Here is a 57,347-nt window from a genome sequence, read left to right as displayed (position 1 = left end):
TCAGATTAATTAGACTTTCAAAGCCAAACTGAACTAACTATCTTTCCCTTTACCTCCAAACAGTTTATATATTCCGTATCCAATAGCAGCCGCCGCCGCAACAGGTGCAGCAGCAACTATGGCAGTACCAGCGATCGCGCCTCCCCCGACAACGCCACCGATACCAGCAAGGGTGCCCATAATTGCAGCACCAGAAGCACCGCCAGCTACCGTTACAGCACCAGCACCAGCTAAACCAGCAACAGCCCCAATGTTTGTAGCTGTTCTTGCCGCTGCACGAGCATCATTCTCTTCCTCAGACAAGTTCGATTGCTCTTTGAACAAAGTTTCATTCATTATTTTTGCCCCCAGATAAGCAGGGCCTGCTGCTAATACCGCAGGAGCAGCCGCCATACCACCACCAACCACACCACCTGCTGCAGCTAGACCCGAAGTAATTCCTGCTCCTGACGTTGCTGCAACAGTCAACCCTGTAGCAGCACTGGCAGCCGCACCTACCGCAGCACCAGTTTCTGCAACCGCTTTGACTGTTTTGACTGTATTTCCATTAATTCCCAGAGTGTTTTCTACAACATTTTCTACAACTTTTTCACCCGCTTTACTGGCAATATTTTCCCAATTCATAAATTAATTTATCCTTTTAATACTTGTTCCATTATCTTAATAAATTCAAAGTTTGTCTAGCCCAAAAAAGTTCTATTTTGCCGCCAATTCTCCCTCGCTTTTACTTTAACTTTAATCTAAGTTTGTACAACAATGTACGAAAATGTACGAAAATGTTGGCAGTTGTGAGCTACAATACACAAAACTCTCGCATCTCCCTGCCAGATGAATCTTAAAGAAATGTTAAACCTCGCCGATCGCATAGTTTTCGAGAAAACAGGTCAGCACCTTGATGATTTACAAGCAGCGGTACTGCGGGGAACTCTACAACGCGAGACATACAAGCAAATAGCCAAGGATTTTGACTGTTCCGAAAGTCGCATCAGGGAAATCGGATCGGAATTATGGCAGATACTGTCAGAGGAGTTAGGAGAAGATGTCAGTAAATCGAATTTTCGCTCTACAATGGAGAGGTTGCAAAACTCTAATGCTTTAAACTTTGCAAACAACGTGAGCAGTATTTTCAACATTTGTGGACAAGCTAGATACCCACCAGAACTACCCAACTCACAGCCACCAAATCAGGAAACATCTAACTCAACACAAACCAACACTCTACATCAAGATTTAAGCGAAATGCCAGAGTTGGGTGATTTCTACGATCGCACTTCCTCTCTCGACACCCTCACCAACTGGATTCTACAACAAAACAGCCGCCTCATCACCCTCACCGGCATCAGCGGCATCGGCAAAACCACCCTAGCAGTACAACTCGTACAACAAATCAAACACGAGTTTGAGTACACAGCTTGGTACACCCTCGACGAATTCCCCACCATAGATAAATTTCAATCTAACCTAACACAGCTTTTTTCTAACTCACAAAAACAAGATTCATCCCCAACCAACCAGAAACCCTTACCGTTAATTAAGTATTTACAAAACCATCGCTGTTTAATAATATTAGATGACGTTCACAACCTTTTTTGTAGCGGCGAATTCGCAGGCAAATATAAACCTGAATGCGAAGAATATCGCACCTTATTCAAACAAATAGAAAAATTATCCCATCAAAGCTGCTTGATGTTAATCGGTTGGGAACAACCGAGAGAAGTGACTCAAGTTAAAAACCAAAATACTTCTATTCGTACCTTACAACTCAAAGGTTTAGACATCGCCGCCGGACGGGAAATACTGAGAGATTGCGGATTAGAAGAAAGCGATAACAGTGAAGCACTCATCCATCGCTACCAAGGCAATCCCCTCTGGTTAAAAAGCGTGGCGACTCTGATTCAAGAATTGGGAGGCTGCGTGAATCAGTTATTACCAAATGATATCATATTGTTGCCCGAAGATTTGAAAGATGTTTTACAGCAGCAATTTAGCCGCCTATCCGAATTAGAAAAACAAGTAATCTCCTTGTTAGCCAAAGCAAGCGATGCAATTAACCTCACCCAATTGCTAGAAAATAGCCAAATTCCCGCCTCAGATTTGGTAAATGCGCTGCAATCTTTATCGCGTCGCTGCTTGATAGAACAACAAGCAAATTTTTACACTATTTCACCTGTACTGAGGCAATATGCCACCATAAGACTCGGTGGTTGAAACCGCCGTCTTATCTTAAATACCCCTTTATTTCTTAGTCCGCGCACCATCCGGACATCGTTTGTGTAGACGCGGTTTCAACCGCCGTCCGATCTAGTAATGCTTTGCCCTAAATGCTTCAAGACTTGAAATGCCGATCGCAATTCACTACCCACAGTATAGATCGAAAATGCCCGCGATAACCCGTATTCGGGCGTAGGTTGAGCCATAAGTTTCACAAACAACACATCATCGCCATTCGTCAACATCCCAAATCTCGGTTTATCCAGATCGGGATTTGCCATCATGTATGCTAATGCTTGGGGTAATGCCGATCGCACCGAAATCGTAGTCTTCTTACACTCCAAAACCATTACCCAAAGCTGATTCTGCAAAATCAAAATATCAATGCGTCCGCGCAGCGTTTCTTCCCCATCATCGATCGCAATTTCGACCGCAGCCTCAGCCTTCATTCTAAACGGTGGATCGTAGAAACCCGCCAGTTCTAACAAAGGTGATGCCACCAGCAAAGTCACTGACCCTTCTAACAACTCTCCATCTGCTCTATGATATAGCAATCTGCGTCGTAGCGTATCCAAAGCAGCTTGTTCAGAATCGCTGGGATTTGGCAATTGGGCTAGCCACTCAGTAAAAAAAGCCTCATCCTCAGTTCTGCTCAAATTCAACCTTGATTCAGCCTCAGCAAGGCTTTTAATAGCTTCTGTAACTGCAATAACCTTTGCCATTCCTTCACCTTTGATTCAAACGGTTTTTCACACGAAAATTAGTTTCATTGTAAGCAAAATTAGGGAAACTGCTATAGCGATCGCAGTTGTCAATAACAACTCTTATCGGTTTCTGTCCACAAACAAAAACCGGGCAACTTCGCAGCTACCCGGCTATCCAAACTTTAGACTTCAGATAAATCTCAAATCTCAAACCTAAAATTATTAAACAGCGACAGTCTTCTTAGTAGAAGAACTCAATTCGCCCTTAGCATACTTAGCTGCGAAATCGTCCAAAGAAACTTGCTTGATCTTTGTACCTTGACCGGCGCAACCAAAAGAGTTGTAACGATCGCTACAAACCTTCTGCATATACTTGATCGACGGCTTCAAGAAGTGGCGCGGATCGAATTCTTCGGGCTTAGCAAACAAAGCTTCGCGCACCGCAGCGGTAATCGCCAAACGGTTGTCAGTATCGATATTGATCTTGCGAACGCCGCACTTGATGCCCTTTTGGATTTCTTCCACAGGTACGCCGTAGGTTTCGCGGATTTTGCCGCCGTTGCTGTTGATGATTTCCAGCAATTCTTGGGGTACAGAAGAAGAACCGTGCATTACCAAGTGAGTATTGGGCAAGCGGCGGTGAATTTCTTCAATGCGGCTGATTGCCAAAATTTCGCCAGTCGGCTTGCGAGTGAACTTGTAAGCGCCGTGGGAAGTGCCGATCGCCACTGCGAGAGCATCAACGCCGGTTTGCTCAACGAAATTAACAGCTTCTTCGGGATCTGTGAGCAATTGATCGTGGGAAAGCGCACCTTCAAAGCCGTGGCCGTCTTCTGCTTCGCCCATTCCTGTTTCCAGAGAACCCAAGCAACCCAGTTCGCCTTCAACGCTAACGCCGATCGAATGAGCCACTTTCACAACTTCGCGAGTAACTTCAACGTTGTACTCGTAGCTGGCCGGAGTTTTAGCATCCGCTTCCAGAGAACCGTCCATCATTACGCTGGTGAAACCTTGGCGCATGGCAGAATAGCAAGTGCCGGGGGCATTGCCGTGGTCTTGGTGCATACAAATGGGAATGTGAGGATAGGTTTCAACTGCCGCCAAAATCAAATGGCGCAGGAAATTTTCCCCAGCGTAGGAGCGAGCGCCGCGAGAAGCTTGCAAGATCACAGGGCTGTTGGTTTCGTCAGCAGCGCGCATGATCGCTTGGATTTGCTCCATGTTGTTGACGTTGTAAGCCGGTAGGCCGTAACCGTTTTCAGCCGCGTGGTCGAGCAGCAGTCGCATAGGTACAAGCGCCATAGATATTCCTCCTAGTTATTTGTGTTTCTGGGCCGTGAATTTTAGACAAGCTCAATTCTTACGATAATCTTAAGACAATTTGTAGCCGATCGCGCATTATCTTTCCAAATTTCTACTTAAAAGCTCAAAAAACAAAATTTCGAGCTCCGAGCATTCAACTCGAAACTCAAAATTCTAGATTTTTAATGGGTCGCCCGGGATTTGAACCCGAGACCAATCGGTTAAAAGCCGAATGCTCTACCGCTGAGCTAGCGACCCGTGTAAACGTTGTTACCGCAGACAATTTCTAACAGTAGCACCCATCATTTCAAATAGCAAGTGTTTTTTAGAAAAAAGTTGCAGTCATCCGCACGATCGTCTCACAAGTCGCTCCCGGCTGCAAATAAATCAAGTGTTCGCCAGTGTTTAGAGCATTTCCAGGAGCAGTCCAAGGTTCCAGACAGTAAAAATCCTTGCCCTCGATCATCCAGAAGATCAACTTCCCATAGCTGGAATTGTAACTGAGGGTGAGCCGCAAGCCCCGCGCCGCGTCAGTAACAATAGCAGCAAGACCCGTGAGTTCATCAAAGGAAATATCTATTTCATCCAGCGTCGGGTCAAAAACCCCCGTGAAATAACCCTTAGAGTGGGTATTCCGATCTCTGTACTGCATCCCCGGAATCTGAAAGCGCAGATTTGTCTTGTCGGGAGCGAAAAAGTAAGGGTGCAAGCCGCTAGAAAAGGGCATGGGCTCGACACCAAGATTGGTGTATTCCTGCACAATTTCCAAAGAATTGCCTTTAATTTGATAAGTAAAAGCTAGCTGGAAATCAAACGGATAAACAGCTTGAGTCTTCTCGTCGCTTTTAAGCACTAGGGTAAGAGCCGCGCAACCCTCCGTGACTTGTTCCGTCGCCGTCCAAGGCAAATCGCGAGCAAAGCCGTGTCGTTCGAGCTGGCGCGAGACTCCTTTGTAGGTGTAGGTCTGGTCGGCGAGATTGCCGCAGATGGGAAACAAGATGGGAATCCCGCCGCGTACAGTTCGATCGGGATTGGCGAACCGTTCCGCGTCCAAGTACAACATTTCTTTGCCTTCAACCAGCCAGCTAGTGGCAATACCGCCCCGTTCCGGCACAACTTCTAGAGTAGAGTTAGCGGTTTCGTCGGAGAGGATATAGGTTTTATACTGCTTTTGCTTCAGCGCGATCGCAAACACATTTGTCATCGGTAGTAGGTCGTCGATCATTGGTTCTTAGTAAATCGGTCGTAATTGGTCGCTGCTAGTTGATTTTTGCCCATTACCGCCCCTTTTTTACCCCTGTGCATCATAGCTCCGACCTTCATAGGCCGTCCCCATCCTCGCAGTTATTATAGGAGGCAGCGCGATCGGCTGCTTAGACCGATCTCTGCTGGTGTCTGGAATGTTCCTGCGTGTCTGCTGCTCTGTGACCCCGACTTTGAAAGATAGAGCCCGAGTCGGGGGAAGATAGCTTTGGGGACTCATCGCCCCTCCTTGACTCCCAGATAGGGGCGCAATAAACGGTTCTTTGATGAATGGCTCTTTGGTAAAGGGATCTGCTTCCCGGTTGGGATTTTGAGGTTGAGTGTGGTAGATGCGCGGCGGCAAATCTTGATTTTGAGGCGGGCTTGACTCAATTGCAGGCCCAGCGCCGTTCTGAAATAATGAGGAGTTGTCCGGCTGTTTGGGTGCTGCAGGCAAAGCTGGCAAAATCGGAGTAGGTTTGGATTGTGCTGGGTCTGGCAGATTGCTTTCACCTGCTGTTTTGGGCGAATTCAGCCCTGGCCCGTCGATACCGCTCTTGGCTGGGGACAATGGATAGTTTGGAGTTTTTGGTGTAATTCCTGAGTTAATTGTGGCATCTAGAACTACAGAAGATCGCATTGGGCGATCGAAAATACTAGAAATTTGTTCGACGTGTTTGAGAATCCGATCGCCCGCCGCCCCATTCACAACCGAAGGCTGAAACTTTTTCACCTCCACAGGCAGAAATTCTACCTTCATATTCCTGTCTTTGAGCGATACTTTCAGGACTGCAGTATCGTAATCGCTGCGAGCATTCGCGCCGAATATAAAATCACCAAGCGAGTAAACAATTGGGCGGCCTTTGTAAACTTCTGCACCTTGGAGGACGTGGGGGTGGTGTCCCACTACCAAATCTGCTCCTTGGTCGATCGTAAACCGAGCCAAATCAATTTGCCAATCTCCCGGATAATCTGCCAACTCAACTCCCCAGTGGTAATTAACAATAATCCAGTCTACCTGACCCCTGAGAGCTCGAATATCCTCTGCCACGCGATTGTTGCGGCGGGGATTAGTACCAGCTTTCCCTTGGTCGGCAGAGTTAAGGTCGGTATCATAATAACTGAGGTAAGCGATCCGCTGACCCTTAACCTCAATAATATCTGGACGCCTAGCTTCTTTAATATTTCTACCGGCTCCCAGATGCCCAATTCCAGCATTATTTAGAGTATTTATAGTCTCCACCAGCCCCGGTTCCTCGTAATCCATAGCGTGGCTGTTTGCCAGATTGACAAGATCCACTCCTCCCGCTGTTAATATTTTCACCAATTCTGGATCGGCTTTAAAATTTAATTGTTTTTTATTCTTGGTCAAGGTAGAGGTAGTCAGGGGATTTTCTAGATTAACCATCGACACATCTGCTTGCCGATACTCGTCCATATTGGCAAAAGCCCAATCATAATCGTTACCGGCAGATGCTCCGATCGCATCCGATAGATTCACATTTCCCCCGAACATCAGCGTTACGGTGGGGTCGTAGGGATTAGCAACCTGCTTTTGTTGCACTACTGGTACTACTTCCAAAGCCGCTTGCACCGAATCTGGACGTTTGGGAGGCGGCCCCGAAATTAGCCCAGCTTGCTGGTACGGCGAGACTGGAGATACTAACCGCACGGCCAGAGCCTCGTGGTAGCTCACCCAGCACCCTAAAATAAATGAAGCAAGTGCCGATCCCACTAGCAGCAGAGAACGATACGTTTTAAATTTAACCCAATCTATGACGAATAGGGAACGATCGCGCCGCTGCCGCCGATTTGCCGGAGTCACAATTCGCACTGACTGTTTCCAGAGAATCTCTGGTTCTCCAGCCAACCGCGCGTGAATTCGCACCCCTTCTACCGCTGGGGAGTTGAGTCTCCAGACTTGGTGACAAATAAATTTGACTAAGCTTTCCCGGAGAGTGCTCCCCAGTAATGTAGTATCCGGCGCAAATTCCCGCTGGAATTCTACTAAGATTTGGACGCAGCCGGCTTGAGCTTGTTCGACACGAGCATAAATCCCTTCGGGTCTGAGCAAGCTGTCAATCCAGTAATTCAGGGCTTGAAAGTTGCCCGATCGCGCTAGTTCCAACATAGACGGCTGCGACCAATTTTCTGCATATACCATAAATTATCCTCCTTAACACATCGATCGCTTTAATTTGTTGTCAACTACCAGCCACCGCCGGCCGAGTACCGCTGCATGGTGTGCAGCATCTGAACTCCACCGCAACTCCAAAAACCTCGAAAGGATTGCTGCTTTGGCTTCAGTGTCCTACACATTAGGGAGTGCTGAGAATATCCCCGTACCCCTCGAATCTTCCCGGACAAGCAGCTTTATATATATTGCAATATTTCTGCTTCCGGCGCGATCGGCATCAAGTTCAAACCCCCGACATTCACAGCGAAAAATTAGCTTTTTCTGCGGTTGCTCGGTCTCAGAGGTCTGCCCAGAATTCGAGCAACTAAAGCGAGGTATAGCCTTTCTGTGCTCTCATATGAGGTACGCGGGATAGGGCATTGGCCCGCGCAGGGCGAGCGCGAAGCGGAGGGATTGGCCCGCGCAGGGCGAGCGCGAAGCGGAGGGATTGGGCATAGGGCATTGGGCTATCCTCACAATGCTTGATCACCGCTATATAATGCACCTAGATTTAGCTATTTAGCCAATAAACGCAGCCTTAAAGCAGACATAACTGGGCAATTATAGCAACAATTATTTAGCTCCTTCTTGATTAAATCTTCGCTTTTTGTTGCTCGTATTTTTGCTAAATGCGATCTAAATCTATCCGGTGTCTTGCTCCTATATTTGAGTTTAATTAAACCATTAAAATTAGCAATAGTAATCGCTATCTGGTGTTTGTATCAGCAATAAATCTTCTTTTTTCTCCCGACGAAACGATTAAAATTTGCGAAGCCTAACGGTTATCTTTACGCTGAAAAAACTGTTTAGCCTGTCGATCGGATTTAGCTTTGTGCAGTGCCACCTTGACCGAAGAGAAACTAGACTTGTTTGGCAAATCTGTTTCGAGGCGATATCTCAAACCCGCGTCCACACCATAAATTCTAGTGATATTTAGTGGATCGAAAGCAGGCATTTTAAGCTGTAGATTTACCATCAATTAATCAGTCTTCGATAATTTCCGACAGACAATCTTCGCAGCACCGATATCCTTGCACTAAGCAATCAGATAGATGTGCTGGTTGTAGCCGTCGGGAGGACAATGCGACCATCTAGCGTGTGAATACTGACTTGACGCTCGGTTTTAAAGTCGCAGTCACGCTGGTAGTTGAGCGTGCAAGTCCCGGAGGTGTACTTTGGAGCTTTGTCGAGCCCCTGGTATCGCCCTTTGGTATGCCGGTTCTCGATCGGTTCGCCTCTAATCGCTAAGGGGCTTTCCTATTTTGCTTAACTTTACTCTACAGCGTCTTAAAGTCGCGGCCACTTGTTCGATCGCAATTTCTTCCCACAGTCCGAACTGTTTTGAAGTCGCGGTCTGAAACTGTTGATTTTCCGTTGGTGATTGGATTGCCAGATCGCCCGAAAATCCTTATGATCAGGTGGGATATCAACAGCTCGATCGCAAAATTATACTATGTGAAAGCGGTCTGTGCAATCATCGCAGAGCATTTGTGAGCTGCCTCAAGCACCGCGACAGGGAGATCGAGTGACGAAGAGTTTTATCATGTCGGCTCGATTAACCGCAGTAAGATTCGATCGCGCGTGCGGAATGCAGGTATTGCAGAACTGAGCGGACGGTCATCCGCACGCGCGAACTGTGTTTATTGTCGCTTGCTTGGTGTCTCTGAGGGTTCGATCGCTCCCTCAAATCCTGATTCTGGGATGTATTGTGGCAAATGCGTCTGGCGAGAGATGTCGGTGGCTGCAAAATCTGCGATCGGATAAATGGCGTACTAGATAGATTTAGTGGTAAAATCAAATTTAGTAACACCCATCGGTGTTGAAGTTTCAAAAAAACGTGAAACTGGCTCGTCAATATGGCTGGGCCTTCCGATGTCAAACCCAAAGTACGTTACGGAACAATTGGCATAGGATTCCAGTCGTTACAGGACGGCTTTCATGATAAGTTACGTATTGTTGATTCGCCAGATGTCACAATCCGGTCTCAACTCTATAAATCCCAAAAATCTCAAATAGGTTGGGGCATCCACTATCGGAATAGGCAATATCAGGCAAGCTGTGCTTGCTGAAAGCTATTTGAAATCCAGAATCCCTATGCCTTGAGGTTGGGGATTATGTCAATGTAAACAGGCAATCTTTTTAAGCAAATACACTGCGCAGGAGAACTGACAAATGCTACAGCGCAAAATCTATCAACTCTGTTGTGATGGTCGTGAGGTTTCTATTTTTCTTCGAGATCAGCAACGTTGGATAGAGCGCGCTCGTATCCTAGATATTGAAGGGGATCTAGTCACGCTGCGCTACGAAACCGACGAAGAAGACGAAATTAGCTCCTGGGAAGAAATGGTGCGTCTAGAAAGTATTGGAGCTGTATCCCAGAAGTTGGCTTCGGTGTCGAGAACTAACTGCGAACCCCTAGTTTCTGACGATTGTCCCGAAGCGGAACAAATTCGCAATCATTACCCCGACTCGAATTTAGATTAGTTTTGAGCTCGCGCTTGAAGCAAAAATAAGATTTGGGGGAAAATCAAACGATTTTTCTCCCTTTTTTCTGGAAGAATTACCAAAAAATTGGGTTTAAGGAGAATATTTCTTGCCTCTGTTTTTTTGATAAAATTTTGGGGACGCTGCGGGGATCAACGTCTCACAAGAAAAAAAAGATTTTTGTGGGACGGACAGGGGAGCATCTGGGGCTTTGTAAAAAGCATTTTTTGATGATAGTGCTGTCCCCGCTCTCGTATTGTACTCGCGATCCGAGACAGCACTATAAATACAAAACACAGATGCTCCCACGGACACTGGGCTAGCCCGTCTTAAAAACGAAGATTTAATAACTTAAGCATCTGCCACGATTTTCTCTCTCCAGAAGCCGCGAGGTAAAGAGAGGCAGAGCCAAAGCATCTGCATTACCAGGCAGAGCGAAAGTAACGAGCAACGAGCAATCGCTTAAGTTATTAAATTTTCACTCAAGTATCTTGATGAATGCAAAACACAGAAGCTCTCCTTTGTTTGTCTTGGTGCGGGCTGGCTTCAAGGTGCCCTACAGCTCACTCACCTTCTGTTTCCGCATCTAGGAAAAGTTCTGACTCCGATATCGATTCAAACACCGGACAGTAACCGTCGGGAGTAACTTTAAAGCCAAACAAAGGACTGGACTGGTTCCAACAGCGCTGGCCGCGGTAGTGCTGGCAATTGCCGCAGCATTCGAGGTTGGTGGCAACGGGGCTGCCTTGAAAAAGCAGTTCCCGCTGGGAAATGCCGCGCAGTACAAGTTCTTCGCCTTGCCAGCGGGCTTCTACTAAACCGGTATCGGCAAAGTTTGCCCACCGAGGATCGGCTGTTATCGGACTCGGCAAGCTAATGGCTACCTCTGTGCCTAATTCGCTGAGTTCTCCTTCATAGTTAGTTTCGGGGATCGCGGGCTGCAAAAACATTTCCCCGATCGGCAATTCGACGATCGTACCCGTCGCCGGAGTGTGCAACTGATAGCGGTTGCGGAGCTCGTCTAAGTTAGCCAAATCAGCCAAATAGGCGGGGGAACCATGCACAAAAATTACGTGCTGGGGACGCAAGTTGTGGATGAGCTGGGTAGTCCCCGGGCCGTCGCAGTGTTCGGCTAGCAAATAAGTTTCGAGGCTTCTGACTCCTGATTCGGCCCAGTTGGGCAGCCAGTCCCGGAGCGGATATCCGGGTTTTTGAGGTGCGAGCAAAATCCAAGGATTTGTCCGATCGGCAACATACAAATTCAAATCAGCAATGCGGTCAGTAATCACAATACAAGGTGTAGAACCCAATCCGGCGCGCCCTTGGGCCGACAGTCGGCGGACGCGGGGTTTCACCCTTTCGTCCCAAAACAAAGGTTGGTGCAGAGCAAAATTTTGGACAGCCGTGGGAAATTGGGGCAGCAGTTCCAGATAAGCGTCGCAGCCGTCGGCGACGGTGCCGTCTACCCAAATATCCAAGTCGCGGCCTGTGAAATAGTGGTGGCTGCGGAGCAGCATCAGCAGTTCTTGGCCCAAACCCATCGCCGGCGAGGGTAGGAGTACCGAGTACCCGTCGCCGATCGCCCGGTGGATGCGATCGGCTAATTGATTTTCCAGTTGTCGGCGGTGAGGGTGGCGCGCCGTGCCGTAACTGCCTTCCAAAATTAACACGTCCGGCTTCATGCCTCGGAGTTCTCCCAGTGGCAAACCTTCTACCAAACGAGAATTGGACAGGAAAAAGTCGCCCGTGTAAACGAGGGTGTAGGTGCGGTGGGGGGCTGTATAGGTCAGCAGTACAGCGGCCGCTCCGGGCAAATGGCCCGACGGGAACAACTGCACGGTCAGCCCAGGTCGCAGTTCGATCGACGACTGCCAGGGCAGTCCCTGACAGAAACGGGACTCCGGCTGCTGAGATTGTTCCGGCCAGTTGAGTGGTAGCAGTCGCGCTGTGACTTCGCTGGCGTAAATTGGCAAGTGCGGGAAAGACTTGTGAAGTGCTAGCAAACCTCTGGCGTGGTCGGAGTGGGCGTGGGTGCACACCACAAAATCGGCTGGGAGCGATCGATCTAGTTTCGCTGACAGGGGCGATACATCCTCTACACCGCAGTCAAGTAAAATGCGGTGCGGCCCCATGCGGACTAGCAAACAGACCCCTTCCTGTGCGTGGCCTGCGCCGTAAGGTAAACAATCGAGATCCATCACTGGGTTTAGTCCCCTGTTTTGCGCGCAATTTGCAGTATCGCGAGATCTAAAATATGGGCTGCGACTGCATTTATTTCGATCGAGTTCAGTTACCGACGCGCGATCGACCAGCTTTGACAAACTAAAATATTTTTCCCGACACAAAAACCAGGTCGATCGCGCGTCGTCCAATAGCCCTAGAGTTTAATATTGGCTCGAAGGCTCCGGCTCCCGTGCAAGGAAAGTAATAGAACTTTAAGAGTTGATGCAGCGCCCTGAAAGCGATTTTCCGAAGGCAGCGACTCTTGGGTTTTGGCCTTTCGACAAACTTAATGCTACTGGTTGCGGGCATCAAAAGTTAAATTTTATTGCACCTTGTAATAGCAGCGAACTCGATCTCGTATTCTGAGTTTTAAATCTTTTTTCACAATTTGCGCCTGCTAAAAGCTAGTCTTTTTTATGAGAAGATTTTAATTCAGCAGCCCAAAGATGTTGACAAAACTTTACAAATCTTCATCTCTAGGGTTTTGAGGGCGGTGTATAGTCCAAAAAGGAAAACTTGGAGAACCAGATTCGCGCTAGCTAACTGCTGCTGTCAGGGCAGATAGGGAGTTTATGAGTTCGATCGGTTTCTTTGTAAAAGTTTGATACATTTTTCTAAGCAAACCTTGTGGCTATCCAGGAGAGAGTTTAAATGGCTTTTGGACCTGCATCTCAATTGGGCGTCGCCCTATTTGAAGACACAGACCCTGTTCAGTTGTGGCCCGGACGCTCGGATGAGGAAGCCGCCACCGTAATTCAAGCAGTGTACCGACAAGTTTTGGGCAATGCTTATGTAATGGAAAGCGAACGGCTTGCGGTTCCCGAATCGCAGCTCAAACGCGGTGAAATCAGCGTCCGCGAGTTCGTGCGCCAAGTAGCGAAATCGGAACTTTACCGATCGCGCTTTTTTGACGTTTGTCCGCGCTACCGCTATACGGAGCTGACTTTCAAGCACCTGTTAGGTAGAGCGCCAGAGGGCTACCAAGAAACGAAGCATCACAGCAATATCCTCGATGCAAGCGGCTTTGAAGCTGATATCGATGCCTACATCGACAGCGACGAATACCAAAATGCTTACGGGGAAGACACAGTACCGTATTACCGCGGCTACAAAACCCAAACGGGCAAGAACATGGTTGGTTTTACCTATATGTTCCAACTGCTGCGGGGTGCTTCCAGCAGCGACCTGAAGGGCAGTTTGGCTGGTAACAGTCCCAAATTGTACAAGCACGTAATTCAAGAAACGCCCCTAGCTGTAATCGCTCCTTCAGGCGGTTCCGACGGCTGGGCGTTCCAAGATTCGCCGGTTGGCGCTCGGACTCGTCACGGAGCCGGGGCTGGCGAAGAAGGCAAGGTATACCGGATCGAAGTTACGGCTTATCGATCGAATGTGGTCAACCGCGTCTCGAAATTCCGTCGCAGCAACCAAGTCTATCTGGTTCCTTTTGACAAATTATCGCAAGAGTACCAGCGGATTCACCAAATGGGCGGCGTGATTGCTAGCATCACACCGGTGAGCTAGGAAACAGCAAAATGTTTGAGTAAGGTGCGTATTGCGAACGCTACGTTAATTGCGGATGTAACGCTGACTGGGGTAGGTACGCAGTGCGCGCTTTACAGTTATTTTGGAAGCAATCTACTCGCAAAAATTAACAGAGTGGAAAAGCAGATTTTCAAAGTTTTTTATCAACTGAATAGGAAGGGGGAAAAGTACAAATGGTCAGTACAGCACCAGCAGTAAAATTCGGAATAGAAGCTTTTTCTGGCGCACCAGTTGAGCTGTGGCCTGCAAGCGGTTTGGAAGAGTTACAAGTCGTGATTCGAGCAGCCTACCGGCAGGTTTTGGGCAACGCTTACGTGATGGAAAGCGAGCGTTTGACGAGCGCAGAATCTCAGTTGTGCGATGGTAGCACTTCCGTGCGCGACTTCGTGCGGGCGATCGCCAAATCAGAAATGTATCGCGCCCGTTTTTTTGAAACAGCTTCTCCCTACCGATTTGTCGAACTCAATTTCAAACATTTGTTAGGTCGAGCACCTCAAGATCAAGCCGAGATTTCCGAGCACGTTCGCCGGTACAACGAACACGGTTACGACGCAGAAATTGATTCTTATCTTGACAGCCAAGAATATCAAGAAAACTTTGGCGAAAATACCGTACCTTTCTACCGCGCTGCTGTCAGCCAAGTCGGTCAAAAACAAGTAGGCTACAACCGGATTTTTGCTCTGTTCCGCGGCCCTGCCGAAACTGACACAAATAAGGATTCTCAGCTAACCTATGCTGTGGCCACTAACAGCACCAACAAGATTGTACCGCCGATGTCTGGAGGCCGTAGCGGTTATGCCGACGCGACTGAAAAGATGTTTAAGATTGTGGTGCAAGGTGCTAAATACAACCAACCCCGCCGCCGCAGCACTGTGGAATATATTGTTCCTGGTAACAGAATGACTCCCCAAATTCAGCGGATTAATCGCACGAGCGGCCGAATTGTCAGCATCACTGAAATTGGATAATTGGTAATGGATAATTGGTGATTGCGAAGGGTAATTGCGAAGGTAAAGAAAAAGGATGAATGATGAATTCAAACTTGAGAAATTACCAATAAAAAAGAGGAATTACCATCGTCGAAGCGTGCAAGATTTGAGAATTTGCGAGTTACCAATTACCAGTTAGATCGTTGCCGATCAATCCCTCGTAATCAAAATAGTTCGATGGTGCGGAATGCAAGTTTTCACGATTGGAGGACTGGCATTGCGAACGGTCGAACTAATTACAATTACCAAAGCAATTGAAAATTAGGAGAAAATCAAATGTCTTTATGGGCTGTGGAATCGACACCGGTAGAACTGCGAGCAAATGCTACAGAAGATGATTTGCAAACAGTGATTCGGGCTGTTTACAAACAAGTCTTGGGTAACGCACACTTGATGGAGTGCGATCGACTAACGAGTGCTGAATCGCTGTTGCGAAATGGCGATATCACCGTCAAGGGTTTTGTGAACTTGGTAGCCAAATCGGATTTGTATCGATCGCTCTTTTTTGAGTCGAGTTCCCCCTATCGGTTTATCGAACTCAATTCTAAGCATTTGTTGGGCCGCGCCCCTGCCGATCAATCGGAAATTTCCCAGCACGTTATCACTTATAACGAGCAAGGATACGATGCTGAAATTGACTCTTATCTCGATAGCAACGAGTACAATTCAAGTTTTGGCGAGAATACTGTTCCCTATGCCCGCAGCACTCGCAGCCAAGTTGGCAACAAAAATGTTGGTTTCAATCGGATGTTTGCTTTGTACCGCGGCGATGCTACTAGCGATGCCAGCAATAAGGCAAAATTGATTACCGATGTAGCTGCTAATCTCGGCACAAAAATCAAAGCTCCTGCTAGCAGTTTCGGTGCTTACAGCAATACTGGTAAGCGTTTTCGGATCTCGGCTGTCAAGGGTAGTGGCTCTCGGAGAAAGGTGAGCAATGTAACTTATGAAGTGGGTTACAGCCAGTTGTCTCAGAACATTCAGTATATCAATAAGAGTGGGGGAAAAATCCTCAGCATTACTGAGGTTGGTTAGAGGGATAGTTGGTCAGTAGTTATTGGTTATTGGTTATTGGTTGTTGGTTATTGGTTATTGGTTGTCATCAATAACTAATAACTAATAACTAATTACCGATAACCGATAAGAAATTACAAATTACCGATAACTGATTTAAAATTACAAATTACCAATTAGCAGATGCAGTTAAGTGAATTTATCGATCGTTCAATTGGCAAATGGCGATCGCAACGCAGCGCTCACCATTTAGCATTCAGTCACTTTGAGGAAGTTCGTTCTAGAATTGACATTGTAGCGCTGAATGCCGACGATGCAGAAGTAGTTGAGCTTTGTCGATCGTACAATATCGATCCTGCTGACGCTGCTCATCCTTTTCGGATGAGTTGGGAGGGCGAGTCGGATTGGGACGAAAAAGAGGTACTAGAAGGCAGTTGCGTGCTCGTACCCGTGCCAAATCCCGAAAATCCGTCCCAAGGGAAACTGCTGCGCGATCGCGGGTATGCTGAGACAGTGCCTGCTGTTGGCCGCTACCAGTTGACAGAGGACGGAACTTTTATTTTAATTACAGAGTACGATCGCGCCGCTGCAGAAGAGCGCATCTGGTTCGGTACTCCCAATTTGCGCTTCCGCGTCTCCCTAATCAAAACAAGCGACGGCGCAGGCGTTACCACCGCTTCTTTTTCATCAGAAATCCGCTGTTTGTCCGCTAATTAGTCATTAGTCATTAGTCATTAGTCATTAGTCATTAGTCGCTAGTTGTTAGTTGTTAGTTGTTAGTTGTTAGTAATTAGTCAGTGGTCATTAGTCATTGGTCATTAGTGGTTGACAACTACCGATTACGAATTACCAACTACGTTGATTCACGACTCGGAAGTCACGAATACAGCAATAGCTGTTTTTTCCTTCTTCCTTCTTCCTCCTGGTTTTTTCTCTTCTGCCTCCTTCCTTCCTTCTTCCTTCTGCCTGATGACGTTGTACGGAAAGCTCGGAGGCGATAGCAAAACATGACTAATGACTGATGACTAATGACTAATGACTTCTTCCTTCTTCCGACGGACTTACATCCGTTACATCCCGTACATAATCCGTTGCCGAACTTCCTTCTTCCTTTTACCCAATGACAAGTGAACTTATCGCCCTAGCTAACTTGATGGCCGGGCATTTCAGCAACCAAAAGCAATCAATTGCAAATCCGCAAAATTACGCTCACATTCGGGTTTTGTTTCGGCCTTTACCCTTTGAGTTTTTTGGCGGCATTGGTTTTTATTCCGAACAAGTTTATGACTACGATGTGTGGAATCCTTACCGTCAAGGAATTCACCGACTTGTCGAACAAGAAGATCAAATTTATATAGAAAATTATGGTCTAAAAGATGGTATGCTTTATGCAGGTGCAGGACGAGAATTAGATATTTTGATGACGATTACGCCGGATAGTATTGAACGCCGCTATAACTGTTCAATGGTATTTAAGAGAGATGGCGAAATATTTCGAGGAAGCGTAGAACCCGGGCAGAAGTGTTTGATTAATCGCAAGGGATGCGAGACTTATTTAGTGAGTGATGTGGAATTAACAGAGCATACTTGGACAAGTTTAGACCGAGGAATGGATGTTAATACTGGCGAGCAAGTTTGGGGTTCGACTGAAGGGCCTTTGCTGTTTGATAAAGTCGAAAGTTTTGCTAGTGAAGTGCCTGCGACCGCGTTAGTAATATGATAAAAGCTGAACGTTTAAAATATTATGCTGCCGCCTTTAGCTAGAAAAAAAATGGAGTGCTGGATTCGGAGCCGGCATTTGATTTGTTCGGGAAATTTTTTTATATTTGAAACTCTAGAATATCCTACTATTGAAAATTTTGGGGAGTGCATTGAGAGTTTGGGCGGAACTTTTATTTGCGTTCACCCGATTAATAAAGTTTGGATTGGCAATCACCGAAAAGTTATTTTATATCAAGCTAAGGCGAGTTTGCACACTCCTCAGCACGAGCTCAAGCAATACTGGATTAAATACGGCAGTTTTTATACTAGGTTTGATGAACGCTGTTAAATAAAAATCTGCGGTTGAAATTAGATAATTTTTAGGCTTGTTTTCTCAAATATGATGTAAGGTGCGTCGCCCTGAGATTGTTAATTGGATGTACGGATTTTTAATGGCGACGCACCCTACAAATACTACAAATCTTTGAATATGTAAGAATTATTCAGTCGGACATGATATGGCTGATGACTAATGAGTGATGAGTTGTTGCTGTTGAATGATTTGCTGTAAATCTGCGGGTGCGACGCAGCGGCGTTCTGAGCTGTAAGTCATAAGATTGATGCCGTTCATCATGCGTACTGTGCTGACGCGCACGCGGAAATCGTCAGTGATAAACCAGCAGCGTTCTTGACCTTGATTTTTTTCATATTCGGTGTCGATTGTTAATACTCCATCGGTTGCAAAATTGTATCTCCCGATGACTGGTATTCCTTCTACATAGCCTTGGTTGCGGAGAAATTTTCCTGATTGGGGATTGTTTCGATCGGGAATATCTACTAGAATGGCTGCGTAATTTGGGTTTGGTTCTTTGTCTTGTGCGTCTAGGGTTGTCTGCCACATGAATATAGCTCCACCGACGGCTAGTGCTGGATTTACTGCTTGCTTTTCGCAAATTTCTTGTATTTTGGGGTGGTCTTTTTCCATGATTTGAATGATGAGATTTGATTCGCCTGACTCGTCTGCTACTGCGTCGAAGTGATGGACTGAACGCTGCGAAAACCAGGTTCCTTCGCTTTTGCGAAAGAAGTCCATCATTGTCATCGGCGGTTGGATTTTCATGGTATTTGTGACCTCTGCTGATTTTTGGGCAATGCGGTTTTCTCGATTTTACTAAATTTGAGAATGTTTGATTGTAAAGTTTAGTAATTCTAGCAGCCAAAAAGAAGATAAATGCTGGCTTGTGCTTCTAACCGACATTCAGTAAATGATTCGCAATTGAAAATTAAAAATTAAAAATCGAAAATGGCGTGAGGGATGTCGGGAGGGGTTCTGGTCAAGGTATAATCAGTTGGATTGAGGTGTTTTTTTTAAAGAAATGGTTAATTTAACGATCGATCGCACAAATTTTGATTCGGAGAGTTTACTGGCTGCTGTGAAGTCGGGGCAGAGTTTGGCAGGGGTTGATTTGAGCGGGGTTGATTTGTACGATCGCGATTTGAGCGGTGCTAAGCTTGACGGTGCTAACCTCGCGGGTGCTAGTTTGATTGGTGTTAACCTGTGCGGTGCAGATTTGAGCGGTGCTAATCTGGTTGAAGCGGATTTGCGCGGTGCTAATTTGCAAGGGGCGATTTTGCAGTCGGCTGCTTTGCAAAACAGTTGTTTGTGCAGGGCTTCTTTGCAGAATGCTAATCTGAGCGAGGCTGATTTGAGCGGCTCGAAATTGCAAGTTGCTATCTACGATTCGCTGACAGTTTGGCCGTCGGGTTTTAGATTCAAAAGTTGCGGCGCTGTGGGGCCTGGAGCTATTTTGACTGGGGCTTTTTTAAATACGGCTAATTTGCGGTTTGTGGATTTGAGGGGTGCTAATTTGCTGGGCGCTTATTTAAGCGGGGCTGATTTGACTGGTGCTAATCTGCAAGGTGTGGGTTTGAGCGGCGCTAATTTGCGGAGGGCTTTTTTGACTGGTGCTTGCTTGCGAGATGCGCGGTTAAATGGTGCGGAATTGCAGGGTGTTGATTTTCGAGCTGCTGATTTGACTAATGCTAGTTTCGATCATGTTACTAGCATTGAGGGTGCGGATTTTACTGGGGTTCGCGGACTTGACGAAGGGGTGAGGGCGATGCTTTGTCACCGGAGTTCGGCGGAGTTGGATAGTTGGAATTCTTATAGTAGAACTACTACTCGCGAAAGTTTGAATTGCGAGGGTGTTTGATTGTTTGATATTTTTTTGAGAATAGTAGCCGATCGCAATTAACGCTGAAATCAGGATCGATCGCCAAAACTCGGTTTTCTTAATAAAAAATCGGGTTTTTTTGATTTGGCATTAATCGCAAAATTTGGTAGCCCTGGCCCCCAATGACACTCGCCATTGAGATCGTGTTGGACGAGCAATCGCTGTCGGCGACAAAAATTATTTAGACAAAAAACTTGACATCAACCGGTAATCGAAAGTAAAAATAAATAACAGCAATAATAAATATGAGGCTTTATGTTTGATTCGCGCATCGGCGATCGGCAAGTATGGCATTGATAAGTTGCTATCCCCTACAACAATTTTGGCTAAAATACATCCGGTAAAATACGGAGACTCTATGATTTTTTGGCAATCTAAAATCTAAAATCTAAAATCTAAAATCTAAAATGGCAACAGCTATTCTCGACCTAGAAATCTCCAAACTCCCGCCAGAAATTGCGGTTGAGGAGCGTTACAGCAAAGCCTTGGTTTTAATTAGACTGCACGGAAAGCCGATCGCGAGCGCTCAACTTTCGGTAGTCGGAGGTCGCATTGAGGGCTCTCAATTGCGGGAAACACTGATGGATGCTGCGGGGGATAACCTTTGGAAAAATTGGCTCTACGACGTTCTCGAATGGGATGAGCGGGGGGCGATGGAGGCATTGCCGATCGCCACAGTAGCAGTTTGCACGCGCGATCGACCGGAAGATTTGCGGCGCTGTTTAGAAGCGTTTATGCGGCTGCCCGACGACGGTCAGGAATACTTAGTAATTGACAATTGTCCGGCTACCGACGCTAGCAGGGAACTGGTCAAAAATTACCCAAAAGTGCGCTATGTGCGCGAAGACCTACCGGGCTCCAGCGCTGCCCGCAACCGAGCTTTACGCGAAGCTAAACACGAATTCGTAGCGTTTACAGATGACGATGCAGCCCCCGATCCGAACTGGCTGCGATCGCTCTTGGGGAATTTTAGCGATCCCCGAGTTATGTGCGTCACGGGGCTGGTGATGCCCTTGGAACTCGAAAGCGAAGCGCAAGAATGGTTCGAGCGCTACACCCCCCACGGGCGGGGCTTCGAGCGCCTAATTTTTGACGGGGTGCACTGCAACCCGCTGGTTGTCTCGCCAGTGGGGGTTTCGGCGAGTATGGCTTTGCGGAAAAGTTCGATCGACTTTATCGGCTTGTTTGACGAGGCTTTGGGACCGGGAACGCCCACTGCCAACGGGGAAGACTGCCAATTGTTTGCTCGCATTTTGTGCGCCGGCTACCGCATCGTTTACGAACCGAGGGCCTTGAGTTGGCACCGCCACCGGCGCACATGGGAAGAACTGCGAAACACGCTCCAAGGCTACGCAATGGGACTCTATGCTTTCTGGACGCAACAATTTGTGGTCAACAGAGAATTCAGCGTACCTATCTTAGCCTTGTCATGGCTGTGGTACATACAAATTCCTGAACTAATTGCTTCTTTGCGAAGGCAACCGGATTCTATCCCTAGTGATTTGCTTTTAGCTCAACTGCGGGGCTGCATTAGCGGCCCGAAGGCTTATTTTGTGTCTCGCAAGTGGTTGCAAAAAATTAAGGAAGAAATTATTAGTTATTAGTTGTTAGTTATTGGTTATAAGTTAAGAATGCCCAATGCCCAAACCCTTCGCTCCGCCCAATTCCCAATTCCCAGTTCCGAATGTAAATATGGAAAATCTAACATTTAGCATCATTCTTATAACTCACAACCGAAGCTCTTCGCTGCGGCGGGCTTTGGATGCTCTGCAATTACAGACTTATCCGATGGATCTCATCGAAGTCAGGGTAGTCGTAGATAGCTGCATTGACGATACTTTAGGAATGTTACAAGACTACAAAGCTCCTTTTAAAATGCACACAATTGAGGCCAACTGCCGGAGTGTGGGTATGTCTCGCAATATTGGAGCAGCGGAGGCTACTGGACAACTGCTGTTGTTTCTGGACGATGACATCGAAGCAATGCCGTGTTTAGTCGAAAACCACGGGCGCGTTCATCGAGAACGTCCAGGCTGCGCCGCGATCGGTCCTTATCCGCCAAAGTTGCAATCCAGGACTAATTTTTTTGAGGTAGAAGTGCGGACTTGGTGGGAGGAAAAGTTTTACCAGATGAGCAAGCCGACTCATCGGTACACTTATCAAGATTTGCTCTGTGGGAACCTTTCTATTGATACAAAACTGTTTGCTGGTACCGGAGGCTTCGATTCTGCCTTCGGCCCGGGTACTGCCTATGAAGATTACGAGTTTGCCTTGCGCTTGCTCAAAGCAAATGTACCTTTTGCGGTGGCAACGGATGCAGTCGGGTATCACTACGAACACGAAACTAACAACCTCGATCGCTCTTTTGGGCGAGCTCGCGCGGAAGGGCGTTCGGATGTTTTGATCGGTCAGCGGCACCCGGAAATGAAACCGACGCTGCACATAAAAGACTACGAAACTCCTGATTCGCTGGTAAATAAAATTTTGGTCGCGATCGTATTTTTCTGGCCTGCCGCCTTAGATTTGCTGGCTGTCGGACTGAGAAAATCCCTTGACTGGCTTCAATACATGGGGATGCGGGGAACTTGGCGGTGGCTGCGGACGAGACTACTGGCTTACTCGTACTTGCGGGGAGTGATGGATCAGTTAAAAACCCGATCGGCTCTTTCTAGTTTTATGCAAGAAGGAACGGCTAGCGGCGATTTGGGCAGACATGAAATTGAAATCGATTTGCAGGAAGGTTGGGAAGCAGCAGAACTAATGATTGACGAGCAAAAACCCGATGGCATTTACCTCCGTTACGGTGAACTGTCAGTCGGTCACGTCACTCCCAAATTCGGTGTAGAGCCACTGCGGGGCGCTCACTTGCGATCGATTCTGGCGCTTGAGTTTGCCGAACCCCTGGCTCGGGCGATCGCGGTTAACGGTATGCCCAAAAGTGCTGCTCATTCTGAGCCTAGCTTAGTTGACAACACCCTACTTCAACATCTAATGTTATTTACAGTAGTGGACAAAAAACCACTGAAAAGTTCTTCCTATAACTGACATAGTTAGATTAGAGAAAAAACAGAATATAGAGGTGTAATTAATTAACCGTTTAATTAATCGTAAGTAGTAATTGAGAGTTAAAAGAAAGAGAAATTAACAATGGTAATCATGGCACTAAAATTGATTGAAGCTTATTTTTTAGAACCAATTGCTGACAAGCTGACCCTGGTGCCGACCCTGAATTTGGTTAAGATTCAGCCCTGGGAGGCATCCCGGCCAGAACCTCAGATAGTTGCCGGAGGTGTGCGGTGAGAAATGCGGGAACGGTGCTTTATCGGCGCAAAATGGCTCATTGGTTCGATTTGTTGCGGGTGTTGGTCGATCGCGAGATGAAATTACTTTACAAGCGATCGACCTTGGGGATTGCTTGGACTTTAATCAGTCCGCTGTTACAGTTGGCTGTATTTTCCTTTTTGTTTCGCTCTGTCGTAGCGCTTAATATTCCCAAATATTCTTCCTTTGTTTTCAGCGGCTTGTTAATCTGGAATTGGTCTCAAACGGTATTATTTAAATCAACGGCATTAATTACCAATCATAAGCCACTAATCAGGCAGCCAAATTTCCCCCCGGCAATTTTGCCGGTAGTCACGACGACGACGGGGCTCATTCACTTTGTGTTAGCTTTGCCGGTGTTAATTATCTTTCTGCTAATTGATGGCGTTCATCTAAATCCAGTGTTACTTTTGTTGCCGCTGCTGATGATTATTCAGTTTGTGTTGACAGTTAGTTTTGCTTATCCCCTTGCAGCTTTAAATGTCACTTTTCGCGACACTCAACACACTTTGGGAGTAGTTTTGCAGATGCTGTTTTACCTGACTCCGATTTTCTACGACATCAACAGCGTCCCGGAAAAATTTAAGATTTTTTATTACTTAAATCCAATGGTGCCGCTGATTGAAGCTTACCGCGCCATACTTCTTAAAGGTATGCAGCCGGATTGGTCGGCTCTGTTAATTTTGAGCTTGGCTGTGGCGGCTCTTTTACCCATCGGACTGGGAATTTTTAGACGGCAAAGCGCTCATTTTGTGGAGGAAGTGTAAATGCGTGAAGCAATTATTGTCAAAGGTTTGGGTAAGCGTTTTAACCGCTACTCTACCGCGAAACCTTATACGATTATGGAAGCCGCTTTATCCGGTTGGTGGAAGCTGAAGCCGGAGGCGAGTTTTTGGGCGCTGCGGAATATAAATTTTACTGTTTCTCCTGGGGAAATGCTGGGAATTCTTGGCAAGAATGGCGCGGGAAAATCAACGCTGCTGCAACTTGTCGGCGGTATTTGCCGGGCTGAGGAAGGATCTATTAAAGTTAACGGCAGAATTGGCGGCTTGTTGGATTTGGGTGCGAGTTTTCACACGGATCTAACGGGCAGAGAAAACGTGTTTGTGGGTGCGGTGGTGGCCGGTTTGACTCGCCGGGAAGTGGCGCGCAGGTTTGACGATATTGTGGAATTTGCAGAGTTAAAAAAGTTTATTGACAGCCCGATGCGGACTTACAGTACGGGGATGAAAATGCGGCTGGCTTTTTCCGTGGCGGTGCATACCGATCCAGAAGTGCTGTTAGTTGATGAACATTTGTCGGTTGGTGATGTGGCTTTTCAAACCAAATGTTTGAATAAGATAACTGAGTTTAAAAATCAAGGATGTGCGATTGTTTTGATTTCTCACACTGCGTCGCAAATTCAGAAAATGTGCGATCGGGCTTTGTGGCTGAAAGCAGGTGAAATCGTGGCCTATGGGGAACCGGAAGTAGTAGTCGGTCAGTATTTGTCAGAAATGCGATCGTCCACAGAAAATCACACTCCCCTGCGCGGTGCTGAAGCTACAAGTAGCGGCTCGCCACTGCGAGGTAATCAGAATCGCTTCGGTTCTTTGGAAGTAGAAATTACCGATGTTAAAGTATTTCCGAATGTAGAAATAGATAGCGGTGATGCTATTAGCATTGAAATCCATTATTCGGTGTCTCAGGAAATTTCTGCTGCTATTTTTGCCGTGACAATCAGCCGGGATGATGGTCAAAGTTGTTTTGAGACTAATACTAATCAAATGGGCAGACTGCTGCCGCTTGTAAAGGGGAAAGGCAAAATCCGGCTGCAAATAGACAGGCTGGATTTAGGAAACGGTCAGTATTACGTGAATGCTGGGGTTTACGAGGAAACTTTGGCTTACGCCTACGATTATCATTGGCAGGTTTATCCGCTGTACGTGCGATCGACTGTCAACCAAAAAACGATTCTTTGTCCGCCGTACCGCTGGGAATTTGAGGGCAAAATGCCGCTTCTGGATTTAGCCGAACCAGCCGCTGCAACTTACGATTTGGATAAGAATAATCCCGGCTACGCCAAGATTTTGACTCAGTTGGAAAACAAGCAAAAACCTGATTTTTTAATGATTGGTGCTCAAAACTGCGGCACGGAATCTCTATACAGCTATCTCGCAAATCACTTGCAAATTATCAAAGAAGGTTCGCGGGACATTCACTTTTTTGAATTAAATTTCGAGCGTGGTATTGAGTGGTACAGCAAGCAGTTGACGCGGAGTGTAGCGAGTGAGAAAGTGCTCCTTTGGGAGATGACTGCTTACTATATTTATCATCCCTTGGTAGCGGAGCGAGTTTACAAGTGTTTCCCGGATGTTAAGCTGATTGTAATGCTGCGAAACCCGGTAAAACGAGCGTGGATGCACTATCATTTAGAAGTGGCAAACGGCTGCGAAAAGTTGGATTTTGAAAAGGCGATCGCCTCTGAGGGCGATCGACTCAAAGGTGAGATTGAAAAAATCAAAGCCGATGAAAAATATTACAGTTTCAATCACCAGCACTATTCCTATTTGTCGCGGGGAATTTATGTAGAACAAATCAAAAATTGGCTCGACTATTTTCCGAGAGAACAATTGCTAATTCTCAAGAGCGAAGATTTTTACACACATACAGGCAAAGTCTTTTCCGAAGTATTGAATTTTCTGGATATTAGTGAGAATGCAGGTAAAGAAGATAAAATCAATCATCTCGATGAATACAGCCAAATGCCACCGGAAATCGCAGAAAAATTGACTAATTACTTCAAACCTTACAATCAGGAACTTTCGGATTTGTTGCATGAGGATTTTAGTTGGAGTTAGGAAAAAAGTTTTTAACCGCAGATAGCCCAGAGATGAACATCAATCATACCTCTTTCTTCTCTTCCTCAGTGCCCTCTGCGCTCTCTGCGGTTCGTAAAAAAAAATCTAATTCACAAACCATTTATTAGCTATAAAAATGAAACGGATATTTTTAATAGGCTCTCCGAGAAGCGGCACAACAATGCTTCAAAGTTTATTGGCTGCTCATCCTGAAGTTATTTCTTTTCCTGAATCTAAGTTTTTTCAATATTTACTTTACAAGAAGTTTGCGGGAAAGTTTCCAGGTAGGATGGAAGCTTTTTTTAAAGATGAGATTAATCGCCCTGAACTTTTGCAAGGTTTTGATGATAGTCAAAGTTTGGGAACTAAAGTTAGTTGGTTTGTCGGAGTTTTGGATGGTTTGGCTGCGGAACAAAACAAAAGCATTTGGTTGGAAAAAACGCCGGAACATATATATTTTATTGATGACATAGAGCGATTTTTGCCGGATGCTAAATTTATACATATTTTGCGAAACGGTATGGATACAATAGCTTCTCTGCATGAGGCTACTAGGAATTCTCATGATTTGTGGGGGCCTGGTTGGGATTTAAACCACTGTATCCATCGCTGGAAGGAGGCGACGTTAATTAGTCACAAATATGCTAAAAATTCTAATCACATATTAGTCAAGTATGAGGAAATTGTCGATAATAAAGTCAAGAAATTAGAAGAGCTTTGTCATTTTATGGGGGTTGAATATGACGCAAAAATGCTGGAGTTTTATCAAGAAAAAGCTGCTAGTCTCAGTTTAAATTTACCTTGGCACCAAGGAATTGAGAGAGAGGTTAAAAGGAGTAATGTTCACAAATATCATAAAATTTTTACGACTAATGAAATTAAAGATATTTTAGATAAGATTAAGCGAGTCAAGGGTGAAATTGCCTGGAAAGTTACGGTAGAAGTGAGCGAACCAATTTCGGATATTTACACTTTGCAAATATGCGATCGCCTGCACTGTACAATTCAATTAGAAGGCATTAAACTCGGTGTTGTGGAATTGCCAGTCTGCGACGGGATTGTGGCGGGTGCGGTGTTGGCGGATGCGGTTGCAGCCCAGTTTGCTTGGCAAATTCTCGATCGCTACTTTCAACGCAATCGCTGCGAAAAAGGTAATAGATTGTGGGAAACTTTGCTGCAACCATTCCACAAGAAAAATGACTGGAGGCTATTTTTACAAGAATTATGGGTGCGATCGCATTGGCATTTGGAGGATTTCTACAAGCCAGAAATACCAGAGGAAGTCCCAACAATTACCCTCGAAAAAGATTTAATTGCTGTAGAAGTTAGCGAGGAATTGCCTAATATAAAAGTTGAGCTTTCTGAAATAGATGTCCTGGTGAAAGTAGGCGGCGTTGCTGTCGGTATTGTAACGGTTGCGGTGGAAAATAATTTCGTTTCTGCTCAAAAATTGCGATCGACAATTACTCGAAATAGCGGTTTTGAGTTGTGCGTCGCCACCGTGCGAGAAGCTTTGCTGGGAAAACCGATCGACGGTAAGCAATCGCTGCGATCGCGCTTAGCCTCTGCTGCCCGCCAAAGGTCGAATCAGCCAGAGTGGTTGAATGCAGAGGGTTATGGTGGCATTTACCCGCCAAATGCAGTGATGTTCGGCAGGCGATCGGGTGCGATCGGCACCAGTATCAGCCGCCGCGCCGCACTCCCAGCCGCAGCGCTGCGAGAAATCGCATCAGCCGCAGCAATCGCCGGGGAAACAACAATGCAAATTCCCTTAGAAAACGAGCTACACAAACAAGTATTTTATGCACCAGAAATCATCGGTAAAAAATCGCCTTATCGAGAAGTTGCCAACCCAGAAAAACCTCAAGTTTTTAACAATAACAGCGTCACAGAAAATCTGCCCATTCTCGCCTACGGCCGCATTTCTCCCGATGGTTTAAATACCGTTACTCCCGACTTGTTTGAACAGCAACTACAGGATTTACAAGAAAAAGGTTATTACAGTGCGAGTTGGGAAAATTGGCGAAGCGCAAAACAGACTAAAACTCCTTTACCCGGTAAAGCCGTATTGATAACATTTGACGGAGGCTATCTCGACTTTTTCCAATATGCTTGGCCTTTGCTAAAACGCTATGATTTTACAGCAACTGTTTTTTTAGTAGCCGAGTCGATTGGAAAGACAAATAGTTGGGAAAAAGCCGAAGGTGAAGAAGTAAACTTAATGGGATGGCCAGAAATTCTGCAAATGCAGGATGCAGGAATTGAATTCGGTTCGATGTCTGCTACCTATCAACCATTAACTACCTTGTCGCCCACAGAAATTGTGCGTGAGGGGGCAAAATGTCGCGCTATTTTGGAACGGGGATTAGGGAAATCTGTTAAATGTTTTGCTTATCCTTACGGAGATGTCGATAAAATTGTAGAACATTTAATCGGGGCGAGCGGGTATACTTTTGGTGTATCCTATAGGTCAAAGTTTAGCAGCTTAGACGATTCTTTAATGTCGCTACCCCGCATTCAAATCACCAAGGAAAATCCCTTAAAATTAGGTTCGTAGTGATGAATTTAGTCCGCATTCGGAAGGAATCAAGTCCTCACTACAAACCAACTTGATGACGATTTAGATCATTACTAAAAACTTTTTCTCAGCCGCTGCACCAAACCCTGAAACTTCCGCCCTAAATAACCGCCAAATCCTCTATAAATCTTCTCAAACTTATAATAAAATAAAATATCCATCACATCATCAGTTTTCATGTACTTTAAGTAAGAAATTACCTTGTCTGTAAGCTCATCATTAACATCATCGATATACTTTCTCACCGCCAACCTTTCCGAAATATGCCATTTTTGATCGAACTTGCGGTGCATTTGGGTTTCATAATCTCCAAAATCTGAGATTTTCCCGTCCAAATATTTTTCAATGTATTTCCCCGCAATTTCGGCACCATCCATCCCGTGTCTGATACCCTCGCCGCCCAAAAAATTTACAGTGGAGACAGTATCGCCGATCGCAATTATATTCTCCTTGTAATAAATATCCTGCAAACCCTGACTGTACTTCAGAGTAGAACCGTGTTTGTCAATAATTGTATAATTTTTAGACTTCAGATATTCATCAATCAGCAAATCGATATATTTTTTCAAAGGTTCCAAATTTTTCACAGTTTTCGGATCTAAAAAAATGCGGCCCGCACCAACTTTCAGCCTGTTTTGTTCCATTGGAAATATCCAAGAATAACCCTTCGGCATCCATTTATCGCCCAAAAAAAAGATTAAATCATTGGCATATTTATGATAAATTTCCGGTTCTACTTCAATTAAATATTCGATGCCGGTTCCCGATAAAAACTCTGGCTTATCGTTTTCTTTTTCGTACATAATCGCCCTAGCAAAACCCGTAGCATCAACCAAAACTTTAGTGCTAGCTTTGATAAGTTGACCGTCAGATAGCTGTTTAAATTCTACGATTGTTTCACCGTTAGCTTGCGAATGTCCGGTGTAGCGACAACCAAGCCAAACTTCACCGCCAAATCGCTCAACTTCCTCGGCTAAAAAAGCTCTAAATTTAGCAAAATTGAGAACAACTCCCAAGTTTTCGGGAGACTCCCAAGTTTGACTGACTTTGCTAGTTTCAATAGTCAGTTTGTGCCAACAACTGCCGACAACTGATTCGGGTAAATCGAATTGAGAAAGGGTTTCTAAAGGCGTGGCGGCGCTGGAAAAGTCGTTTTTATTAAAATTGTCGTTTTGTTCGGCAAGCAAGACTTTGCGGCCGGATTTTGCCAATATTCTCGCGCAGTGACCGCCTGCTGGGCCTGCTCCTACTATTACTATATCAAAATTTTTTAAGTTCATTTTGCTTTTAAATCGTTTCCAATGTCAAAATACCCGCCGAAATATCAACTACCAAGCGCCGATTTTTCAACAGTTGGCGGCCGATTAAAATTTCGGGTACTCCCGCGCCTACATGAACGGGAATGTCAAACTCTTGCTCATCAATTGTAATTTTTCCTGCATAAAGATCGAAATTAAATTCTCCTTTAGCTGTTCGCATTTTTTCTTGTTTCACATATATCCAATCAAGTCCCTCTAAATCTTAATCGTTCATAGCTAACCAGCCGGAAAAACCTGTATCAAGCAGAGCGTCAATAGGTAATTCTAAGCCGTTATCAGCAATCAATTCAATTTCAAAAAATAGCTCGTCCTGATCGCCAAATATTCCTTCCATCATATCGTGCCACAAACTCCAGTTTCATTGATCCGAAAGACGTGCAATTTAACTTTAGGGTATTTTTCATGGGCTATGTTTGCAACTAGCATATCATCCTTGTCGATAAAATATTCACCGCTGTCGGGTTCAACGGCCATGTACCAGTTGTAGTGGGTTTTAATCAATTCTGGTTTGAGGCGATCGAAAATAGGTTTGCAGCGCTGATAAAATGCTTCTCTCTCAGCATACCATTGGGCTATTTCTTCTGCAGAACCTGTGCGTTTTGGGTGCAATCTTCTCCGGGGAGTTCTGCTAGTTGGGTTGAGATAAGTCATTGTTGATTCTCCTTTTGTGCAGTAAAGGTGAAGTAAGGTGAGCAGTGCCCACCCTACAATTCTAGCTAATTAGACGCTAACGGGTGATTGTTTGCGGCTGAATTGTGCTAAGATACGATCGCACATTTGCGACGGATTTAAGCCCAAGGTTGCCATCGACTGATCCGGTGTTGCGTGGTCTACCAATGTATCCGGTACACCCAAGCGCATCACAGGAACAAGAACATTATTATCTAGCAAAGCTTCGGCTACTGCTGAACCGAAACCGCCCATCAAACAACCTTCTTCCATTGTGACAACTTTCCCGATTTGCTGTGCTAAAGGCAAGATTAATTCAGTGTCCAAAGGCTTGACAAAACGCGCGTTGATGACTGTTGCTTCGATGCCGTGTTCGCTCAAAATCTCGGCAGTTTGCATCGCCGGATAAACCATCGAACCGTAACCTAATATTAGCAAGTCGTCGCCGTTGCGGAGAATTTCGGCTTTGCCGATCGCCAATTCTTCCCAACCCTCTTCCATCAGAGGTACGCCGTAACCGTTGCCGCGCGGGTAGCGCATCGCGATCGGGCCGCTGGTGTGGTTGATTCCCGTGACTACCATCCGCTGCAATTCGGCCTCGTCTTTTGGAGCCATAATTGTCATGTTTGGCAAGCACCGCAAGTAAGAAATATCGTACATTCCTTGGTGAGTGGGGCCGTCTGCGCCGACAATTCCCGCGCGATCCAAACAGAAGAAAACAGGCAAGTTTTGGATGCAGACATCGTGAATTATTTGGTCGTAGGCCCGCTGCAAAAAGGTCGAGTAAATTGCTACAACCGGGCGCATTCCTTCGCAGGCTAAACCAGCCGATAAAGTCACCGCGTGCTGTTCGGCAATGCCAACATCGATGTACTGTTTCGGCAGTTTTTCCTGAAGTTTGTCTAACCCCGTGCCGGTTGCCATTGCAGCAGTAATGCCAACAATTTTCGGATTATCTTCTGCTAGCTTGACGAGGGCGTGGGCAAAGACTTTCGCGTAGGCGGGAGGTTTGGGCTTGGTGGAGGGAATGCCTTTGCCGGTGGCTAAGTTAAAAGGATTTTGGGCGTGATATCCTACTTGGTCTTTTTCGGCGATCGCATATCCTTTGCCCTTCACCGTCACAACGTGAACTAACACAGGGCCTTGGATAGTATGAGCTTGTTTGAAAGTGGTAATTAACTCTTGCAAATTGTGTCCATCTACCGGGCCCATGTAAGTAAAGCCCAATTCTTCAATTACAGCTCCAACTTTCGAGACAGCCAAGCGTTTCATCCCTTCTTTGATGCGTTCCATTTCTGGAGTAAAAGTTTCGCCGACAAAGGGAATTTGTTTGAATTGTTCCTCTAAGTTATCTTTGAGAAACTGCACCGGTGGCGACAAGCGCATTTTGTTTAAATAACGGGTAATTGCGCCGACGTTGGGCGAAATTGACATCTCATTGTCGTTGAGCACAACTAACAAATTGGTTTTCGGCATATGGCCCGCGTGGTTGATCGCTTCGAGTGCCATACCGCCCGTCAGCGCGCCGTCGCCGATGACTGCTACAGTTTTAAAGTTTTCGCCTTTGAGGTCCCGCGCCATTGCCATTCCCAGGGCTGCGGAAATGCTCGTGGAGGCGTGACCGGCCCCAAAGTGGTCAAATTTGCTCTCGCAGCGCTTGAGATAGCCTGCAACGCCGTCTTTTTGGCGCAGGGTGTGGAATTGGTTGTAGCGGCCGGTGATCAATTTGTGCGGATAAGCTTGGTGGCCGACATCCCAGGTAACTTTGTCGCGATCGAGGTCGAGTGTCTGGTAGAGTGCTAAGGTGAGTTCGACTACACCCAATCCTGGGCCTAGGTGTCCGCCGCTCGCAGCTACTGTTTCTAAATGCTTTTCTCGAATTTGTCGGGCAATTTGTTCGAGTTGATGAATCGACAGGCCGTGTAATTGGTTTGGGTGAGTCAGTTCGCTGAGATGCATATTTTAAAATCCTGCTCCTAAGAATTAGGACGAATGCTTAACAGATATAGGTTTTGCCTGCAGCGTTCGGTACGGGCAAACGTTAGAATAGTTTACCTGTTATTTGAGAAAAGTGTTAGGCGTAAGATTTTTGTTATTTTTGACCTGGTAATTATAGTTAATAAATTCGGTTCAGTCAATATAAAAAAAGCTTATGTTTTTAGCTGCTGAGGGGTAACTGTTAGCTGCACGGGGATTATACAATTTTAGATTGTAGATTTTAGATTGTAGAGTTGGCCATAACTTATTCTGTATAAGTTCGGATATTGCCCACCGCTGTATTGTTTGTAAAAAATGGAAGTATTAGGGATTTAAAACTTGTTTTTGTAATAATGGTTGAGTTTTCAGCTATTTGGTTTCAGCAAGCGGACTGTGATGCAAAATCATTAACTGCGACTTGCTAAGGGCTTCTAGGGGAGCATCTCAGTTTTGCATTTGTAGTGCGAGTACCTCAAGAGCTCGCGTATTGTACTCGCGAGTTCTTGAGGTACTCGCACTGTAATGTAAAAAAATGCTTTTTGGAAAAGTGAGATGCTCCCGCTTCTAGCGCGTAGGTACAACCTTGCAAATCGCTAAACTCAACTTCAACAAATTCTGCATCATATTCATCAATTACTGTTCCCACTTGACCCCGATATAAGCCCTGTTCTGGTAAATCTTCTAGTAATGCAACGACATCAAGCAGTTTGATGGTGAAGTTCATTTTTAGATACCTCTTTCACGGAATATAGCCTTTCTCAAAAAGGTAAGGAGTTGAAATTTTAGATTTTAGATTCAGGGATTGATGAATTGAGGGCTTTAACTGGTTCCCAGGCTACAGCGAAAGGAACCTATATCACTCTTGCTCTGCCTCGCTTCGGAAATTGGAGGCAGAGCCTCCGGATCTGTGTTACTAGGCAGAGCCTAGTAACGAGTAAAGCCTAGTGACGAGTCAACGAGTAAAACAGGTTCGCAGTCAGGACTTCAGTTTTTTTCCTTTTATCCTCGCCTTTGACTTTGCTGAATTTCTGCTAACAGCATCTCTTGAGTTTTTGCCGGTTCTTTGCAAGTCAAACACTCGCAAACTAACCCGATCGCACCTTCAGGCAAATCCGCCTCAATCTGACAAACAGCAGTCGGATAATACTGCGAAATTAACCCAGAAATCAGGTCGGGCGAAGTGCGAATCAGGGTAGAATGCTGATACCAGTCGATCGCCGAAAGCAGACTCGGACAAGCTTGGGGAGCATCTCGGACAATACTGCTAAAAGCTTGCAAAGCTTGTTCGGCGCGATCGAGATATTCTAAATTCGGGCCCAGCAAGGCCAAGCGAACCAAAGAGGCGATCGCAATTCCATTCGCCGCCGGAGTTGCATTGTCTATATAGCTGCGTTCCCGCACCAACAAATCTCCGCTCACATCCTTAGCAGCATTGTAATACCCTCCCAATTCCACGCTCCACAAAAACTCATCAAACTCTTCTTGCACCTGCACAGCTTTCTCCAACCAAAACTGAGAATTAGGCAATTGCTGTGTTGCTTCCCCATTGCCTAAATTCAAACTCGCTTGATGCAAATCCAACAAAGCTTTCACAAACAAAGCATAATCTTCCGACTGTGCAGCCACCGCCGATTGTCCGTCATAATTCAGCCGCTGAAACCGCCCATTTTGCCACTGATTGTCTAAAATAAAATTAGCAGCATTCACCGCCAATTCCAGATAGTCCAAATTCCCAAAAACAGCCGCCGCCCGCGCCAAACCCGAAATCATTAAACTATTCCAAGCAGCAATCATTTTCGTGTCAGTAACTGCCGGAATTCTACCAGGCCAACTTTCATTCTTAGCTTCTTGATTGTTGCGGGCTGGGAGAAAGGTTTTCACAGTATCGGGATTGCCGCCGTAGCGAACAGCAAAAAGTTTAGCTAAAGCCGTTTCTACCGTGGCGCTGAGTTTTCCCGGCTGGTGGCGCTGCAAGACATTTTTGCCTTCAAAATTGCCGCCGCGAGTCACAGTAAACTGTGCTTGAATTTCTACCAATTCCTCATCAGTTAACAGTTGTTCTAGTTCGCTGTAAGTCCAAACATAAAACGCTCCTTCTTCCGGTTCAACTTCCTCTGAAGTGTTAAAACTGTCGGCATCCTGTGCGGCGTAAAAATAGCCTGCGGTTGCGGTCATTTCTCGCTTCAACCATTCTACTGTCCGCGCGATCGCACTTTCAAAAGCCGGTTCTTGGATTCCCGCGCTCCACAAATTTGCTAAATACTCAACAATTTGACCGTTGTCGTAGAGCATTTTTTCAAAGTGCGGCACAGTCCAAGTAGCATCAACTGTGTAGCGGTGAAATCCGCCGGCTACGTGGTCGTAAATGCCGCCCAATGCTAAGTCTAATCCGCGCTGAGTGCAGACTTGTTTGCTGTCGTATTTTGAATCAAAATTAAAGCGCGTTCCCCGCAGTGCTAGCTCAGCATAAGGCATCATGGGAAAACTGGGCCCTGGGTTGCTGCCGGCAATAATTCCGGTGTTGAGTTCCCAGCCTTTTTGGAATATTTCGCGATTTAGTTCTGCGGTTCCTGCTGACAGTGCTGCCGACTGTTGAAGGTTCTCTAAAATCTCTGCTTTGAAAGCTTCTACTTTGCCTTTTTCTGTGTCGTAAAAACGGCGGATTGCTTGCAAAACTTCTAAAAATGCTGGTCTCCCGTAGCGGGCTTCTACGGGGAAATAAGTGCCTCCGTAGAAGGGAATTCGCTCGTCGGGAGTGAGAAAAACGTTGAGCGGCCAACCACCTTGACCGGTCATCATTTGCAAGGTTTGCATATATATGCTGTCGATGTCCGGGCGTTCTTCGCGATCGACTTTGATCGGTATAAACTGCGAATTCATGTATTGGGCGATCGCGCGATCGGAAAATGCTTCCCCTTCCATCACCGTGCACCAATGGCAGCTAGAGTAGCCAATTGACAGGAAAATCGGTTTATTTTCGCTCCGGGCCGTTTCTAAGGCTTCGTCGCACCAGGGCCACCAGTCGATCGGATTTTCGCTGTGTTTCCGCAGGTAAAGGCTTTGGGATTGAGCAAGACGGTTCACCATAATCAAATATACTTTAACTCGTACTGAGTAAGCTTGTCAGTTATTTAGCAGTTTAGCGCGATCTGTTTTAATTGAGTTGTTGCTGATAATTATGTTTTAATATTATTGCTGATTATCTCTATCTAACATGAGTTTATCATCTCGCAGAACCTTCAATCAACAGCTAGGACAATTTTTGCTGAGTGCTGCTGTTCCTCCTGCTGTTCTCAAACTGTACCAAACTGCATCCTCGGAACAAGCTTTATTAGAAACTAATCTTAACAATGCTCTGGCAAAAGCAGACCCAGAAATAGAATTATTAGTCCCGACATTTTTAGGTAACGACAAGCGCCGTTTCTACGGCAGAGGTATTCCGAAAAGCTTGAAATTAATCGACAAATTTCAGCTAGGAACCGGACGAACTTTTCTGGGAAGGCGATCGCAAATTTGGAGCGGCGCGGGTTGGACTGGACAGCCAACAATTACCAGAGACCGGGGTAAAACTTATTTAATTATAGGTTCTTTCGACCACAATTTGCGAAAAATAGATATGGCTACCAATAAAGAAGTGTGGCGCTATAAGTTTGATGATATAATCAAAGGTTCATCAACGATTTATATCGATGAAAAAGCCAGCGCTGAAAACAGAATTGTGATTTTGCAAGGCAGCCGCAGCGGCGGTGGTGGCAAAAGTGTGGTGCCGAGTTTTAGGGCAATATCTTTTAGAACTGGCAAGGAAATTTGGAAGCTGGACATCAGGAAAACGCCCAGCTACAGCCAAGATAACGATAGCAGTGCTTTGGACATCGGCGGTGGCGTGTTGTTCAATGCGGGCGAAAATGCGATCGGCTATTTTCTCGATAGTTCCACAAGCAATGCCAAGCTAAAACAAGGAATTAAACAGCCAAAGATCTTGTCAGAAGTACAGCTTTATGCAGCAGCAGATATCGGCAAGCACGGCGGCAACTTGGTAGCGGAGTCATCGCCATCAAGGCTCAAAGATAGAATATTTATAGCTGCTGGTTCCGGTCATATTTACGGTATTAGCATTGCCACTAAAAAGATAGTTTGGGATTTTTATACAGGTTCAGATTTGGATGGAAGTGCTGTAATTTCTAAATCTGGAAAACTATTTTGTGCGATTGAAAAACAATACATTCAGGGCAACGGCGGAGTCCTGAAACTGAATCCGAACAAGGAACCGAATGCCAGTGTCGAATGGTTTTTGCCTACTGGAAACCGCCGACTTTCTAGTTGGGAAGGCGGGATAATTGGTTCGGTGGCGTTGAACGACGAGTACAATTCCGGGGAGTTTCCGGCGCTGTTTGCCACAAATGCGATCGACGGCAATTTGTACATCGGTTCCCAAGATATGATTACAGGTAAAAAAATTGCTGTGCCTTGGCGAAATCAGTCTTATGATACTCCGATAATAGTCTTTAAAAAAGAAATAGGTTCTTCAATTTCGACTCCGATTTTTACAGATGGCAATAAACTGATAAGTGCGGGATACAACGGTGTTTATTTGTTTAATTTGAATTGGGAACGAGCGAAGTCGGGCGATAAGAATGCTTTGAGAAATGCTAAAGGCGAGTTTTACCGTTTGAAAGTAATAGAATCGGGGAGATTTAAACCTGGTTTATCCTTTGAGGCTACGCCTGTTGTTTGGGACGGAATTGTCAGGATTTGCGCGAGAGACGGGTGGATGTATACTTTGGGTTAGTCAATAGTCATTAGTTATTGGTTATTGGTTATTGGTTATTGGTTATTGGTTATTGGTTGTTGGTTGTTGGTTGGTTGTTGGTTGTTGGTTGTTGGTTATTTACTACCAATTAGCAATGCCCTTGGCCCAATTCCCTTAGCCCAATGCGTCAACTCGAATGTCCGGGTGTTGAAATCCGCCAATGTCCCCACCTGCCGTTTAACTCCGGTTATCTCTATCATAGAAAGGATGTCAGGAATTATAGGAAACTTGTTATATGGCGACCAATGACAATCAAATAAATCAAATTTACGGTTCGGAGGATGCTCAAGGTATTTTACAGCTTGCGATCGCCCGCCGACAAGATGAAGGGGAATTATCCAGAGTGCAGTTGTTCGAGATTGCAGCGGAATTGGGCATTTCCGAACAGGATATCGTGGCGGCGGAACAGCAATGGTTAGCAACTAGAGGAGAAGTTCAAGAAAAACTGGTTTTTAACACTTACCGTCGTCGCAAATTGCAGAAAAATGTGACAAAATACGGCATTATCAATAGTTTTCTAGTTTTGTTTAATCTAGCTGGATCCCACGAGCTTTCTTGGTCGCTTTTCATTTTACTAACCTGGGGCTTAGGATTGTCGCTGAATGCTTGGAATGTTTATCAAACTGAAGGCGAAGATTACGAACAAGCCTTTGGGCGGTGGCGTTTGAAGAAACAAGTGGGAGAGTCTATTGGTACTGCAACGAATAAGTTTATGAAGTGGTTGCAATCGTGATTTGCTATGGTAAAAAATGCGATCGCCCTTTTTTACTTCACACTGGTGAAGTAATTCGGATTTTAACTCGTTACTGGAAAGAGTAATTGTTAAGGTTTTTTATTGAACCTATCCCCAAGTGCGATCGCCCTTTATTGAGTTACATAATGAAGGACACTGCAATGACGTGTCCCTAAAAATATCTATCTTTTACTCCCTCCCGTCAGTCGATCGCATTCTCTCCTCGCCAAAAACCTAACTTTCCGGCTGCGAATCTCCCGAAGCTGCATCTTCAACCACAGGATTAATTAAGGTCGATCGCCAACCTTGCCGAACTTCCGAACTCAAATACTTATTCTGCACAACCTGCCACTTTTGCCAAGCTTCGTAGCGCTTTTTCGCCAATAAATCCGCCAGTTGCGGCAACTCTTTTTGCAAATCGCGATCGACAAAATCTGTCAAAAACTCGCTTAAAACTTCACTGTCTTGAATGTCGCCCAAACATTCTTGAACAGCTTTCACATCTTCGACATAAACTTCGTAAGTCTCGCTGTAAAAATCCCCAAACAGATTCATCAAATAGCGAACCCGCTTGGCTTGCTTCCGCAAATCGTGCAGAATAGTTCCCTCCGCTGTTAACTTCTCTTCGACAGCCGACTCATTCAAATCATCACAAACTTTAACTTGGCCATCCTCATATTTTGTGCCCAGCAGCCAAGCCGGATGCAGAAAAAATTCGCTGACTTGAGGTAAGAGTAAATCTGGCAAAACTTCAGCAATTGGCAAATGTTCGATCGCCCGAAACTGCGGTTTTTCCAACCAATCCTCGATCGACTTTTTCAGCGATTGGTAACTTTTGCGTTCCAAAACAGCCCTCACCTTTTTCAAAGCCCGGCGCCGCTGTTTTAGCAAACTCGACAAAGCCTCATCTAAAACTTCCTGTTCTTCAGTCGGCAAATTCGGGTAATAGCGTTTTTGGAGACTTTCGAGCATCACATCCAAATCCCTGAGCGTTCCCAGAATCCGCCCCACTTTACCAATTTTGCGTTCAGAAGCTTCTTTTGGCCAGTCTAAAACCGGAGCAAAACCCGTTACAGCCGATCGCAAACGCCGCAATCCTACCCGCATTTGGTGAAGTTCTTCTGCATCTTTGTCTTTGATAACTTCAGCCTCGTGCGCTATTGTTTTACGAAAATATTTCTCGATCGCACCAGAGGCTGCGTCTCCGAGAGTTTTAACTTTTGCTGATGTTTTTACGTTCATGATATATGTAGAGTCCACTTTCGCCATTGACTTTATTTGTGATTTCAATGCTTAGCTAATAAAGCTTTATATCCTAGCACCGAATTTTTATTTATACGCCAGCAATAATAATTCTTAATGTAAGGTGCTTGATAATTTATACAAAATCTAAAATCTTCCATCTAAAATCTAAAATCTTCAATCTAAAATCGAATTTCCCTCCCTCGCGCTTGGGCAAATAAAAATCCGATTTGTGGCGCGCTTTCCCAAACAGGTTAAGATTGCTGCAAACCGATATTTATTCGCACAAGAGAGAGAGAGGGTGCGATCGGGAGGACAGGTTTTAAATTAAATCAAGTCCAGCTTGTCCGAATTCAAAGAGGCAGTTTAGCCTTTCCAGTTCTTTTCAGATTGTTCGAGCACGTAGGTTACGAGATCGTCGATTTGTTCGGGCTTCAAGCGGCCGGCAAAAGCAGGCATAGCATTTTTGCCCTTAATTATCTGAGTAGTGATAGCTTCGATGGAATTCATGCCGTACTTTTCCAGAGCATCCTTTTTCAGGGTTTTCATTGCCATAACCACGTTGCCGCCACCGATGTGACAAGCAGAACAGTTGGCGCTAAAGAGTTTAGCTCCGTTAGCAGCATCGCCGGCCAAGGCAGGGCGGCCGAAGCCGACGGTAAAAATTGCGATCGCTAACAGGGCGATCGATAAGAGTCTTTTCAACACAGTTCTCCTCTAATGGACACTTTTGAAGGTGGTTATTTAGTTATTTTACCTGTTTATTCAGGCACAAACACGCAGTCGCGATCGGGATTTTTCTAGTAATTTACACTTTTTGACCAAAAGCCGTTCAACTCTCCAGATTATCCACGCCCCAGCCCGGAGCCTTCTGAGCAGCACGGAGCACAAAAGCAGCCAAATTTTCAATCTCATCCTGCTGCATCCAGCTTTCCGGCACTTGGCGGCACCAAAAAGTTTCCTCACTACCGTCATAAGTCATGGGTTCTCTCAGATACGCCACCAAACTATTGATGCTGGTGCGCGGAGGCGTTGCCCCCTCCAGAGCAGTCAAAGACAAAGATACAGTCGGATCCGGCAAAGTTGTTCCCCCAACATGACAGTTGAGGCAGCTTTGCTCAAACAACCGCTTACCGGAGGACAAATCCTCAGCCGAAAATAACCGAGTGTTTCCCTGTGCGTCCAATTCCAATGGCACAGGTTCGGTGACTTTCAAATAACGAGTCACGTAAGCATCAGAAGCAGCCAAGGCTGGTTGAGGTGCCAGCAGCACCAGCGGCAAAATAATTAAAATTCCCAACAAAAAGCAGACAAAAACACCAAGACGCTGCATGACGCACTACAACCTTTTGCGATATCAATGAGTAACAAGTAAATTTTAGATTTCAGATTTTAGAGCGAAAAACGACCGGCCAGCAATGCTTGCCAAAGCCCCGCCCTCTCTCAATCCAAAATCCAAAATCTAAAATTTAACATCAATTAACGAGCGCCTTTACCGCCAGCCCACTGCTCGCCAATGATTTTGGGCTGCAACAGAATGTGACCGGCAATCGCGTACAAATCCTCTTCTGAGAGATTTCTCATCTCAGCAAAAATATCCGCACTCTTCATGCTCGGATGCAGCTCGGAAATCTCCTCAAAGCCGTCATAAGTGGTGGGATTTTTCATAAAGTCCACCAGCGACTCAATATTGTTGCGGGGTGGGTTGGCCAAAGCCAGAGTTTTGGGACTCAAATTTATGTTCTGGTCAGTTTTTGTCATTCCCCCAGCGTGACATTGAGCGCAGGCTGAGTTAAACAAGCGTTTGCCTTGCTGAACTTGTTTGAGGCTCAGCACCACCGGAGCGCCCTTGTCATTTAAAGTCACAGTGCGAAGTTCCGGACTCAGTTCGATAGCCATCGCGCTGCTGACAAATAACTGAAATGTCAAGAATACAGCGGTCAGAGCAATGAAATATCTTTTAAGCATGGTTCTCCTTAAAAAAAATCCGACAAATTATTGAACGCTAAGAGAGCGTAGGCAAACAGATCGATCTTGAAAATTCCTTCCTGCTGCGACAATTGGCAAAAATTTGTGCAGCCGTACCCCAACGTCGAGGTAGAGGAATTTTGCTATCTAATCTGCAATCCCTTTTGAGTCGCGCCTTTTTTCGAGAGCGGACATAATTGCCTTAACATCTTCCAAAGCCAAACGGGTTTGAGGATGCTTGTAGGCAATTTCCAACTCGTCGCACAAGCGGAGCACGTCTTCAACAGGGACGTCGAAGTCCTCTGCTATTTCTGCGATGGATAGGTCTGCAAAACCCATAATTTTTAGGTCGCTGACTGGTCAAAATTGAGTTGACGGCTATTGACAGAAAGCTGGACAATTTAACAAAGTGGTGTTAGCTCCCAATCTGTTAGTTTGTTCTGAGATTTTGTTCGATCGCCAGCTCACTAACCACTAACTACCACTAAGCATTTTTGCTCACTCAAACTTCATAGCCCATCAACTTCCAACTAATATCATCCCATTGCCGGGTGTTTATTATCAATAGGACTTGAGCGCGTGAGGCTCAAAACCCGGTATTTGCCTGAATTTCTCGCCACCAAACTTGATGTTTTGCCAAGAAACCAGGGTTTTTTGGCAATTCCTCTGAGATTTTGGTCTTGGGCGGGCTCACCAACAGACAATCAGTCGATTTGAGATTTGAGATTTACTCCACAGATCCAATCTGGGGCTTGAACGGGAGTCTAAAATTTCGATCTCTTGACGACAAAAGTCCTTTGGCGCTGCGGCTTAGGGAGAAAGCTTGAGAGCGTGAGTAGGTGCGGGTAAAGCGTGGTGGGCCTCGCCGACATCGAGGGCTGGAAATTCCGATTTTGCCAAGAACGGCTGGGGCTGGTGGAGAGCGATCAGTTGACCGAGAGTTTTTTTTAATTGAGTCCGGGGTACGATCAAGTCTACAAAACCGTGGGCGAAGGAATATTCGGAAGTTTGATAATTTTCCGGCAGCTTTTCCCGCAGAGTTTGCTCGATTACCCGACCGCCCGTAAAGGCTACAGTAGCTTTTGGCTCTGCAATTATAATGTCTCCCAACATGGCAAAACTGGCGGTGACACCGCCTGTGGTCGGGTGGGTCAAAATTGGGATGTAAAGCAGTCTCGCTTCCCGGTGGCGCTCCAGAGCCCCGGAAATCTTGGCCATTTGCATCAGGCTGAGCATCCCTTCCTGCATTCTTGCGCCGCCAGAGGAGCAGACCACAATCGCAGGTAAACGTTCCCGCGTGGCGTGTTCGATGAGGCGGGTCAGTTTTTCTCCGACCACTGAGCCCATGCTGCCGCCGATGAACTGAAATTCCATGACTCCGAGGGCGACGGGCAAATTTTCGAGTTGACCGATGCCTGTTTGTACCGCGTCTAGGTGGCCTGTTTTTTCTTGAAATTCTCGCAGCCGATCGCTATATTTTTTGCGATCGCGAAATTTTAGGGGATCGGTGGCGTGGAGACCTTCGTTAAGGGGCATCCAGGTATTGGGGTCGATCAACTGTTCAATGCGATCGTCGCTGTAAACTCTGATATGATGCCCGCATTCCAAGCAAACCATTTGATTTGCTCGCAGGTCTTTGGTATAACTCAGCGCGTCGCAAGCCTCGCACTTATTCCAAAGCCCGTCGGCAATTTCCCGTTCCGGCCGTTCTTGAGAGTTCGGTACAGATTTTCTTCGATTTGCAAACCAATCAAATAGAGACATTAAAACTTGGTAATTGGTAATTGGGAATTGGTAATTGGGAATTGGGAATTGGTAATTGGGAATTGGTAATTAGTTGTCAGTTGCTAGTTGTCAATTGCTAGTTGTTTAGTGACTAATGACTAATGACTAATGACTAATCACCAGATTCTGGCTCATCTTCAACGGGACTGATCAGGAGCGATGCAGTCCGCTGGTCTTCTGGAAGAACTTGCAAAGCTGTAGCACTTCCAGCTCCTAAATAAGATGCTACGCCCAAGTCAACGATGCGAGCTGGGATTTGATGAGCAGCTAGGATCTGCTGCATTAATTCCGCTTCCCAGCGAAAGCTAGTAGTTGTAAGTGTAATCCAAGACACGGAACAATTTTACCAATTATTGAGACAATGTTATGTTCGATCGCGCCGGAGTACCGACATATCAGAAAGTAAAATTCGGGAAAAATAATTGCAAGTAAGTAGATAAGATCGCTTCGCCCCACAGGGCAGTAATTGCTGCACCGAGGGCCAGAAACGGGCCGAAAGGCATGGGTTGACGCCGATCGAGCAATCTCAGGGCGATCGCCCCGCCGCCGACAAAAGCTCCAGCGAAACACGCGATAAATCCCGCTAACAGCAAGTATTTCCAGCCCAGCCAAGCCCCCATCAAAGCTGCCAATTTGGTGTCTCCCATCCCCATAGCAGTCTGCCCGAAGCCGATCGAACCTGCAAGTCCGATCGCATCAAACAGCCACAACCCGACAACTGCTCCCAGAATACCGTCGAGTACCAGATAGTGTACCGAGTCGATCGGGCTAAAAGTCGGCCACCAACCTTTCGCCACTTGAAAAACCAATCCGAGCACCAAGCCCGATCGAGTTAAAGAATTGGGCAAAGTCATTGTATCGCAGTCAATCAAAGACAAAGCCAATAGCCAGCTAAAAAAAGCCCAAAACCCCAGAGTTTTTACTGCTATCCCACACCGCCAAAAAATGAGCAAAAACAGCAAACCCGTAGCTACTTCTACCAGCGGATAGCGGGCAGAAATCGGACTGCGACAGTGATTGCAGCGTCCCCGCAGCCACACCCAACCGAACACGGGTATATTTTCGTAAGTTCTGAGTTGATTTAAACATTTGGGACAGCGAGAGGGAGGGTGTATCACCGACAAACCCGCAGGCAACCGATAAACTACCACATTCAAGAAGCTGCCGATCGCCGAGCCGACAACAAAGACGATCGCGGTGACAAGGACATTAAAGATAATTTCCATTTATTTGTTATTTGTTATTTGTTATTTGTTAGCTGTTATTTGTTATTTGTTATTTGTTATTTGTTAGCTGTTATTTGTTAGCTGTTATTTGTTAGCTGTTAGCTGTTAGTAGCAGCTAGCAATAACTACTTACTAATTACATGACCAATTTCCCAACGATTCCAAATCCGTATTATTTACCCCCTTGATGATTGAACCGCGAAGACGCGTTAGGCGAAGCCGCGCGTAAGCGCTAGAGCGCGAAGAGAAGAGTCAGAAGACAAAGGTAATAGCCAAATCCGAGTTGGCATGACTCATGACTAATGACCGATGATTAATAACTAATAACTAATAACCAACAACTAACAACTAACAACTAACAACCAACAACTAATAACCAACAACTAATAACAACTAACTAATAACAACTAACTAATACATTTGAGATTCAATTTCGTCAAAAGTAACAAAACGTTCACCGGGCAACAAAACTGGCTGCGAAGCAAAAATTAGCTGACCTCGATTGCTACCTAGACTAACAACTACACCTGCTGGACGCTGCATCTGCTCGGAATGCACTTTCAGATAGATACCGTAGGCCGATCGAGCTACTCGGATCAAATCAGGAGCTAGCAAGCCGTGACTTTGGGAAATTTCTATCCTAGGTTGGGAGTTAGGCTGGTATCGGGTCACTGTAAATTTATGATAATGGTATTAGTCTAGCTGCCGCATTTTCGGGTTTTTCGGGGCGGATATCCATAGCTGAGATTGATTGTGGGCGATCGAGCAAACCGACGAAACCATTGAGAAATTGTTTCTATCTTTCGAGCCAGATATTAATCAAAATTCTAGCGTTCCTGAAACCTTTTTTGGTCATTATTGCGGGACGAGCCGACCGGAAGATAATCGCTTAATTCCCTCCATCGCCCCACTTTCTCCAAATTTATCGTTTTTTTCGCGGGCAATTTTCAAAGCTTGCTCGTAGGATTCGAGAGCTTTAGCAGATTGACCGAGACTTTCATAAATCTCGCCCATATTGTTGAGTAACCTTCCGATACTTGTCTTGTCACCGATTGCTTCCAACATCGGTATCGCTTGCTGAAAATAGATCAGCGCTTGAGTATCTTTACCCTGTTTGCGACAGGTAAGTGCCATGTTGTTGAGGAGGCGGCCCACGCCAGCCCTGTCTCCGATTTCCCGGCGAATTGCTAAAGCTTGGTGGTAAAATTCCATCGCTCTGTCAAAATCGCCGATGTTGTAGTAAACGCCGCCCATATTGTTGAGGGTACGGCCTAAATCTCGTCGATCGCTCTGTTGGGTGCGAATGACCCGCGCTTGCTGGTAAAATTCGATCGCCTTAGCATATTCTGCCTGTTCTGCGTACACGGCCGCAATGTTATGGAGTGCTTCTCCGATTTCAACTTCGTCGTTGACAGTTTTGGCAAGTTCCAACGCTTCTTCGTGCTGTTTCAGCGCTTCGGGAAATTTGTCGGAAATCCGGTTGATGAAACCCATGAGATTGAGGGTTTGAGCAAGGCGGCGCGCATCGCCTATTTCTCGGTGAATGACTAAAGCTTGTCGCAGAACTTCCAAAGCTTTCGACTTTGAACCCATTTCGCCATAAACTTCTCCTAGGCGGTTGAGGATTCTGCCGATTTCGGGTTTGTCGTTTTGTTGCTTGCGAATTGCCAAAACTTGTTCAAAAGTCTGGATTGCTTCGATAAACAAACCTTCGCGGTGCTGTTTTACTCCTGTTTCAAAGAGTGTGTCTGCTTGCGTGTTGGGTTCAGTTGCCTGGGCGCGATCGCTTTTTTGAACCAGCCTTGCATTTATAATAGGCGCAAAGGCCGCAGCGTCTGAGATTGCCAGCAGGCTGAGTGCGGGAGATAAAACAATACTTATAGCTGCGACATAGCTGAAGTTGTAAGAGCGGCGGTACACCGATCGAGTCCTCCTAGAGCCAAGTTATAACTATTAAGATAGAGCTTTTTGGCGTGTTCGTCCTAATTTTTTTCTCAGTCGCGCCACTGGCTCTACCAATTTCCAGAAATAATGCAACTCGCTTGCAAGCTGCAAAACCATACACAATCAGTCATTCCCAATTTTTTAATCAAACACCCCAAATTTCAAATCCCATAAATTAACTATTGTCTTGCCAGAGTGCCACTATCAGCGGCATATTGGTGAGATCCCGGATGACAGCCAAGTTTTCGATCGGCTTTGCAATTAGTTATTGGTTATTGGTTATTGGTTATCAGGAATTGGTTATTGGTTATTGGTTATTGGTTATTGGTTATTGGTTATTGGTTATTGGTTATTGGTTATTGGTTATTGGTTATTGGTTATTTGTTATTTGTTATTTGTTATTGGTTATTGGTTAACTGTTAACAGTCAACAGTCAACAGTCAACAGTCAACAGTTAACAGTCAACAGTCAACAGTCAACAGTCATTAGTCATTGGTCAACAGTCATTAGTCATTGGTCAATTGGAAGAAGGCAGGATGCAGGAGGAAGAAGCAAAAATAGATACAAAGCAGGCCTTTGAGCGATCGCCCTCATAGGTTTAGTTAGATGAATTTATTTAAAATAAAAAAATGCTTTTTACAAAGCCCCAGATGCTCCCTCTTTTTTTGGCTACACTGAAGACGAACTCAGCGAAAAATGAGTGCAAACAACAAAACTAGGATTGAGTTAAAATCCTAGATACCGTAAATGTATGTTTTAGAAAGCTATGCCAGGAACGAGACTTGAACTCGTGACACGTGGATTTTCAGTCCACTGCTCTACCAACTGAGCTATCCCGGCTTGTTTTTTCGCGCTTTACTATCCTAGCAGACACATACACAATTTAGCAAGCACTTTTCTCAACTAATTTTTAGCTCGCCCGGAACCGCCCGCCTGTAAGCTAAAAGCTGCAACCTAAAATCCAAAAATCGCAATGGCACAGCAACATCGGGCTAGCGGGGGCAACAGTCTGCTTGTCTTGGGGACAATTTGGCTGTTGGGGGCAATTAGCGATCGCCTCTGGTTTGCCTTCGATCGCTCTGTACCCGCGTGGGATCAGGCCGAATACCTCACGAGCACGCTGAATTACTGGCAGGCGCTGCAGCATCCTCAGTGGTTTTCGGGGGATTGGTGGACAAACTTCTGGCTGCTTTCGACAAAAATTCCACCCTTGACGTACATCTTAACGGTACCGTTTTTTAATGTTTTCGGTGCTGGGGGCGATCGGGCAACCCTCGTTCATTTACTATTTAGTGCAATTCTCCTCGCCTCAGTCTACAGTCTGGGCGTCAAATTATTCAACAGACAAGTCGGTTTGTGGGCCGCTGCAATTTGCGTTTTGTTACCGGGACTTTATCGGTTCCGCTTGCAATTTTTGCTAGACTATCCCCTAGCTGCTGCGATTACTTTGGCTTTTTATTGTCTGACAATGTGGAAAGAGGAAGGTTCGGCAGCGGATTTGGTAGCGGATGTAGCGGATAGAAGAAATCAGGAAAAGGGTAAAAAGTTTTACCTGAGTCGATTATCTTTCTTTTGGGCGATCGCCTTTGGAATTTCTCTCGGCTTGTCAATATTAGTTAAACACACTACAGTCTTATTTCTGTTTACCCCGATAGTCTGGTTAGCTGCGGGTGCTTTGCGGCAAAAAGCTTGGGGAAGATTAGGTCAATTAGCTGGTGCTTTGTTGCTGTCGGTGGCAGTGTTTGGGCCCTGGGCAAAAACCAATTGGCTGTTAATTTTGACCGGGGGAAAACGGGCAACGCTGGATTCTGCGATCGCCGAAGGAGATCCAGCCCTCAATACGATCGACGCTTGGATTTACTACATTCAGCACTTACCCGAACAGCTTTCTTGGCCTTTGTTACTGATTCCCTTAGTTGGATTGATACTTTATTGGCTCCGCAGGAAAAATAGTTCATCAATCTTTCACCTCAACTCCTGTCGGTGGCTGGCTATTTTTTGGGTAGGAGCTTATTTAATTAATTCTTTAAATATCAACAAAGACGACAGATATGTGATACCTTATTTGCCAGTATTATCTATTTTTTTAGCCTACTGTTTAACACTGTGGCCTCCGCGTTGGGGGCGACAAATTCGCTGGGGAACAATTGGTTTAGCAACTTTGACGATGCTGCTGCATATGTGGCCGGTGGGCGGTGCTTTTGGACATAGCTTAGTTCAACTTGTTAGCCCCGGTAATTCTAGTTATCCTTACTTGGGCAAAGAGTGGCCGCACCGAGAGGTAATTGCAGAAATTCTTGCTGCGGAACCTTATTTGCAATCTACTTTAGGTGTGTTGCCTTCCACGCCGGAAATTAATCAGCATAATTTGAATTATTACGGTGCTTTGGCGAATTTTCAGGTGTACGGGCGGCAGGTGGGAACTAATTTAAAAGAAGTGCCGCAAGATGTGCGATCGCTTTCTTGGTTTGTCACAAAAACAGGCCCGCAAGGTTCGATTCGGGAAAAATTTAAAAAAGCTCAAAATGCTGCGGTAGATACAATTGAAAAAGGGGAAGATTTTCAGTTAGAAAAAGCTTGGTTTTTGCCTGATAATACTAATCTAAATCTTTACCGCAAGCGACGGCAGCCTGTTGAAATACAGCCGTTGAATGAAGCGCGAGCGCAAGTACAATTAGAGCAAGTTACTGTTACGGGAAAAGCGATTCCCGGAGTCGCACTGCCGGTTACTTATATTTGGTCTGGGCCTTGGCAGCAGTTGCAGTCTGGTTTAGTGTTGGTAACGTGGAAACATCGGCTAGCTAGTGATATCCTAGAGTCGGGACAAGCTTTAAGGATTTTACACGATCGCGCGATCGCCCAAGGGACTTTACATCCGGGAATTCTGCAAGCAGATAAATTTGCAGTCGGGTTTCGAGTTGTCGATCGCACGGCGATGCTAACTCCTGCTAATATTGCACCGGGAAGTTACAACCTGCAAGCTACTTATCTGAACCGAAAAACCGGCGAAACTTATCCGCTCAAGGTGCCATCGGTAACAATTCAAATCGATGCAGAACCGATAAATATGCCTTCCCAAACCATTCCGGGGAACAAAAACGATCAAAAGTTGAAAATAGTCCAGACTCTTCCCGGTAACGAGGATAAGCCGGAGTTAGATTTGGTGACTCAATTGCGGGCGATGGCAGTTAATTTACCAAAAGGATTAACCAGTTTAGAACCCATATTCGAGCAGATTGGACGCATTAATCAGTACGATCCAACTCAAGATTATACAGTGCAAGCGGAACAAGCACTAGAATATAGGTTGAAGCAAGAACCTAACAATCTAGAATTCGCTTATGCTTTGGCATTTTCTCGGGTATTGCAGCAAAATGTCAAAACTGCGATCGCAGCCTTAGAAAAAGTTACCAAACTCGATTCTCAAAACCCTTATGCTTATGCTTATCTCGCCTTCGTCCAGCTCTACGGATGGCATCCCCAAGCCGCTCAAACAGCCTTAAAACCCGCTCTCGCCCTCAACCCCAACCTACCAGAAATTAGAGTTTTAAACGGTTTAGCCGCTCTAATGCAAGGCAATCTCATCCAAGCGTGGCAAGATTTGCAATTCTTAAAAAAGTTGAAAATTTAACAATTATTAGGAATACCAAAAACGTAGTTTCACGCGCTATTTATAAGCAGCAAAGTGCGGTGTACTTCGCCCGACTAACTTCCTTCTTCCTTCTTGCTAATGATATCAAATCCGGTAGCATTGGAATGATATATAGCCTTTCAAGCTCTCATATGAGGTACTGTCGGGAATAGGGAATAGACCAAACCGGCCAAACCGGCCAAACCGGCCAAACCGGGCATACCTCACTTTTTTGAGAAAGGCTATAGTGCGATAGTCCCCGCTCGCGAAGTCGATAGCGAGCGGGGACTATCGCACTATCAATGATTAAAATATATAATTCCGACGCTATCGGAAACGATATGACCAATAACCAATAACCAATAACCAACAACCAATAACCAACAACCAATAACTAACAACCAACAACCAATAACCAATAACCAATAACCAACAACCAATAACCAATAACCAATAACCAATAACCAATAACTTCCTCATGAATCAACTAAGAATTGTCTCTCTAATTCCCAGTGCCACCGAAATTGTAGCAGCTTTAGGATTAATCGATGCCATTGTCGGCCGTTCCCACGAATGCGACTATCCCGCAGAAATCCAGAATTTACCTGTTTGCACTCAGCCTAAATTCAATCCCGAAGGAACTAGCAGCGAAATTCACAACCGCGTCACAGAATTGTTGCAAAATGCGCTCAGCGTCTATAAAGTAGAAATAGATACTTTAGAAAAATTGCAGCCAACTCACATCATTACTCAAGCTCAATGTGAAGTCTGTGCTTGTTCTCTGACAGAGGTTGAACAAGCAGTAAGTACGCTGGTAAATAGCCAGCCGGAAATTATTTCTTTGCAGCCAAATTTGCTAGCAGAAATCTGGACGGATATTGGGCGAGTTGCTGCTGCTTTGGGTGTCGATGCTCAAAGTACGATCGCACTTTTGGAATCCCGCATCGATGTTATTATCTTAAAAACCGAAACATTAACCGTTAAACCCACAGTAGCCTGTATCGAATGGATTGAACCTTTGATGGCTGCGGGAAATTGGATTCCCGAATTAGTAGCAATGGCGGGAGGAAATTCGCTGTTTGGGGTTATAGGCGAACATTCCCCTTGGTTACAATGGGAATCCCTGGTTGAAGCTAATCCCGATGTGATTATTTTTATGCCTTGCGGCTTTGATTTAAATCGCACTCGCAGCGAAGCAATGCCGATGGCTCAATACACAGAATGGCAAGATTTGCAAGCAGTCAAAGCCGGGAAAGTTTACATAACTGACGGCAATTCTTACTTCAACCGGCCAGGGCCGAGATTGGTGGATTCCTTAGAAATTTTAGCAGAAATTATCCATCCCGAAATCTTCGATTTTGGCTATCGCGGTAAAGGTTGGCAGCCATTTTTGCCAGTGTCAGCAGCTAGCTAAAACTTTATCTATACCAATTCAGAATTGCCTGCCATAAAAATAAGGACACAACAATGTTGTATCCCTACAAAATACCTGTATTTCACCCGATATCAGTTAATTGCTGTAGGGAAACGGCAGTGCCGTTTCCGGGGTAATGCGTTCATTGTGTGCCATAAAAATAAGGACACAACATTGTTGTGTCCCTACAAAATACCTGTATTTCACCCGATATCAGTTAATTGCTGTAGATGCAAAAACCGCTAGTCTTACTTCGCATCAGCGGGGATCAAAACCTTGTCAATTACGTGAACAACGCCGTTGCTAGCTTTGATATCAGCTTTCACAACATTAGCGCCGCTGACGGTAACTTTGCCTGCGCTAACTGCTACTTTCAGCGAGGTGCCTTCAACACTTTTAACATCGCCGGATTTCAGGCTAGTAGATAAAACTGAACCAGGAACAACGTGGTAAGTTAAAATCTTAGTAAGTTTGGCTTTGTTGGCCGGTTTGAGCAAATCATCCAACGTTCCTTTTGGCAAAGCAGCAAAAGCCGCGTCTGTCGGTGCAAAAACAGTGAAAGGGCCTTTTCCTTTGAGAGTTGTCACCAAACCTGCTGCTCCCAAAGCCTTTGTCAATGTCTTGAATTGAGCGTCACCAGATGCAATAGCGACAATATCCTTAGTGGCGGCCATTGGTGTCGGTGCTGCGGCAGTTTTCACATTTCCTGCAACTTGTTGAGTTTGAGTTGCATTAGCAACAGTTGTATTAGAGTTGATGTGAGCCCAAGCCGGGAAAGCAATCAACGCGCTAGCGCCGATTACTCCTGCCAAACCTGTGAATTTTTGGCTCCAGCTAGGTACATTTTGATTTTTCATTGGGCTGAGATTTCCTTATGAGAATAAAAGAGTGAACATGAATACTTGTGTTAGCCAAATTACCACAAAAGATAGGGTTGAAAAGGCTAACGTATAGAGAAAATTTTCTGGGATTTTCGATCGCACCAAAACTCCCTTAATATAACGTAAACTTAGCGAAAAAGTGTCAAGTGCTAAATCGGTAACTCAAAACCTCAATCACCGAACCAGTTTGAGGTAAGTCAGCGGGTTTAATCGAAATCGTGTCATTATTCAATCGGCGCACCGGCGTACCATCCATCAGCGCCAAGAAGTCATCTAGCGGCACTAAATCGCACGCAGCAGCATCGGCGGCTTGGGTTTTGTAATGCGTGGGAATCACCATCTTTGGTTTGAGAATTTGTAAAGTTTGCTTTGCTTCCGCCGGAGTGTAAGATTTCGGCCCTCCGCCCACGGGAATCAGCACCAAATCCGGCCGCCCGATTAGGATTTGTTCTTCAATGCCGATCGCGCCAGCAACTCCACCCAAGTGTAAAATCTTAATACCGGCTTGCTGCCAGAGCCAAGCCACATTGATCCCAAATCGCCTGCCGCCCTCCCGGTCTTTTTCCGTGCGAATCCCTTGAATCCTCAGCCCGTTCGATCGATAAGCCCCAGGCTCGTACAAAAGGCCGGGATTGCCCGAAAATCCGTCCACCGCCCCTTCATCGAGCAATCTGCTGCTAATCAGAATCAAATCAGTGGGTACTTTGGGAGAGCGATAGCCAGCCGTACAGCCCAGGGGGCGAAAAGGATTCACCAGCACCCTCGCACCGCCACCGGCGAACAAAAAGCAAGTGTGGCCCAACCACTGAACCGATAAAGAATCAGCAGTTTGAGCTTGATAGCTTTCCCATCCAGATGGTAAACCAGTTGCTATAGCGGCTAGCAAACCCGTCTGTGCGTAACGTATTAATTGTCGCCGTTTCATCTTGTGGTTGCGGTTGTCGGGTGTTGGTCGTCTGTTGTTATACCACAAAACACAGTAAGTCGATTTTCGATTTGAGATTTTAGGTTTGAGATTTATATTGTGTGCGATCGCCCTGACAGCACTACAATATGGATCGCACGCGCGAACCGCAGCGATTTCTTCCTGCTTCCTCCTATCCCTTACATCCGTTACAAAAGAAGCGGACGTACTTGCTTCTTACAGTCTTTCTAAGAAATTTCGCAATAACTGCTTTCCCGAAGCAGTCAAAATACTTTCCGGGTGAAACTGCACCCCTTCAATGTGCGGATATTCCCGATGGCGCACGCCCATAATCGTGCCATCTTCAACCCAAGCCGTAATTTCCAAAACCTCTGGACAACTCTGCTTTTCAATTACCAAACTGTGATAACGAGTTGCAACCATCGGCGATTCCACTCCCACAAAAACTCCTACTCCTGCGTGTTCTACCTGAGAAGTTTTGCCGTGCATCAACACTGGTGCAGAAACAATTTTGCCGCCGAATACTTGACCGATACTTTGATGTCCGAGACACACGCCCAAAATTGGCATAGTCGGCCCCAATTCTTTGATTAATTCTAGAGAAATTCCCGCATCTTCCGGCCGCCCCGGCCCCGGAGAAATCACTACGGCTGCTGGCTGCAATTGTCGAATTTCTGCTAAGGAGATTTGGTCGTTGCGATAGACTTGAACTTCGCTGGCCACGGGCAAATCGGCACCTAGTTCTCCTAGATACTGTACCAAATTGTAGGTAAAACTGTCGTAGTTATCGATGACTATAATCACTGGTTAATTGGGATTTTTGGTTAGAGATTTTTGGTTGGAGATTGATATCAAATCCTGTTCGGTAGTCTAGGAAGAATCGAATCGCGAAGACGCTTGTAGTGCGTTAGAAAGGACGTACATCTTCTGATTTCTCTGACTTCGCGTTCGCGTGCCTCGCGGTTCATTCGATCTTACCACCTATTAGTTATCATTCTGATACAACCGGATTTGATATGACTGGCGGTTTGAATGCAATAGTTAGAAATTTTTAGAGATACAACCAAGATTTAAATAGCTGCAATATGTACGAATCAAACTCAAAACTTCAATTTGGTCATCCCAAACCTCAAATTTTTATCGCTCAATAAGTTATACCAGTTTCAAAAAAGAATGCAACTGCGGACAAATTTCAAAACATGATAGTCATAAGTCATTTCCCATTGAAAATCTTCAATGCGAAAATCGAAAATGGCGTTACTGACGGACGATCGCCATTTGAAGCACTTCCCACAACGGAGGAAGCAGGAGTGCAGCAGCAACAATTGCCGCAGCCATTGCCGATACCAGAACTGCTCCGGCCGCGCAGTCTTTGGCAATTTTGGCTAGTTCGTGGTAAGATTGCCCGACCGTTAAGTCTACCACCGATTCGATCGCCGTATTCAAAAGTTCCATTGCTAAAACTATACCAATGGTGACGCCGATCACAGATATTTCTACAGGTTTCAGTTGCAGATATAGCCCTAGTCCGATCGCCAAAGTGCCTATAAAAGTGTGAATCCGAAAATTTCGCTGAGTTTCAAAAGCATAACTCAGCCCACCCCAAGCGTATCTAAAACTCGTAGCTAAGCTTGATGCAATTTTCCAGGACAGTTCTCGCTTGTATTTCAAGGCTTTTTTCGGTTCGTTGTCTGTCACACTCGAAGAGTCTTGAGGCACGATCGCAATGTGTGCAATGTTTTTTGATGAAATAGAGGGTCGCTCTAGTGTCATAAATAACCAACTTTAAGTTACAGAGATGAATGAAAGCTAGACTTTTCAAATTTACTTAATCAAGTCTAGTTAACTTTCCTAAGTTTTTACTAAAGTTTTGGTGTAATTTCAGAAAGTTATGTTGGGCTTGATGTGATTGGTTAAGTAACCATCAACTTCAGCTATGCTGTTTGGATCTCAATATCGATCGCCCGCAGCAGTGTTTCTTGTCTGTCTAGCATTTGAGTCAGACTCTCCTCATCCGGGTGATCCCAGCCCAAAAGGTGCAGAAAACCGTGGGCTGCGAGCCAAGCTAATTCGGTTTTCAGCGGATGTCCTTGCTGCTGGGCTTGTCGCTGAGCCGTATCGATCGAGATTACGATATCACCCAAGTATAAGGGTTCAGAGGACTGCATTTCCTCTAGTTGAGGACAGTCTACCTCTAAAGCTGCAAAAGCTAGTACATCCGTCGGTCGATCGAGCTGGCGGTACTGGGCGTTGAGGGTTTGGATATCGGCATCGGCGGTTAAACGCAGGCTGACTTCGTAGCCTGGGGCGGATGGCACATCCGCCTCTTGGTTTTCCAGCCAAACGCTAAACCAATTTTCCCAAGTTTCGGTTGAAATTTCCCCGCTGGCTGCACTTTCAGGGAGGTTGGAACCGTCGGCGGACGATCGGGCTAGCCCATAACAGTCTTCGACGTTCACCTCAATTAGCATTTTCAGCATTTTTTGTCAAGCAATTTATTCAATTTTTGGGCAATTTCACATTGGGCAGGCTAATCGACTTTTTGCTTTTAGCTGGCAGATTACAGGAATCTGTAGAAGATTGCAACGGGTCGATCGCGCGATCGGACAAAAGGGCCCGCTATGGAACCCGCACAGGCGCGTGAGTGTGTGTATCGACGAGGTTTCCAGCGCCCGGTGTTCTAAGAATTGAAATAGCGATCGAGAAAAGCCAAACCGACGAGTACGCCCAAAAGTCCAGCCGCCGTCAAAGCAAAATGAAACAAAGAAGTCGCGCGCTTGCGAACCATATTCCGCATCGCCAGCTTGACATAACTCGGTGGAGGTGCATTGTTTGTCGGCGCTGTCGGAGTTTCGGCGGCGAGCTCTTCGGAGGCGGGAGTTGTGGAGGGAGGTTGACTCATAGCGGTTAGTTTAGAAGGTTAACAGAGGGGCTGCTGAAGACAGACTCGCCACGATGGTAACAAAAATGTAACGTTTTGTGTAGGATTTTTTAGGTCTCAGACGGCAGGAGGCTGGTTTCCCGCAACGCCAGAATCACCCCAAACAGCATCGGCTTCCGACAGCGCAGGCATTAACTGGGCCGTATAATCGAGAGTAATGTCATAGGCGGCGCGATCGTAAACTTCATTCAACAACGCCTGCAAATCCACAATTGGTTCCACATCGCCTCCGCGCAAAGGCAAAGGAAAACAAGGAATCGCATCCTGTAGATTAAAAACGTATAAATCCGCCCCAGGTCTTTGATTGCTCCGACTCACCAAAATCCGATAATGAGCTGCAATATCATTGTCCAAAACCGGGAGAGGTTCCCAACCCCGCAACAAATCAATCTCCACAAAATTAGTGCGACTTCCGAATATCTTATCCCGCTTTTCCTCATACATTTCGCGCCCTTTTCCCGGACGTTTATTAGCAGGTGAAAGAACTTCAATCACCGTCACAACTTCCTTAGTTGCCATATCTATCACCTCCAAATACCCTTCTCTCACCTCCTCAGACATCGCCAATCTTATTTTCAAAGGTTCAGTAGTTCGTGTAGCGACAGCCACATTCGATGTACTTGGATTTGGAGAAACGGGATTGCACAGGATAGAAACATCAGCAGGCATTCCGACTAACAGAGATTGTTCTCCCTTGAGTTCATAAATACGCTTTTCAATCGCCACTCGATATTTTGGCACCACTTGCGGAACCAAAGCATCTGCGATCGCCACTATCAACCGATTATGTACTTCTGGCCAAAAGTCAGGGCTTTCTAAATAAGGATTCATCCCCGGAAATGGATTAGGCATTGATTTAACTTTTGTTGATTTAACTACTTAGGACTTATGCAGGGGTAGCTTGAAACCTGGTTTTTGCTCAGAAGACACGTTACAGCCCGCAAAAACCGCAAAAAACCCGGTTTATGAAGATTTTGATGCGTCCAGCCACTGTTATCATCCCCTCAATCCCCTCTCCCGCAACAGAGAATCGGCCCAAACAGCATCGGGTTCCGACAGCGGGGGAACGGGTTCTGCGGTATAATCTATTCTAAAATCATAGGCGGCGCGATCGTACACCGTATTCAACAACGCCTGCAAATCTACAATTGGTTCCACATCGCCCGCGCGCAAAGGCAAGGGAAACTGAGGAATCATATCCGGTAAATTGAAAAGGTACAAATCTGCCATAGGGCGACAATCTCTCCGACTTACCAAAATTCGATAACTTGCCTCAATATCGTTACCAAAAACTGGCAGAGGTTGGTAACTTCGCAGCAAG

At 45.7% G+C, this 57,347-nt stretch carries 57 protein-coding genes and 2 tRNA genes (1 of these 59 only partly in view); 22 read left to right on the top strand and 37 right to left on the bottom strand.

The features are described from left to right. Positions 1-33 precede the first annotated feature (33 nt). A complete protein-coding gene (locus IQ263_RS00525; RefSeq protein ID WP_194061085.1) occupies positions 34-624 on the bottom strand; it encodes an RNA polymerase subunit sigma-24 in 591 nt (196 codons plus the stop codon). Between the two features lie 204 nt (positions 625-828). Here IQ263_RS00525 and IQ263_RS00520 point away from each other — a divergent pair, with 204 nt between their 5' ends. Then, entirely contained in the window at positions 829-2,208 is a 1,380-nt protein-coding gene (locus tag IQ263_RS00520) for a helix-turn-helix domain-containing protein (protein WP_194065660.1), read from the top strand. 77 nt (positions 2,209-2,285) lie between these two features. On the opposite strand, the gene IQ263_RS00515 is transcribed toward IQ263_RS00520, so the two are convergent. The 5 genes from IQ263_RS00515 to IQ263_RS00495 form a co-directional block, all read right to left on the bottom strand. Next, positions 2,286-2,933 carry a type I restriction endonuclease gene (locus IQ263_RS00515; RefSeq protein WP_194065659.1) on the bottom strand — a complete coding sequence of 216 codons (648 nt, stop codon included), beginning with the start codon at positions 2,931-2,933 and terminating at the stop codon, positions 2,286-2,288. A gap of 204 nt (positions 2,934-3,137) precedes the next feature. Further along, entirely contained in the window at positions 3,138-4,217 is a 1,080-nt protein-coding gene (fba, locus tag IQ263_RS00510) for a class II fructose-bisphosphate aldolase (RefSeq protein WP_194012838.1), read from the bottom strand. Between the two features lie 186 nt (positions 4,218-4,403). Further along, a tRNA-Lys gene (locus IQ263_RS00505) sits at positions 4,404-4,475 on the bottom strand. A gap of 67 nt (positions 4,476-4,542) precedes the next feature. After that, on the bottom strand, positions 4,543-5,442 hold the full coding sequence (locus IQ263_RS00500) for an aldose epimerase family protein (protein WP_194065658.1): 900 nt from the start codon (positions 5,440-5,442) through the stop codon (positions 4,543-4,545). A 66-nt stretch (positions 5,443-5,508) separates the two neighbouring features. Then, positions 5,509-7,623, bottom strand: coding sequence for a CapA family protein (locus tag IQ263_RS00495; protein ID WP_194065657.1), 2,115 nt, complete (start codon positions 7,621-7,623; stop codon positions 5,509-5,511). 161 nt (positions 7,624-7,784) lie between these two features. Here IQ263_RS00495 and IQ263_RS00490 point away from each other — a divergent pair, with 161 nt between their 5' ends. Next, positions 7,785-7,964: a hypothetical protein gene (locus IQ263_RS00490; protein WP_194065656.1), complete on the top strand. Its 180-nt coding sequence runs from the start codon at positions 7,785-7,787 to the stop codon at positions 7,962-7,964. A 446-nt stretch (positions 7,965-8,410) separates the two neighbouring features. On the opposite strand, the gene IQ263_RS00485 is transcribed toward IQ263_RS00490, so the two are convergent. Both IQ263_RS00485 and IQ263_RS00480 read right to left on the bottom strand, forming a co-directional pair. Further along, positions 8,411-8,590 carry a hypothetical protein gene (locus IQ263_RS00485; protein WP_228049687.1) on the bottom strand — a complete coding sequence of 60 codons (180 nt, stop codon included), beginning with the start codon at positions 8,588-8,590 and terminating at the stop codon, positions 8,411-8,413. Between the two features lie 600 nt (positions 8,591-9,190). Further along, complete coding sequence (locus IQ263_RS00480) at positions 9,191-9,433, bottom strand: hypothetical protein (RefSeq protein ID WP_194012833.1); 243 nt, start codon at positions 9,431-9,433, stop codon at positions 9,191-9,193. A gap of 374 nt (positions 9,434-9,807) precedes the next feature. Here IQ263_RS00480 and IQ263_RS00475 point away from each other — a divergent pair, with 374 nt between their 5' ends. After that, positions 9,808-10,119, top strand: coding sequence for a DUF6679 family protein (locus tag IQ263_RS00475; RefSeq protein WP_106148100.1), 312 nt, complete (start codon positions 9,808-9,810; stop codon positions 10,117-10,119). Positions 10,120-10,682: 563 nt separating this feature from the next. Here IQ263_RS00475 and IQ263_RS00470 read toward each other — a convergent pair. After that, entirely contained in the window at positions 10,683-12,317 is a 1,635-nt protein-coding gene (locus IQ263_RS00470; RefSeq protein WP_194065654.1) for an MBL fold metallo-hydrolase, read from the bottom strand. A 676-nt stretch (positions 12,318-12,993) separates the two neighbouring features. Between IQ263_RS00470 and IQ263_RS00465 the strand changes: the two genes are divergently transcribed. From IQ263_RS00465 to IQ263_RS00450, 4 genes are all read left to right on the top strand, one after another. Beyond that, entirely contained in the window at positions 12,994-13,863 is an 870-nt protein-coding gene (locus IQ263_RS00465) for a phycobilisome linker polypeptide (RefSeq protein WP_194065653.1), read from the top strand. A gap of 194 nt (positions 13,864-14,057) precedes the next feature. Beyond that, complete coding sequence (locus tag IQ263_RS00460) at positions 14,058-14,852, top strand: phycobilisome rod-core linker polypeptide (protein WP_194065652.1); 795 nt, start codon at positions 14,058-14,060, stop codon at positions 14,850-14,852. 297 nt (positions 14,853-15,149) lie between these two features. Beyond that, complete coding sequence (locus IQ263_RS00455) at positions 15,150-15,908, top strand: phycobilisome rod-core linker polypeptide (RefSeq protein WP_194065651.1); 759 nt, start codon at positions 15,150-15,152, stop codon at positions 15,906-15,908. Between the two features lie 162 nt (positions 15,909-16,070). Further along, the gene (locus IQ263_RS00450) at positions 16,071-16,604 is read left to right on the top strand and encodes a phycobiliprotein lyase (protein WP_194065650.1); all 534 of its coding nucleotides are present in this window, start codon (positions 16,071-16,073) and stop codon (positions 16,602-16,604) included. Between the two features lie 146 nt (positions 16,605-16,750). Here the strand turns inward: IQ263_RS00450 and IQ263_RS00445 are convergent, their stop codons facing one another. Continuing rightward, positions 16,751-16,891, bottom strand: coding sequence for a hypothetical protein (locus IQ263_RS00445; protein ID WP_194065649.1), 141 nt, complete (start codon positions 16,889-16,891; stop codon positions 16,751-16,753). 116 nt (positions 16,892-17,007) lie between these two features. Here IQ263_RS00445 and IQ263_RS00440 point away from each other — a divergent pair, with 116 nt between their 5' ends. Together IQ263_RS00440 and IQ263_RS00435 are read left to right on the top strand one after the other, a co-directional pair. Then, positions 17,008-17,607 carry a chromophore lyase CpcT/CpeT gene (locus IQ263_RS00440; protein ID WP_194065648.1) on the top strand — a complete coding sequence of 200 codons (600 nt, stop codon included), beginning with the start codon at positions 17,008-17,010 and terminating at the stop codon, positions 17,605-17,607. Positions 17,608-17,631: 24 nt separating this feature from the next. Beyond that, positions 17,632-17,937, top strand: a complete 306-nt coding sequence (locus IQ263_RS00435) for a CpeR family transcriptional regulator (RefSeq protein ID WP_194065647.1) — start codon at positions 17,632-17,634, stop codon at positions 17,935-17,937. A gap of 180 nt (positions 17,938-18,117) precedes the next feature. Here IQ263_RS00435 and IQ263_RS00430 read toward each other — a convergent pair whose 3' ends face one another. Continuing rightward, complete coding sequence (locus tag IQ263_RS00430; protein ID WP_194065646.1) at positions 18,118-18,708, bottom strand: phycobiliprotein lyase; 591 nt, start codon at positions 18,706-18,708, stop codon at positions 18,118-18,120. Between the two features lie 256 nt (positions 18,709-18,964). Here IQ263_RS00430 and IQ263_RS00425 point away from each other — a divergent pair, with 256 nt between their 5' ends. The 7 genes from IQ263_RS00425 (at position 18,965) to IQ263_RS00395 (ending at position 28,540) form a co-directional block, all read left to right on the top strand. Beyond that, on the top strand, positions 18,965-19,801 hold the full coding sequence (locus IQ263_RS00425; RefSeq protein WP_194065645.1) for a pentapeptide repeat-containing protein: 837 nt from the start codon (positions 18,965-18,967) through the stop codon (positions 19,799-19,801). A 428-nt stretch (positions 19,802-20,229) separates the two neighbouring features. After that, the gene (locus IQ263_RS00420) at positions 20,230-21,426 is read left to right on the top strand and encodes a glycosyltransferase family 2 protein (protein WP_194065644.1); all 1,197 of its coding nucleotides are present in this window, start codon (positions 20,230-20,232) and stop codon (positions 21,424-21,426) included. A 34-nt stretch (positions 21,427-21,460) separates the two neighbouring features. After that, positions 21,461-22,867 (top strand): glycosyltransferase family 2 protein, encoded by a 1,407-nt coding sequence (locus IQ263_RS00415; RefSeq protein ID WP_228049686.1) that lies wholly within the window; start codon positions 21,461-21,463, stop codon positions 22,865-22,867. A gap of 102 nt (positions 22,868-22,969) precedes the next feature. Beyond that, positions 22,970-23,122 carry a hypothetical protein gene (locus tag IQ263_RS00410; protein ID WP_194065643.1) on the top strand — a complete coding sequence of 51 codons (153 nt, stop codon included), beginning with the start codon at positions 22,970-22,972 and terminating at the stop codon, positions 23,120-23,122. Further along, the gene (locus IQ263_RS00405) at positions 23,119-23,910 is read left to right on the top strand and encodes an ABC transporter permease (protein ID WP_194065642.1); all 792 of its coding nucleotides are present in this window, start codon (positions 23,119-23,121) and stop codon (positions 23,908-23,910) included. Before IQ263_RS00410 ends, IQ263_RS00405 begins: the two co-directional genes overlap by 4 nt. After that, positions 23,911-25,983, top strand: coding sequence for an ATP-binding cassette domain-containing protein (locus IQ263_RS00400; protein WP_194065641.1), 2,073 nt, complete (start codon positions 23,911-23,913; stop codon positions 25,981-25,983). A 136-nt stretch (positions 25,984-26,119) separates the two neighbouring features. Continuing rightward, positions 26,120-28,540 (top strand): sulfotransferase, encoded by a 2,421-nt coding sequence (locus tag IQ263_RS00395; RefSeq protein ID WP_194065640.1) that lies wholly within the window; start codon positions 26,120-26,122, stop codon positions 28,538-28,540. Between the two features lie 74 nt (positions 28,541-28,614). On the opposite strand, the gene IQ263_RS00390 is transcribed toward IQ263_RS00395, so the two are convergent. From IQ263_RS00390 to IQ263_RS00365, 7 genes are all read right to left on the bottom strand, one after another. Next, positions 28,615-29,841 (bottom strand): NAD(P)/FAD-dependent oxidoreductase, encoded by a 1,227-nt coding sequence (locus tag IQ263_RS00390; protein ID WP_194065639.1) that lies wholly within the window; start codon positions 29,839-29,841, stop codon positions 28,615-28,617. Positions 29,842-29,848: 7 nt separating this feature from the next. Next, on the bottom strand, positions 29,849-30,040 hold the full coding sequence (locus tag IQ263_RS29680; protein WP_333192070.1) for a hypothetical protein: 192 nt from the start codon (positions 30,038-30,040) through the stop codon (positions 29,849-29,851). Between the two features lie 42 nt (positions 30,041-30,082). Further along, the gene (locus IQ263_RS29675; RefSeq protein WP_333192066.1) at positions 30,083-30,217 is read right to left on the bottom strand and encodes a hypothetical protein; all 135 of its coding nucleotides are present in this window, start codon (positions 30,215-30,217) and stop codon (positions 30,083-30,085) included. Beyond that, positions 30,214-30,531: a hypothetical protein gene (locus tag IQ263_RS00380; RefSeq protein WP_194065638.1), complete on the bottom strand. Its 318-nt coding sequence runs from the start codon at positions 30,529-30,531 to the stop codon at positions 30,214-30,216. The genes IQ263_RS29675 and IQ263_RS00380 overlap by 4 nt, the downstream gene beginning before the upstream one ends. 69 nt (positions 30,532-30,600) lie before the next feature. Further along, positions 30,601-32,508, bottom strand: a complete 1,908-nt coding sequence (dxs, locus tag IQ263_RS00375; protein WP_194065637.1) for a 1-deoxy-D-xylulose-5-phosphate synthase — start codon at positions 32,506-32,508, stop codon at positions 30,601-30,603. A 490-nt stretch (positions 32,509-32,998) separates the two neighbouring features. Then, entirely contained in the window at positions 32,999-33,250 is a 252-nt protein-coding gene (locus tag IQ263_RS00370; protein ID WP_228049685.1) for a DUF4926 domain-containing protein, read from the bottom strand. Positions 33,251-33,525: 275 nt separating this feature from the next. Next, positions 33,526-35,613, bottom strand: a complete 2,088-nt coding sequence (locus tag IQ263_RS00365) for a thioredoxin domain-containing protein (protein WP_194065636.1) — start codon at positions 35,611-35,613, stop codon at positions 33,526-33,528. Between the two features lie 127 nt (positions 35,614-35,740). On the opposite strand from IQ263_RS00365, the gene IQ263_RS00360 reads away from it, so the two are divergent. After that, positions 35,741-37,315, top strand: a complete 1,575-nt coding sequence (locus IQ263_RS00360; RefSeq protein ID WP_194065635.1) for an outer membrane protein assembly factor BamB family protein — start codon at positions 35,741-35,743, stop codon at positions 37,313-37,315. A gap of 256 nt (positions 37,316-37,571) precedes the next feature. After that, entirely contained in the window at positions 37,572-38,069 is a 498-nt protein-coding gene (locus IQ263_RS00355; RefSeq protein WP_194065634.1) for a 2TM domain-containing protein, read from the top strand. A gap of 234 nt (positions 38,070-38,303) precedes the next feature. Here IQ263_RS00355 and IQ263_RS00350 read toward each other — a convergent pair whose 3' ends face one another. From IQ263_RS00350 to IQ263_RS00305, 10 genes are all read right to left on the bottom strand, one after another. After that, a complete protein-coding gene (locus tag IQ263_RS00350; protein WP_194065633.1) occupies positions 38,304-39,311 on the bottom strand; it encodes a CHAD domain-containing protein in 1,008 nt (335 codons plus the stop codon). Positions 39,312-39,677: 366 nt separating this feature from the next. Continuing rightward, positions 39,678-40,016 carry a cytochrome c6 PetJ gene (gene petJ / locus IQ263_RS00345; protein WP_194065632.1) on the bottom strand — a complete coding sequence of 113 codons (339 nt, stop codon included), beginning with the start codon at positions 40,014-40,016 and terminating at the stop codon, positions 39,678-39,680. Positions 40,017-40,143: 127 nt separating this feature from the next. After that, positions 40,144-40,644, bottom strand: coding sequence for a photosystem II cytochrome PsbV2 (gene psbV2 / locus IQ263_RS00340; protein ID WP_194065631.1), 501 nt, complete (start codon positions 40,642-40,644; stop codon positions 40,144-40,146). 146 nt (positions 40,645-40,790) lie between these two features. Next, positions 40,791-41,279, bottom strand: coding sequence for a photosystem II cytochrome c-550 (gene psbV / locus IQ263_RS00335; RefSeq protein ID WP_194065630.1), 489 nt, complete (start codon positions 41,277-41,279; stop codon positions 40,791-40,793). A 147-nt stretch (positions 41,280-41,426) separates the two neighbouring features. Next, positions 41,427-41,618, bottom strand: coding sequence for a translation initiation factor IF-2 (locus tag IQ263_RS00330; protein WP_194065629.1), 192 nt, complete (start codon positions 41,616-41,618; stop codon positions 41,427-41,429). Between the two features lie 471 nt (positions 41,619-42,089). Then, positions 42,090-43,043 (bottom strand): acetyl-CoA carboxylase, carboxyltransferase subunit beta, encoded by a 954-nt coding sequence (gene accD / locus IQ263_RS00325; RefSeq protein ID WP_194065628.1) that lies wholly within the window; start codon positions 43,041-43,043, stop codon positions 42,090-42,092. Between the two features lie 133 nt (positions 43,044-43,176). Next, a complete protein-coding gene (locus tag IQ263_RS00320; RefSeq protein ID WP_194065627.1) occupies positions 43,177-43,398 on the bottom strand; it encodes a hypothetical protein in 222 nt (73 codons plus the stop codon). A gap of 61 nt (positions 43,399-43,459) precedes the next feature. Beyond that, a complete protein-coding gene (locus IQ263_RS00315) occupies positions 43,460-44,290 on the bottom strand; it encodes a prepilin peptidase (protein WP_194065626.1) in 831 nt (276 codons plus the stop codon). A gap of 411 nt (positions 44,291-44,701) precedes the next feature. Then, positions 44,702-44,962, bottom strand: a complete 261-nt coding sequence (locus IQ263_RS00310; protein ID WP_194065625.1) for a hypothetical protein — start codon at positions 44,960-44,962, stop codon at positions 44,702-44,704. 183 nt (positions 44,963-45,145) lie between these two features. After that, the gene (locus IQ263_RS00305; RefSeq protein WP_194065624.1) at positions 45,146-46,210 is read right to left on the bottom strand and encodes a tetratricopeptide repeat protein; all 1,065 of its coding nucleotides are present in this window, start codon (positions 46,208-46,210) and stop codon (positions 45,146-45,148) included. Between the two features lie 292 nt (positions 46,211-46,502). On the opposite strand from IQ263_RS00305, the gene IQ263_RS00300 reads away from it, so the two are divergent. Continuing rightward, on the top strand, positions 46,503-46,814 hold the full coding sequence (locus IQ263_RS00300) for a hypothetical protein (RefSeq protein WP_194065623.1): 312 nt from the start codon (positions 46,503-46,505) through the stop codon (positions 46,812-46,814). Between the two features lie 187 nt (positions 46,815-47,001). Here IQ263_RS00300 and IQ263_RS00295 read toward each other — a convergent pair. Continuing rightward, positions 47,002-47,074, bottom strand: a tRNA-Phe gene (locus IQ263_RS00295). A 133-nt stretch (positions 47,075-47,207) separates the two neighbouring features. Here IQ263_RS00295 and IQ263_RS00290 point away from each other — a divergent pair. Together IQ263_RS00290 and IQ263_RS00285 are read left to right on the top strand one after the other, a co-directional pair. Beyond that, positions 47,208-49,865, top strand: a complete 2,658-nt coding sequence (locus tag IQ263_RS00290; protein WP_194065622.1) for a phospholipid carrier-dependent glycosyltransferase — start codon at positions 47,208-47,210, stop codon at positions 49,863-49,865. Positions 49,866-50,343: 478 nt separating this feature from the next. Further along, positions 50,344-51,279, top strand: coding sequence for a cobalamin-binding protein (locus IQ263_RS00285; RefSeq protein ID WP_194065621.1), 936 nt, complete (start codon positions 50,344-50,346; stop codon positions 51,277-51,279). A gap of 248 nt (positions 51,280-51,527) precedes the next feature. On the opposite strand, the gene IQ263_RS00280 is transcribed toward IQ263_RS00285, so the two are convergent. From IQ263_RS00280 to ybeY, 5 genes are all read right to left on the bottom strand, one after another. Beyond that, positions 51,528-52,136 (bottom strand): fasciclin domain-containing protein, encoded by a 609-nt coding sequence (locus tag IQ263_RS00280; protein ID WP_194065620.1) that lies wholly within the window; start codon positions 52,134-52,136, stop codon positions 51,528-51,530. Positions 52,137-52,302: 166 nt separating this feature from the next. Further along, positions 52,303-53,085 (bottom strand): MBL fold metallo-hydrolase, encoded by a 783-nt coding sequence (locus tag IQ263_RS00275; protein ID WP_194065619.1) that lies wholly within the window; start codon positions 53,083-53,085, stop codon positions 52,303-52,305. 216 nt (positions 53,086-53,301) lie between these two features. Then, a complete protein-coding gene (locus tag IQ263_RS00270; RefSeq protein WP_194065618.1) occupies positions 53,302-53,889 on the bottom strand; it encodes an anthranilate synthase component II in 588 nt (195 codons plus the stop codon). Between the two features lie 453 nt (positions 53,890-54,342). Then, positions 54,343-54,858, bottom strand: coding sequence for a diacylglycerol kinase family protein (locus IQ263_RS00265; protein ID WP_194065617.1), 516 nt, complete (start codon positions 54,856-54,858; stop codon positions 54,343-54,345). A 161-nt stretch (positions 54,859-55,019) separates the two neighbouring features. Next, the gene (gene ybeY / locus IQ263_RS00260) at positions 55,020-55,556 is read right to left on the bottom strand and encodes an rRNA maturation RNase YbeY (RefSeq protein ID WP_194065711.1); all 537 of its coding nucleotides are present in this window, start codon (positions 55,554-55,556) and stop codon (positions 55,020-55,022) included. A gap of 35 nt (positions 55,557-55,591) precedes the next feature. Here ybeY and IQ263_RS00255 point away from each other — a divergent pair, with 35 nt between their 5' ends. Continuing rightward, positions 55,592-55,729: a hypothetical protein gene (locus tag IQ263_RS00255; protein ID WP_194065616.1), complete on the top strand. Its 138-nt coding sequence runs from the start codon at positions 55,592-55,594 to the stop codon at positions 55,727-55,729. Positions 55,730-55,765: 36 nt separating this feature from the next. On the opposite strand, the gene IQ263_RS00250 is transcribed toward IQ263_RS00255, so the two are convergent. The 3 genes from IQ263_RS00250 to IQ263_RS00240 form a co-directional block, all read right to left on the bottom strand. Continuing rightward, positions 55,766-55,987 carry a DUF3285 domain-containing protein gene (locus IQ263_RS00250; RefSeq protein ID WP_194012213.1) on the bottom strand — a complete coding sequence of 74 codons (222 nt, stop codon included), beginning with the start codon at positions 55,985-55,987 and terminating at the stop codon, positions 55,766-55,768. 96 nt (positions 55,988-56,083) lie between these two features. Beyond that, the gene (locus tag IQ263_RS00245; protein WP_194065615.1) at positions 56,084-56,878 is read right to left on the bottom strand and encodes a DUF4058 family protein; all 795 of its coding nucleotides are present in this window, start codon (positions 56,876-56,878) and stop codon (positions 56,084-56,086) included. 144 nt (positions 56,879-57,022) lie between these two features. Next, on the bottom strand, positions 57,023-57,347 hold the final stretch of the coding sequence (locus tag IQ263_RS00240) for a DUF4058 family protein (protein ID WP_194065614.1). The gene runs 464 nt beyond the window's last position; the window shows 325 of its 789 coding nt (coding positions 465-789); its start codon lies beyond the right edge, outside the window — the gene reads right to left on this strand; the stop codon is at positions 57,023-57,025.

This window comes from Tychonema sp. LEGE 06208, from assembly GCF_015207505.1.
Taxonomy (GTDB): Bacteria; Cyanobacteriota; Cyanobacteriia; order Cyanobacteriales; family Microcoleaceae; genus Microcoleus.
The sequence above is the reverse complement of the archived record's forward strand: the minus strand, read 5'-3'. Positions and strand labels throughout refer to the sequence as shown.

What these genes read in the sequence shown, in the direction of transcription:
- IQ263_RS00525 (WP_194061085.1), bottom strand. Translation starts at nt 624, where the DNA reads ATGAATTGGGAAAATATTGCCAGTAAAGCGGGTGAAAAAGTTGTAGAA.
- IQ263_RS00520 (WP_194065660.1), top strand. Translation starts at nt 829, where the DNA reads ATGAATCTTAAAGAAATGTTAAACCTCGCCGATCGCATAGTTTTCGAG.
- IQ263_RS00515 (WP_194065659.1), bottom strand. Translation starts at nt 2,933, where the DNA reads ATGGCAAAGGTTATTGCAGTTACAGAAGCTATTAAAAGCCTTGCTGAG.
- fba (WP_194012838.1), bottom strand. Translation starts at nt 4,217, where the DNA reads ATGGCGCTTGTACCTATGCGACTGCTGCTCGACCACGCGGCTGAAAAC.
- IQ263_RS00500 (WP_194065658.1), bottom strand. Translation starts at nt 5,442, where the DNA reads ATGATCGACGACCTACTACCGATGACAAATGTGTTTGCGATCGCGCTG.
- IQ263_RS00495 (WP_194065657.1), bottom strand. Translation starts at nt 7,623, where the DNA reads ATGGTATATGCAGAAAATTGGTCGCAGCCGTCTATGTTGGAACTAGCG.
- IQ263_RS00485 (WP_228049687.1), bottom strand. Translation starts at nt 8,590, where the DNA reads ATGCCTGCTTTCGATCCACTAAATATCACTAGAATTTATGGTGTGGAC.
- IQ263_RS00475 (WP_106148100.1), top strand. Translation starts at nt 9,808, where the DNA reads ATGCTACAGCGCAAAATCTATCAACTCTGTTGTGATGGTCGTGAGGTT.
- IQ263_RS00470 (WP_194065654.1), bottom strand. Translation starts at nt 12,317, where the DNA reads ATGGATCTCGATTGTTTACCTTACGGCGCAGGCCACGCACAGGAAGGG.
- IQ263_RS00465 (WP_194065653.1), top strand. Translation starts at nt 12,994, where the DNA reads ATGGCTTTTGGACCTGCATCTCAATTGGGCGTCGCCCTATTTGAAGAC.
- IQ263_RS00460 (WP_194065652.1), top strand. Translation starts at nt 14,058, where the DNA reads ATGGTCAGTACAGCACCAGCAGTAAAATTCGGAATAGAAGCTTTTTCT.
- IQ263_RS00455 (WP_194065651.1), top strand. Translation starts at nt 15,150, where the DNA reads ATGTCTTTATGGGCTGTGGAATCGACACCGGTAGAACTGCGAGCAAAT.
- IQ263_RS00450 (WP_194065650.1), top strand. Translation starts at nt 16,071, where the DNA reads ATGCAGTTAAGTGAATTTATCGATCGTTCAATTGGCAAATGGCGATCG.
- IQ263_RS00440 (WP_194065648.1), top strand. Translation starts at nt 17,008, where the DNA reads ATGACAAGTGAACTTATCGCCCTAGCTAACTTGATGGCCGGGCATTTC.
- IQ263_RS00435 (WP_194065647.1), top strand. Translation starts at nt 17,632, where the DNA reads ATGCTGCCGCCTTTAGCTAGAAAAAAAATGGAGTGCTGGATTCGGAGC.
- IQ263_RS00430 (WP_194065646.1), bottom strand. Translation starts at nt 18,708, where the DNA reads ATGAAAATCCAACCGCCGATGACAATGATGGACTTCTTTCGCAAAAGC.
- IQ263_RS00425 (WP_194065645.1), top strand. Translation starts at nt 18,965, where the DNA reads ATGGTTAATTTAACGATCGATCGCACAAATTTTGATTCGGAGAGTTTA.
- IQ263_RS00420 (WP_194065644.1), top strand. Translation starts at nt 20,230, where the DNA reads ATGGCAACAGCTATTCTCGACCTAGAAATCTCCAAACTCCCGCCAGAA.
- IQ263_RS00415 (WP_228049686.1), top strand. Translation starts at nt 21,461, where the DNA reads ATGCCCAAACCCTTCGCTCCGCCCAATTCCCAATTCCCAGTTCCGAAT.
- IQ263_RS00410 (WP_194065643.1), top strand. Translation starts at nt 22,970, where the DNA reads ATGGTAATCATGGCACTAAAATTGATTGAAGCTTATTTTTTAGAACCA.
- IQ263_RS00400 (WP_194065641.1), top strand. Translation starts at nt 23,911, where the DNA reads ATGCGTGAAGCAATTATTGTCAAAGGTTTGGGTAAGCGTTTTAACCGC.
- IQ263_RS00395 (WP_194065640.1), top strand. Translation starts at nt 26,120, where the DNA reads ATGAAACGGATATTTTTAATAGGCTCTCCGAGAAGCGGCACAACAATG.
- IQ263_RS00390 (WP_194065639.1), bottom strand. Translation starts at nt 29,841, where the DNA reads ATGAACTTAAAAAATTTTGATATAGTAATAGTAGGAGCAGGCCCAGCA.
- IQ263_RS29680 (WP_333192070.1), bottom strand. Translation starts at nt 30,040, where the DNA reads ATGCGAACAGCTAAAGGAGAATTTAATTTCGATCTTTATGCAGGAAAA.
- IQ263_RS29675 (WP_333192066.1), bottom strand. Translation starts at nt 30,217, where the DNA reads ATGATGGAAGGAATATTTGGCGATCAGGACGAGCTATTTTTTGAAATT.
- IQ263_RS00380 (WP_194065638.1), bottom strand. Translation starts at nt 30,531, where the DNA reads ATGACTTATCTCAACCCAACTAGCAGAACTCCCCGGAGAAGATTGCAC.
- dxs (WP_194065637.1), bottom strand. Translation starts at nt 32,508, where the DNA reads ATGCATCTCAGCGAACTGACTCACCCAAACCAATTACACGGCCTGTCG.
- IQ263_RS00370 (WP_228049685.1), bottom strand. Translation starts at nt 33,250, where the DNA reads ATGAACTTCACCATCAAACTGCTTGATGTCGTTGCATTACTAGAAGAT.
- IQ263_RS00365 (WP_194065636.1), bottom strand. Translation starts at nt 35,613, where the DNA reads ATGGTGAACCGTCTTGCTCAATCCCAAAGCCTTTACCTGCGGAAACAC.
- IQ263_RS00360 (WP_194065635.1), top strand. Translation starts at nt 35,741, where the DNA reads ATGAGTTTATCATCTCGCAGAACCTTCAATCAACAGCTAGGACAATTT.
- IQ263_RS00355 (WP_194065634.1), top strand. Translation starts at nt 37,572, where the DNA reads ATGGCGACCAATGACAATCAAATAAATCAAATTTACGGTTCGGAGGAT.
- IQ263_RS00350 (WP_194065633.1), bottom strand. Translation starts at nt 39,311, where the DNA reads ATGAACGTAAAAACATCAGCAAAAGTTAAAACTCTCGGAGACGCAGCC.
- psbV2 (WP_194065631.1), bottom strand. Translation starts at nt 40,644, where the DNA reads ATGCAGCGTCTTGGTGTTTTTGTCTGCTTTTTGTTGGGAATTTTAATT.
- psbV (WP_194065630.1), bottom strand. Translation starts at nt 41,279, where the DNA reads ATGCTTAAAAGATATTTCATTGCTCTGACCGCTGTATTCTTGACATTT.
- IQ263_RS00330 (WP_194065629.1), bottom strand. Translation starts at nt 41,618, where the DNA reads ATGGGTTTTGCAGACCTATCCATCGCAGAAATAGCAGAGGACTTCGAC.
- accD (WP_194065628.1), bottom strand. Translation starts at nt 43,043, where the DNA reads ATGTCTCTATTTGATTGGTTTGCAAATCGAAGAAAATCTGTACCGAAC.
- IQ263_RS00315 (WP_194065626.1), bottom strand. Translation starts at nt 44,290, where the DNA reads ATGGAAATTATCTTTAATGTCCTTGTCACCGCGATCGTCTTTGTTGTC.
- IQ263_RS00290 (WP_194065622.1), top strand. Translation starts at nt 47,208, where the DNA reads ATGGCACAGCAACATCGGGCTAGCGGGGGCAACAGTCTGCTTGTCTTG.
- IQ263_RS00285 (WP_194065621.1), top strand. Translation starts at nt 50,344, where the DNA reads ATGAATCAACTAAGAATTGTCTCTCTAATTCCCAGTGCCACCGAAATT.
- IQ263_RS00280 (WP_194065620.1), bottom strand. Translation starts at nt 52,136, where the DNA reads ATGAAAAATCAAAATGTACCTAGCTGGAGCCAAAAATTCACAGGTTTG.
- IQ263_RS00275 (WP_194065619.1), bottom strand. Translation starts at nt 53,085, where the DNA reads ATGAAACGGCGACAATTAATACGTTACGCACAGACGGGTTTGCTAGCC.
- IQ263_RS00265 (WP_194065617.1), bottom strand. Translation starts at nt 54,858, where the DNA reads ATGACACTAGAGCGACCCTCTATTTCATCAAAAAACATTGCACACATT.
- ybeY (WP_194065711.1), bottom strand. Translation starts at nt 55,556, where the DNA reads ATGCTAATTGAGGTGAACGTCGAAGACTGTTATGGGCTAGCCCGATCG.
- IQ263_RS00250 (WP_194012213.1), bottom strand. Translation starts at nt 55,987, where the DNA reads ATGAGTCAACCTCCCTCCACAACTCCCGCCTCCGAAGAGCTCGCCGCC.
- IQ263_RS00245 (WP_194065615.1), bottom strand. Translation starts at nt 56,878, where the DNA reads ATGCCTAATCCATTTCCGGGGATGAATCCTTATTTAGAAAGCCCTGAC.